Origin of the sequence: Fictibacillus sp. FJAT-27399, assembly GCF_001510655.1 — a bacterium.
GTDB lineage: Bacteria > Bacillota > Bacilli > Bacillales > Fictibacillaceae > Fictibacillus_C > Fictibacillus_C marinisediminis.
In genome coordinates this window covers 113,208-170,878 of sequence record NZ_LMVC01000005.1, presented here as the reverse complement: position 1 = coordinate 170,878, position 57,671 = coordinate 113,208, and the positions used below count along the sequence as shown (strand labels likewise).

Annotated in this window: 54 protein-coding genes, 3 pseudogenes and 1 riboswitch (2 of these 58 cut by a window edge); of the genes and pseudogenes, 40 read left to right on the top strand and 17 right to left on the bottom strand. The window is 44.7% G+C overall.

The features are described from left to right. Nucleotides 1-234 carry the 5' end (the start) of an acyl-CoA thioesterase gene (locus tag AR335_RS18910; RefSeq protein WP_062238780.1) on the bottom strand. 300 nt of this gene lie to the left of the window's left edge, so 234 of the gene's 534 nt are visible here — the first part of the coding sequence; it begins with the start codon at nt 232-234; its stop codon lies off the left edge, out of view. Nucleotides 235-459: 225 nt separating this feature from the next. After that, the gene (cidR, locus tag AR335_RS18905; protein ID WP_062238778.1) at nt 460-1,344 is read right to left on the bottom strand and encodes a cidABC operon transcriptional activator CidR; all 885 of its coding nucleotides are present in this window, start codon (nt 1,342-1,344) and stop codon (nt 460-462) included. A 118-nt stretch (nt 1,345-1,462) separates the two neighbouring features. Between cidR and AR335_RS18900 the strand changes: the two genes are divergently transcribed. From AR335_RS18900 to AR335_RS24440, 12 genes are all read left to right on the top strand, one after another. Then, complete coding sequence (locus AR335_RS18900; RefSeq protein WP_062238776.1) at nt 1,463-2,170, top strand: hypothetical protein; 708 nt, start codon at nt 1,463-1,465, stop codon at nt 2,168-2,170. 118 nt (nt 2,171-2,288) lie between these two features. Then, nucleotides 2,289-2,398, top strand: a riboswitch (SAM riboswitch). A 125-nt stretch (nt 2,399-2,523) separates the two neighbouring features. After that, on the top strand, nt 2,524-3,639 hold the full coding sequence (locus tag AR335_RS18895; protein ID WP_062238774.1) for a sugar ABC transporter substrate-binding protein: 1,116 nt from the start codon (nt 2,524-2,526) through the stop codon (nt 3,637-3,639). 532 nt (nt 3,640-4,171) lie between these two features. Then, nucleotides 4,172-5,671: a sugar ABC transporter ATP-binding protein gene (locus tag AR335_RS18890; RefSeq protein WP_062238771.1), complete on the top strand. Its 1,500-nt coding sequence runs from the start codon at nt 4,172-4,174 to the stop codon at nt 5,669-5,671. Next, a complete protein-coding gene (locus AR335_RS18885) occupies nt 5,672-6,676 on the top strand; it encodes an ABC transporter permease (RefSeq protein WP_062238769.1) in 1,005 nt (334 codons plus the stop codon). Between the two features lie 35 nt (nt 6,677-6,711). After that, nucleotides 6,712-6,855, top strand: coding sequence for a hypothetical protein (locus tag AR335_RS24445; protein WP_156419095.1), 144 nt, complete (start codon nt 6,712-6,714; stop codon nt 6,853-6,855). Between the two features lie 249 nt (nt 6,856-7,104). Then, entirely contained in the window at nt 7,105-7,524 is a 420-nt protein-coding gene (locus AR335_RS18880) for a BBE domain-containing protein (protein ID WP_062238767.1), read from the top strand. Between the two features lie 104 nt (nt 7,525-7,628). Next, complete coding sequence (locus AR335_RS18875) at nt 7,629-8,111, top strand: DinB family protein (protein WP_062238765.1); 483 nt, start codon at nt 7,629-7,631, stop codon at nt 8,109-8,111. Nucleotides 8,112-8,175: 64 nt separating this feature from the next. After that, nucleotides 8,176-8,781, top strand: coding sequence for a TetR/AcrR family transcriptional regulator (locus AR335_RS18870; RefSeq protein ID WP_234293353.1), 606 nt, complete (start codon nt 8,176-8,178; stop codon nt 8,779-8,781). A gap of 78 nt (nt 8,782-8,859) precedes the next feature. Beyond that, on the top strand, nt 8,860-9,921 hold the full coding sequence (locus AR335_RS18865; RefSeq protein ID WP_062238761.1) for an SDR family oxidoreductase: 1,062 nt from the start codon (nt 8,860-8,862) through the stop codon (nt 9,919-9,921). Nucleotides 9,922-9,972: 51 nt separating this feature from the next. Next, nucleotides 9,973-10,485, top strand: a complete 513-nt coding sequence (locus AR335_RS18860) for a DUF4442 domain-containing protein (RefSeq protein ID WP_062238760.1) — start codon at nt 9,973-9,975, stop codon at nt 10,483-10,485. Between the two features lie 12 nt (nt 10,486-10,497). Then, nucleotides 10,498-10,860, top strand: coding sequence for an SCP2 sterol-binding domain-containing protein (locus AR335_RS18855; RefSeq protein WP_062238758.1), 363 nt, complete (start codon nt 10,498-10,500; stop codon nt 10,858-10,860). A 52-nt stretch (nt 10,861-10,912) separates the two neighbouring features. Further along, nucleotides 10,913-11,212 carry a hypothetical protein gene (locus tag AR335_RS24440; RefSeq protein ID WP_156419094.1) on the top strand — a complete coding sequence of 100 codons (300 nt, stop codon included), beginning with the start codon at nt 10,913-10,915 and terminating at the stop codon, nt 11,210-11,212. On the opposite strand, the gene AR335_RS18850 is transcribed toward AR335_RS24440, so the two are convergent. Then, nucleotides 11,163-12,197, bottom strand: a complete 1,035-nt coding sequence (locus tag AR335_RS18850) for an NAD-dependent epimerase/dehydratase family protein (protein WP_062238757.1) — start codon at nt 12,195-12,197, stop codon at nt 11,163-11,165. The genes AR335_RS24440 and AR335_RS18850 overlap by 50 nt on opposite strands. Before the next feature lie 190 nt (nt 12,198-12,387). On the opposite strand from AR335_RS18850, the gene AR335_RS18845 reads away from it, so the two are divergent. Both AR335_RS18845 and AR335_RS18840 read left to right on the top strand, forming a co-directional pair. Continuing rightward, complete coding sequence (locus AR335_RS18845; protein ID WP_062238755.1) at nt 12,388-12,819, top strand: SRPBCC domain-containing protein; 432 nt, start codon at nt 12,388-12,390, stop codon at nt 12,817-12,819. A gap of 108 nt (nt 12,820-12,927) precedes the next feature. Then, entirely contained in the window at nt 12,928-14,184 is a 1,257-nt protein-coding gene (locus AR335_RS18840) for a DUF445 domain-containing protein (protein ID WP_062238753.1), read from the top strand. Between the two features lie 58 nt (nt 14,185-14,242). On the opposite strand, the gene AR335_RS18835 is transcribed toward AR335_RS18840, so the two are convergent. The 3 genes from AR335_RS18835 to AR335_RS18825 form a co-directional block, all read right to left on the bottom strand. Then, nucleotides 14,243-14,887: an SDR family oxidoreductase gene (locus tag AR335_RS18835; protein WP_062238750.1), complete on the bottom strand. Its 645-nt coding sequence runs from the start codon at nt 14,885-14,887 to the stop codon at nt 14,243-14,245. Between the two features lie 212 nt (nt 14,888-15,099). Beyond that, a complete protein-coding gene (locus tag AR335_RS18830; RefSeq protein ID WP_062238748.1) occupies nt 15,100-15,660 on the bottom strand; it encodes a hypothetical protein in 561 nt (186 codons plus the stop codon). Further along, nucleotides 15,657-16,568, bottom strand: a complete 912-nt coding sequence (locus AR335_RS18825) for a hypothetical protein (protein WP_062238746.1) — start codon at nt 16,566-16,568, stop codon at nt 15,657-15,659. The genes AR335_RS18830 and AR335_RS18825 overlap by 4 nt, the downstream gene beginning before the upstream one ends. 344 nt (nt 16,569-16,912) lie before the next feature. Between AR335_RS18825 and AR335_RS18820 the strand changes: the two genes are divergently transcribed. From AR335_RS18820 to AR335_RS18805, 4 genes are all read left to right on the top strand, one after another. Further along, entirely contained in the window at nt 16,913-17,575 is a 663-nt protein-coding gene (locus tag AR335_RS18820) for an SIMPL domain-containing protein (RefSeq protein WP_062238744.1), read from the top strand. 98 nt (nt 17,576-17,673) lie between these two features. Next, nucleotides 17,674-18,603: an ABC transporter ATP-binding protein gene (locus tag AR335_RS18815; protein ID WP_062238743.1), complete on the top strand. Its 930-nt coding sequence runs from the start codon at nt 17,674-17,676 to the stop codon at nt 18,601-18,603. Next, nucleotides 18,600-19,700, top strand: coding sequence for an ABC transporter permease (locus tag AR335_RS18810; RefSeq protein WP_062238741.1), 1,101 nt, complete (start codon nt 18,600-18,602; stop codon nt 19,698-19,700). Before AR335_RS18815 ends, AR335_RS18810 begins: the two co-directional genes overlap by 4 nt. Nucleotides 19,701-19,728: 28 nt before the next feature. After that, entirely contained in the window at nt 19,729-20,163 is a 435-nt protein-coding gene (locus AR335_RS18805; RefSeq protein WP_062238739.1) for a DUF6526 family protein, read from the top strand. A gap of 228 nt (nt 20,164-20,391) precedes the next feature. Here AR335_RS18805 and AR335_RS18795 read toward each other — a convergent pair whose 3' ends face one another. The 4 genes from AR335_RS18795 to AR335_RS18780 all read right to left on the bottom strand — a co-directional run bounded on the left by AR335_RS18795 (nt 20,392) and on the right by AR335_RS18780 (nt 26,073). Next, nucleotides 20,392-21,690 (bottom strand): CitMHS family transporter, encoded by a 1,299-nt coding sequence (locus AR335_RS18795; protein WP_062239262.1) that lies wholly within the window; start codon nt 21,688-21,690, stop codon nt 20,392-20,394. A gap of 151 nt (nt 21,691-21,841) precedes the next feature. Beyond that, entirely contained in the window at nt 21,842-22,519 is a 678-nt protein-coding gene (locus AR335_RS18790) for a response regulator (RefSeq protein WP_062238735.1), read from the bottom strand. Further along, on the bottom strand, nt 22,491-24,116 hold the full coding sequence (locus AR335_RS18785; protein WP_062238734.1) for an ATP-binding protein: 1,626 nt from the start codon (nt 24,114-24,116) through the stop codon (nt 22,491-22,493). The genes AR335_RS18790 and AR335_RS18785 overlap by 29 nt, the downstream gene beginning before the upstream one ends. A gap of 298 nt (nt 24,117-24,414) precedes the next feature. After that, nucleotides 24,415-26,073, bottom strand: a complete 1,659-nt coding sequence (locus AR335_RS18780; RefSeq protein WP_062238732.1) for a glutamine--tRNA ligase/YqeY domain fusion protein — start codon at nt 26,071-26,073, stop codon at nt 24,415-24,417. Nucleotides 26,074-26,386: 313 nt separating this feature from the next. Between AR335_RS18780 and AR335_RS18775 the strand changes: the two genes are divergently transcribed. The 6 genes from AR335_RS18775 (at nt 26,387) to AR335_RS18750 (ending at nt 33,307) form a co-directional block, all read left to right on the top strand. Further along, nucleotides 26,387-27,559, top strand: coding sequence for an ABC transporter substrate-binding protein (locus AR335_RS18775; protein ID WP_062238730.1), 1,173 nt, complete (start codon nt 26,387-26,389; stop codon nt 27,557-27,559). A 77-nt stretch (nt 27,560-27,636) separates the two neighbouring features. Then, nucleotides 27,637-28,515, top strand: coding sequence for a branched-chain amino acid ABC transporter permease (locus tag AR335_RS18770; protein ID WP_053355775.1), 879 nt, complete (start codon nt 27,637-27,639; stop codon nt 28,513-28,515). Nucleotides 28,516-28,527: 12 nt separating this feature from the next. Then, nucleotides 28,528-29,502 carry a branched-chain amino acid ABC transporter permease gene (locus AR335_RS18765; RefSeq protein ID WP_053355774.1) on the top strand — a complete coding sequence of 325 codons (975 nt, stop codon included), beginning with the start codon at nt 28,528-28,530 and terminating at the stop codon, nt 29,500-29,502. Beyond that, nucleotides 29,477-30,256: an ABC transporter ATP-binding protein gene (locus tag AR335_RS18760; protein ID WP_062238728.1), complete on the top strand. Its 780-nt coding sequence runs from the start codon at nt 29,477-29,479 to the stop codon at nt 30,254-30,256. The genes AR335_RS18765 and AR335_RS18760 overlap by 26 nt, the downstream gene beginning before the upstream one ends. Then, a complete protein-coding gene (locus AR335_RS18755; protein WP_053355772.1) occupies nt 30,256-30,963 on the top strand; it encodes an ABC transporter ATP-binding protein in 708 nt (235 codons plus the stop codon). The genes AR335_RS18760 and AR335_RS18755 overlap by 1 nt, the downstream gene beginning before the upstream one ends. A 178-nt stretch (nt 30,964-31,141) precedes the next feature. Further along, nucleotides 31,142-33,307 carry an FUSC family protein gene (locus AR335_RS18750; protein WP_062238726.1) on the top strand — a complete coding sequence of 722 codons (2,166 nt, stop codon included), beginning with the start codon at nt 31,142-31,144 and terminating at the stop codon, nt 33,305-33,307. On the opposite strand, the gene AR335_RS18745 is transcribed toward AR335_RS18750, so the two are convergent. Then, a complete protein-coding gene (locus AR335_RS18745; RefSeq protein ID WP_053355770.1) occupies nt 33,304-33,744 on the bottom strand; it encodes a hypothetical protein in 441 nt (146 codons plus the stop codon). The two genes, AR335_RS18750 and AR335_RS18745, sit on opposite strands and share 4 nt — an antisense overlap. A gap of 249 nt (nt 33,745-33,993) precedes the next feature. Between AR335_RS18745 and AR335_RS18740 the strand changes: the two genes are divergently transcribed. The 5 genes and pseudogenes from AR335_RS18740 to AR335_RS18720 all read left to right on the top strand — a co-directional run bounded on the left by AR335_RS18740 (nt 33,994) and on the right by AR335_RS18720 (nt 39,723). After that, nucleotides 33,994-34,938 (top strand): dipeptidase, encoded by a 945-nt coding sequence (locus tag AR335_RS18740; RefSeq protein ID WP_062238724.1) that lies wholly within the window; start codon nt 33,994-33,996, stop codon nt 34,936-34,938. A 70-nt stretch (nt 34,939-35,008) separates the two neighbouring features. Next, nucleotides 35,009-35,818 carry an alpha/beta fold hydrolase gene (locus AR335_RS18735; RefSeq protein WP_062238722.1) on the top strand — a complete coding sequence of 270 codons (810 nt, stop codon included), beginning with the start codon at nt 35,009-35,011 and terminating at the stop codon, nt 35,816-35,818. A 138-nt stretch (nt 35,819-35,956) separates the two neighbouring features. After that, a pseudogene (locus tag AR335_RS18730) lies at nt 35,957-36,716 on the top strand (alpha/beta hydrolase). A 159-nt stretch (nt 36,717-36,875) separates the two neighbouring features. Continuing rightward, nucleotides 36,876-38,048 carry a beta-aspartyl-peptidase gene (iadA, locus tag AR335_RS18725; protein WP_062238720.1) on the top strand — a complete coding sequence of 391 codons (1,173 nt, stop codon included), beginning with the start codon at nt 36,876-36,878 and terminating at the stop codon, nt 38,046-38,048. Nucleotides 38,049-38,355: 307 nt separating this feature from the next. Beyond that, nucleotides 38,356-39,723 (top strand): aspartate kinase, encoded by a 1,368-nt coding sequence (locus AR335_RS18720; RefSeq protein ID WP_062238718.1) that lies wholly within the window; start codon nt 38,356-38,358, stop codon nt 39,721-39,723. Between the two features lie 44 nt (nt 39,724-39,767). Here the strand turns inward: AR335_RS18720 and AR335_RS18715 are convergent, their stop codons facing one another. Genes AR335_RS18715 through AR335_RS18705 form a run of 3 tightly spaced genes read right to left on the bottom strand, consistent with a single transcriptional unit; the run spans nt 39,768 to nt 40,800 of the window. Then, nucleotides 39,768-40,202, bottom strand: coding sequence for a hypothetical protein (locus tag AR335_RS18715; RefSeq protein WP_199805118.1), 435 nt, complete (start codon nt 40,200-40,202; stop codon nt 39,768-39,770). An 18-nt stretch (nt 40,203-40,220) separates the two neighbouring features. Then, nucleotides 40,221-40,571 (bottom strand): ASCH domain-containing protein, encoded by a 351-nt coding sequence (locus AR335_RS18710; RefSeq protein ID WP_062238714.1) that lies wholly within the window; start codon nt 40,569-40,571, stop codon nt 40,221-40,223. A 31-nt stretch (nt 40,572-40,602) separates the two neighbouring features. Next, the gene (locus AR335_RS18705; protein WP_062238712.1) at nt 40,603-40,800 is read right to left on the bottom strand and encodes a YwbE family protein; all 198 of its coding nucleotides are present in this window, start codon (nt 40,798-40,800) and stop codon (nt 40,603-40,605) included. 159 nt (nt 40,801-40,959) lie between these two features. Between AR335_RS18705 and AR335_RS18700 the strand changes: the two genes are divergently transcribed. Further along, nucleotides 40,960-42,723 carry an ABC transporter ATP-binding protein gene (locus AR335_RS18700; RefSeq protein ID WP_062238710.1) on the top strand — a complete coding sequence of 588 codons (1,764 nt, stop codon included), beginning with the start codon at nt 40,960-40,962 and terminating at the stop codon, nt 42,721-42,723. After that, nucleotides 42,704-44,542: an ABC transporter ATP-binding protein gene (locus AR335_RS18695; RefSeq protein ID WP_062238708.1), complete on the top strand. Its 1,839-nt coding sequence runs from the start codon at nt 42,704-42,706 to the stop codon at nt 44,540-44,542. The genes AR335_RS18700 and AR335_RS18695 overlap by 20 nt, the downstream gene beginning before the upstream one ends. Nucleotides 44,543-44,631: 89 nt before the next feature. Here the strand turns inward: AR335_RS18695 and AR335_RS24435 are convergent, their stop codons facing one another. Further along, nucleotides 44,632-44,778 (bottom strand): hypothetical protein, encoded by a 147-nt coding sequence (locus tag AR335_RS24435; RefSeq protein WP_156418804.1) that lies wholly within the window; start codon nt 44,776-44,778, stop codon nt 44,632-44,634. Nucleotides 44,779-44,894: 116 nt separating this feature from the next. On the opposite strand from AR335_RS24435, the gene AR335_RS18690 reads away from it, so the two are divergent. The 3 genes and pseudogenes from AR335_RS18690 (at nt 44,895) to AR335_RS24430 (ending at nt 48,140) form a co-directional block, all read left to right on the top strand. Further along, a complete protein-coding gene (locus AR335_RS18690) occupies nt 44,895-46,355 on the top strand; it encodes an NAD-dependent succinate-semialdehyde dehydrogenase (protein WP_062238706.1) in 1,461 nt (486 codons plus the stop codon). A gap of 129 nt (nt 46,356-46,484) precedes the next feature. Next, nucleotides 46,485-47,876 (top strand): annotated as a pseudogene (locus AR335_RS18685) (aldehyde dehydrogenase); the annotation flags it as partial. 33 nt (nt 47,877-47,909) lie between these two features. Beyond that, nucleotides 47,910-48,140 carry a hypothetical protein gene (locus tag AR335_RS24430; RefSeq protein WP_156419093.1) on the top strand — a complete coding sequence of 77 codons (231 nt, stop codon included), beginning with the start codon at nt 47,910-47,912 and terminating at the stop codon, nt 48,138-48,140. Here the strand turns inward: AR335_RS24430 and AR335_RS24740 are convergent, their stop codons facing one another. Beyond that, nucleotides 48,141-48,281 carry a hypothetical protein gene (locus tag AR335_RS24740; RefSeq protein WP_199805110.1) on the bottom strand — a complete coding sequence of 47 codons (141 nt, stop codon included), beginning with the start codon at nt 48,279-48,281 and terminating at the stop codon, nt 48,141-48,143. Nucleotides 48,282-48,467: 186 nt separating this feature from the next. On the opposite strand from AR335_RS24740, the gene AR335_RS18680 reads away from it, so the two are divergent. Continuing rightward, nucleotides 48,468-50,411 carry a BglG family transcription antiterminator gene (locus AR335_RS18680; protein WP_199805109.1) on the top strand — a complete coding sequence of 648 codons (1,944 nt, stop codon included), beginning with the start codon at nt 48,468-48,470 and terminating at the stop codon, nt 50,409-50,411. A 579-nt stretch (nt 50,412-50,990) separates the two neighbouring features. Here the strand turns inward: AR335_RS18680 and AR335_RS18675 are convergent. After that, nucleotides 50,991-51,446 (bottom strand): NUDIX hydrolase, encoded by a 456-nt coding sequence (locus tag AR335_RS18675; RefSeq protein WP_062238700.1) that lies wholly within the window; start codon nt 51,444-51,446, stop codon nt 50,991-50,993. 213 nt (nt 51,447-51,659) lie between these two features. Between AR335_RS18675 and AR335_RS18670 the strand changes: the two are divergent. The 5 genes and pseudogenes from AR335_RS18670 to AR335_RS18655 form a co-directional block, all read left to right on the top strand. Further along, nucleotides 51,660-53,525 (top strand): annotated as a pseudogene (locus AR335_RS18670) (fructose-specific PTS transporter subunit EIIC). An 87-nt stretch (nt 53,526-53,612) separates the two neighbouring features. Continuing rightward, on the top strand, nt 53,613-53,780 hold the full coding sequence (locus tag AR335_RS24425) for a hypothetical protein (RefSeq protein WP_156419092.1): 168 nt from the start codon (nt 53,613-53,615) through the stop codon (nt 53,778-53,780). A gap of 120 nt (nt 53,781-53,900) precedes the next feature. Beyond that, a complete protein-coding gene (locus AR335_RS18660) occupies nt 53,901-56,360 on the top strand; it encodes an alpha-amylase family glycosyl hydrolase (RefSeq protein WP_156419091.1) in 2,460 nt (819 codons plus the stop codon). Between the two features lie 33 nt (nt 56,361-56,393). Beyond that, on the top strand, nt 56,394-56,582 hold the full coding sequence (locus AR335_RS24420) for a hypothetical protein (protein ID WP_156419090.1): 189 nt from the start codon (nt 56,394-56,396) through the stop codon (nt 56,580-56,582). A 174-nt stretch (nt 56,583-56,756) separates the two neighbouring features. Beyond that, nucleotides 56,757-57,671, top strand: the 5' portion of a protein-coding gene (locus tag AR335_RS18655; protein WP_062238693.1) for a sensor histidine kinase. The gene runs 354 nt beyond the window's last position; the window shows 915 of its 1,269 coding nt (coding positions 1-915); it begins with the start codon at nt 56,757-56,759; its stop codon lies beyond the right edge, outside the window.

Genomic DNA, 57,671 nt, shown 5'->3' with positions numbered 1-57,671 from the left:
AGACTCAATGCATACTGAATCGGTCTGATGAATCGGATGCAAGAAATCAATCGAATCGGTTGATGCTGTTACACATGTTTTTACACGTGCATGGCGTCGTGCCGATAATGAGGCGGCACTGTCGAGTTTTTTCATCAAAACTCCGCCAAACAATGTGTTGTAATTATTCAAGTCACAGGATAAAACCTGATCTGTATTTATAATGCGGCTTTCGCTCGTTTTTTTAGCTTCCAAAAGTATCTCCCTTTCTCGTGTTACACCCTTTTTATATCGGGACGCTTTGTCGTTTTGCGTTTCCCTCTTACAGGTACCAAGTGTACGCCTCCAAGAAAAGGAAGTAAAATTGTTATTTTTCATCATTTACATAGACGAAATCTATGTAAATGCTTTCAGATATACAGAAAAGGCATAGATGATTAAATGCAAAAGGCGGCTCTCCTTCGAGAACCGCCCCGTTATTTACTCTTCTGATAATTGTTCTTTTGCGTAGCTGAGCCACTCTTTCGCAGCAAAAGATAAATACTGATCTTTGTTCCAAATCAGGGCGAGATGCCAGCTGATGGAAGGATTGACGACTTTAATCGCACGCACTTCATCCGTCAGATGCCGGCAGATGCTCTCGGGCAGCAGGGAGACCCCTAATTTACACACGACCATCTCCTCGATAAAGGACCATTGTGAGCTTTCTGACGTAATGTGCGGACTGAATCCAGCCTGATTGCAGGAGGAGATGATGCGGTCATGGAGGACGAAATCTTTGTTAAAAAGGATAAATGATTCCTCTCTTAGCTCAGCTAAATTTATTTCGTCCCGGACAGCAAGCGGATGGTCAGGATGGATGATGAGCCGCAAGTCCTCTTCCATAAAAGCAAAATGCTGAAACATATCGTTGTTTGTCGGAAGCACGACAACCCCGATATCCAGTTGAAGGCTTGCCACTTCTTCTTCGATTTTTTTTGATCCGTCTTCCATAAGCTCGAAGGTAATGTGGGGATATCTGTCATGAAAACTGCCGATCAGTTTTGGGAAAAGGCGGGGATCAAAAATCGGAGGAAGCCCGATTCGAATATGCCCTTTTTTTAATCCGAGCAGGTTGTCCAGCTCCATCTCCAGGTTGTTGAATGCTTTATCGACCAGCTTGGCCTGGTCGAATATGGTCTGGCCGGCATCCGTAAGTGTCAGTCCTTTTCGTGAGCGGTCAAAAAGTACAACCCCAAGCTCATCCTCCAGATTCTTGATCATCTTGCTGATGGTTGGCTGGGTGATGAAAAGGGCATCAGCCGCCCGTGTAAAGCTGTTATATTTTGCCACTTCAATAAAATACTGTAATTGTTTAATATCCACGAATGCACCTGCTTGTCCGGTCTTTTTTTGTAGTGTATCACGAGATCTGAATAAAAACCAAAACATGGCTTAGGTGCATATACTGTTTTATTGAAACTGGGGAAGGCAGGGGTGCGACATGTACAGACAGCGGCAGGTAGTCGATATGAAAAGAGGGAATATCATCGGAGACGGTTCGCTGGATACGGTGTATCTTATTGCTGAAAAAACAGCGGATAGTCCATACTGGGTGAACATTGCGGCCGTCGTTCAGGACGGCAGGACCAACCAGTACAAGCAGATCCCTATTAAAGAAAATTCAGGATACAATCCAACCCTTTTTCTCGGTGATTTTACAGGTGACAAGGTAGAAGACATCATGGTGGTCATGGATACAGGAGGCAGCGGAGGCATGATCAACGCCTATGTATTTTCCTACAGAGGAGGGCAGTTCGGGCCGCTTTTTGACTCTGGTGTATTCAGTGACCAATGGAAGTACAGGGTTTTTTATCTGGACCAATATAAAGCACAGGTGAACAGCTACAACCTGAAGCAAAAATTTATTATCGATTTGAGTACGAAGGACAAGGAATACTTGTCTGAGATTTACTACCCGAATGGAAAATTAAAGGCTCCCATACAAGGATTTGTCTCATCTTTAAGCGGTCTTTACCCGGTTGACTTTGACCGAAATGGCGTGTATGAACTGCTGGCTTACCAAAACATCGCCGGCCGATATAACGCTGACCGCCTTGGCTATGTCCAGACTACCCTGAAGTGGAATGGCCGGGAGTTTGGTGCGGAGGTGCAGAACGTTGCGATCTTTGGAGGGGATATCCGAGGATAAGCCTGGTGGATTAACCTCTCGTTGTGGAGAGGTTTTTTATATGATAAAAAAACCATTGACTTTCCCCCATTTGCGGATTAAAGTAATAACTATATTTTCTAAAAATTAAATATTCATTCTCTTATCAAGAGTGGCAGAGGGACTGGCCCTATGACGCCCAGCAACCGTTCCGTAATGGAATTGGTGCTAATTCCAGCAAAACAGCATGTCTGTTTTGAGAGATAAGAGAGGACGAATCCGTTATACATAAGTGATGAAACCTCTCTTTTTCCAGAGAGGTTTTTTTATGTGCTGAAGGGCCTGTCCTCCCGCCGGCTTGAGAAGAGAGATATACAAAAAAGGGAGTTGGGGAAATGAAACGATTCATCAATTGCGCGGCAATCTCCGCGGTGGCTTTATCACTTTTATTAACGGGCTGTTCATCCGGAAGCAATACCGCTTCATCAGCTGGCAAACATGAAAAGGTTTCGTTCGATAACGTGCCGAAGCGGTTTGCCAAAGGGCAGGGAGCCCGAATCAAGGTTATCCGTAAAATCGGCGGTGATGATCATACAGCCCAATTTTTAGCAGGTGCTAAAGCGGAAGGAAAGGCACTTGGTTTTACCGTTGATACCTACACAGCAAACGGTGATACCGCCAAGTTCCATGATGCGATTGCCCAGGCGGCTGATGAGAATTACGACGGTTTTATCATCTCTCACGGTGATGATGCGGCTACCATAAACGATATTAAGAAACTGCGGGAAAAAGGAAAGAACGTGGTGACGTTTGATTCCAATCCGGACCTCGCGAAAGTAGGCGGTGTCACACTTACGTCTCAGGACGATGAAGCCCTTGCCAAGCTGGCTCTCGATCAGCTCGTTAAAGAGAACAAAGGGAAGGCCAACATCGTTTATCTTTGGGTAGACGGGTTCCCGCCGATGGTGCGACGCAACGCCGTCTATAAAGAAACATTGAAGAATAACCCGGGAATCAAGGAAGTAGAACGCTTTGGCGTTGCTTCTGCAGATACGTCGGTCCAGACGCAAAATGCGGTGACGGCCATGCTGAACAAACATAAAAAAGGCGAGATTGATGCCATTTTTGCCACATGGGATGCCTTTGCGATCGGGGCTGCACGTGCGATTAAAGAAGCGGGACGCAACGAAATCAAAATTTACGGAATTGACGTCTCCAATGCAGACCTTCAAGAAATCCAGCAAAAAGAAAGTGCTTGGAAGTACACGGCTGCCGTTGATCCTAAGCTCATTGGGGCAGTGGATATGAGAATTCTTGCTAAAAAGCTTGCGGGTGAAAAAACACCTCAAAAATATGATTTGAAAGCTTCTCTCGTTTCACAAAAGGATCTTCAAAAATCAAACGAGGGTGTGAACATGGTCAACCTGTCCAAGGAAATTAAAGGCTGGGGCCAGTCTGATGCGTTTGAGGAAGATTGGATGAAGACACTTAAGGATCACTACCAAAAATAACTGAAACTCTCAGGAAGAAGAATGGGACTTGAATAGCCTAATAAATTGAACCGCACAAGAAAAAGTGAGCTCTTTCTTGAGTTCAATTTTCGGCTATTCAATTTTACAATTGCTGGCTCATACTACACCAGCAGTCCCATTCCATGAATGTAAAGTAAAAGATTTGAGGGTCTCTTGCACACATCAGTATGTGATGTATGTAAGAAAGCTAATCAAAATGCAGTTTTATTTATGCAAAATGAAAACGCACACTCTCTTTTTAAAGTTAGGCTCTTTTCTAAAAGATTGTTGCTTTGTGATGGTTTTTGTATTGATTCTTCATCGACAGGTTGATTGGAGTGTAAGGTGCGTGACTCCTGTGGGACTAGCGTGACAGGTGAAACCCAAAGGTGCTTGAGCCGAGGGGTTCAGCGCACGCCCCACGGAAAGCGAGCAGCCTGGAACGGAAATCAACTCCTCCCAAGAGCAATAAAGATTGCGAAAACAGCCTAAAGTTAAGAGAGTGTTTGCTTTGAGGGAAGGGGAGAAGCAGATGGCTCTGTTGGAGATGAAGGATATAGGTATTGAATTTCCGGGTGTAAAAGCGTTGAATCGTGTGAGCTTTGCCAGTGAAACCAGCCGGGTTCATGCGCTGATCGGAGCGAACGGGGCTGGGAAATCGACCCTTATGAAGATTCTGTCGGGAGCCTACAATCATTACACGGGCGAGATTCATTTGGACGGAAAAAAAGCGGCCATCACTTCGCCGAGAGATGCCCTGGACGAAGGAATTCAAATCGTCCATCAAGAGGTTGACACCGCGCTGATCCCGTATTTAACCGTTGGTGAAAATATTCTGCTGCATGATCTGGTCAACGAGATGAGTAAAAAGCAGCTTGTAAGATGGAAACAGCTGCATAAGAAGGCGTCGCAAATTTTAGAAGAGATGAACATCAACGTCTCTTCCAAAAAGCTGGTCAGTGAGCTTACACTTGCTCAAAAGCAGATGGTTCTCATCGCCCGAGCGGTTTCAGCACAGTGCCGTTTTCTAATTTTGGATGAACCGACTGCGCCGTTAAGCCATTCAGAAACAAACGAACTGTTCCGGATTGTCAGAAACCTGAAGTCTAAAAATGTAGGCATCATATTCATTTCTCACCGGCTGCCGGAAATCTTTGAAATCTGTGATGACATTACGGTGATGAGGAACGGTGAGTTAGTCATAAAAGAATCTATTTCGGAAACTTCAATCAACCGGATCATCGAGCAGATGCTTGGCAAGGCGCTGGATGAGCAGTTTCCTGCCTTGAACGGAAAAGTGGGAGAAACTGTTCTTGAGGTAAAAGGGCTTTCTGACGCCGAGAAGATCAAGGATTTGAACTTAACGGTCCGTGCTGGTGAAATTATCGGAATCGCGGGACTTGTAGGAGCAGGAAAAACAGAGCTGTGCAAAATCCTGTTCGGCTGTACAAAAATTACAGCAGGCGCTGTTCTTCTCAAGGGGAAGAAACTGAAGCTGAAAAACCCGCATCAGGCGGTAAAGCATGGCCTGGCTCTCGTTCCGGAAGAACGGAGAAAAGAGGGGATTCTGGTCGCGGAATCGGTTGCTGCTAATCTAACAGCGGCCAATCTTGGACAGTTCACCAAGGTACTAAGTTTTCTGGATCGCCGGGCGGAAAAGCAAAAGGCTGTTGAAATCATTCAAACGTTAGGCATTAAGACGCCAACTGAGAAAACGAAGGTTCAAAATCTGTCCGGGGGCAATCAGCAAAAGATCGCGATCGGCAAATGGCTTATCGCAGATGCCGATGTTTATATTTTTGATGAGCCGACGAAGGGTGTTGATGTAGGTGCTAAGAAGGACATTTTTGAATTGATCTCTGCGCTGGCAAAACGGGGCAAAGCCATCCTTTATGCGTCCTCAGAGTTTACAGAGATCTTAGGTATCACGAACCGTATTTACGTGCTATATGACGGACGCAGTGTGAAAGAGCTCGAAACCTCAGCAGCGACGGAAGAAGAGCTCTTATTCTATTCAACAGGAGGAAGGTAGATGGAGCTTTCAAAACCAATACCGGCCCAAGTTTCTCCAAAAAAGAAATTTGAGCTGTTCGACTTTTTTTATAAATATGGAACGATCTTAACCATTCTGGTCTTAATTGGTGTGTTCACTGCGGCCAATCCATCCTTTGTGCAGGGACATAACCTGATGAACATTTTACGGTCGATCTCCATCGTTACCATCATTGCGATCGGCATTACGATATCACTGTCCGTCAACGGATTTGACCTTTCTGTCGGATCTGTGGCCTCTCTTTCGAATGCCATTGCGATCTCAATGTTTGTCTGGTTCTCCCAGAACACGGTAGTAGCGATTCTTTCCGCCCTCGCTGCCGCTCTGATTGTAGGCATCATTAACTCCGTGATGATTGTTAAAGTGAAAATACCGGATATGCTCCTGACGCTTGCCACCATGTTTATCATCCAGGGGATTGCACTCACGTACACGAAAGGGGCGACCATCTCGCAAAACATGGTCATGCCTGATGGAACGTTTGCAACGGGCAAGATCAGTGCAGCGTTCGAGAAAATAGGACAAGTCCCTTGGATCATCGTGATCATGGCAGCGGCAGTCGTTCTCGTCCATGTTCTTCTCAATTACACAAAGCACGGCCGGTACATGTATGTCATCGGCGGGAATGAAGAAGCAGCAAGGCTTTCAGGCATCCCTGTAAACAAATATAAGGTAGCGGCCTATCTGCTGTCCGCTCTTTTTGCTTCGATCGGCGGCATTGTTTTGGCATCAAGAGTGATGACTGCTGAAATCAATGCAGGCACTCCATATTTAATGGATGCTGTGGCTGCGGCTTTTATTGGTTTTTCGGTGTTTGGTGCAGGCAAACCCAATGCTTTTGGAACCCTGATCGGCGCAGTATTGATTGGCATTCTGCAGAATGGCCTTGTCATGATGTCTGTGCCTTACTATTCCATGGACATTGTGAAGGGAGCGGTTCTCGCATTTGCACTGGCGTTAACCTATTATAAACAAAAAAAATAAACAGGAAAGGGGCTGTCCAAGAAGTCTGTAAGCTGTTGATTTCCGTTCCAGGCTGCTCGCTTTCCGCGGGGCGTGCGGTGAGCCTCTTGGTGCAAGCACCGGCGGGAGTCTCACCTGTCACGCTAGTCCCGCAGGACAAGGAAAGCTTCGGCAGCGTTATATCGCACGAAAAAATGTGAAGTTCATTTTCGAGGAGTCTCACATCTTCCACTTCAATTAACTTTTCATTGAAGATTTTTCAAGCCAAAAAGGGGCTGCCTGAAGGTCAATTTTCGACTTTCTGGGCAGCCCCGTTTTTATAAATTCATAAAAAAAAATGACTGTTTGTCCTTTCACCACATAACTTAGGATAGGGAGTTTTTTTCTCCACTATGTATGGATAGAGGACCTATCCAGAGTATGAGCGTTTTAAATCTACGGGAAGATTTGTGTACAGGAAATACAGTGAAAAAGAGATCCGAAATATTGTCGGGCTGATCAGCAAACGGGCTGAGGGGTCAATTTACGCAGCTATTACGGTATATGCTTTAGGAGGAAAGGCCAGCCAGATCAATCCTTTTGAAACGGCATTCTTTTATCGGCAAGCTGATTATATTATGGGAATTCAAACGGTCTGGACCGATCCGGCATTTGCCGAAGAGAACACACAGTGGCTGAAGAAAAGATTTCCTTATGTAAAATCCCTGACAAAAGGTTCTTTTGTCAACTTTCCATACAGCCACTTAAGGCATTATGAAAAAGAGTATTTCGGATGGAATGCACCGCGATTAAAAAAAGTAAATAAAAAATATGATCCCTATAATGTCTTCACCTTTCCTCAGGGAATCAACGGATCACCCCGGCCATAATCCAGCAGAAAAGTGCTGGACTTTTTTGTGTTCTTTAATAAAGGGTAAAGACGAGGAACATCGAATTAGTTTATATTGGAAATTTGAGATAGGAGCGATAAAAAATGGTGGAAGAATACTATCAAAATTGGCTCAAACACAGGACTGTACTGCACGATCTGCTGGATCAGATAGGGCCGGAGCATGTGTTTTTTAAACCGTGGAAAGATGGTTTTTCAATGGGAGAGCTGGCGGTTCATATCGCAAGTTCCACAGAAATGTTTTTGGAAACGATTAAAAACGGGCAGTTTGTATCGCCTGCCACACCGCGTGAGTTTCAAACGATGGATGAGGTGCGGGAGATCGTTCAGGAGTTCACTCAGAAATCAAAAAGGGATTTTTCTGTTCTGGAAAGTGCTCATTTGAGCAAGAAAATTGATATTTTCGGGTATGAGGCGCCAGGAAAGTATTGGATTGAAAGTTTAATTGATCATGAGATCCACCATAAAGGACAGCTGTTTGTGTATGCTCGTATGACAGGTGCAGAGAAGGTTCCTTTTTTCAAGCAGCTCCCTTCAAGAGCAGTAAATGATGCTGCAGCCGATTGACAGGGGCTGCAAGTTATACGTAAAATACGAGTACGTACTCGTACACATATGAAAGAATGGAATGATGAATGTGCTTTTTGTAACAGAAATGCCGACAGAAGCCAGAGACAAAATGCTGTATGCCGCGCTCCAACTCTATACGGTTAAGGGATATAAGGAAACGTCAGTCCTTGAGATTGTTGAGCTGGCGAGGGTGTCAAAAACAACATTCTATCAATCGTTTGGCAGCAAAGAGGAGCTGCTTGCCGCCCTATGCACACAGCTGGCTGAAGAGATCATTGCAGATGTGGAAGCTACTGTTCAAAGGGAAGAGAAAATTAGCGAAAAAGCCTACGCCGGCATCCGCCGTTATATTGAAATATGCGAAATGAAGTCTAACGCTGCCAAACTATTATTAATTGATTCAGTGGGTGTAAGCCTTACGGTAGAGAATGTTCGCCGGGAAGCCTATCGCCGATTTGCCAGCCTGCTCTATAATACGGTTCAGGGGACCATGCCAGCATCCGTTCCTGATCAGGAAGTATTGGTCGTCTCACAGGCCATGGTCGGTGCGGTCAATGAGGTCGTCATCCAAACCCTGTTTGAATCAGACATTGAGCTGGATTTGGACCGGCTGGCCCGTTTGCTTAACCGGATTGTTGTCGGAGCTTATGTCAATCTATCTTTATAAAATCGGCTGTTTGCTGGTTTTATACGGAAGTAGTACCAGTACGTATTCGTATTTACTGCTAAAGGAGGCGAATGGTTCATGAAAGGATGTTTAGTGACAGGTTATCCTGGTTTTCTTGCCTCAAAGCTTCTGAAAGAAATGCAGCAGCGAAATGAAGATACGCAATTCGCGCTTATTGTCCACCCCAGCCAGCTGGACAAAGCAGAGCGCTTGGCAGCTAACAAGCAAAATGTGCGTCTTTTTGCAGGAGATATTACGAAGGATGGACTTGATTTGGATGCTGAACAAACAGAGTGGCTGAAGGAACATATGACACATGTCTTTCATCTGGCTGCGGTTTATGATCTTGCCGTACCAAAAAAGATTGCAGAAGACGTCAACATAACGGGCACTCGCAATGTGAACACCTTCGCTCAATCACTTCCACTCTTAGAGCGCTACATCTACTTCAGCACAGCCTATGTTTCAGGAAAAAGGGTTGGCGTTATTAAAGAAGATGAGCTTGATCAAGGACAGACCTTTAAGAACCATTACGAATCTACAAAGTTTGAAGCAGAAAAGCTCGTGGCAGAGCTTAAAAATGTACCTTACACCATTATTCGGCCTGGGGTAGTGGTGGGACATTCCGTGACCGGGGAGACGGTTAAGTTTGATGGCCCCTACTTTATTATGCGCTTTTTAGACCGTCTTCGATATATACCTATTCCTTATTTGGGCAAGTCGGAGGCCCTGTTTAACGTTGTGCCTGCTGACTATATCGTTGATGCCACATTGTGTCTGGCGCAATCAGAAGACGCCGTAAATCGGACGTTCCACCTCACAGATCCTTCACCTTATGAAAGCCGGGAGCTTTACCGCATGGTTTGCAACGAGCTGCTCGGCAAAACACCTTCGTGGACCATTTCACCAGCTCTTGTTGAATTTGCTCTTTCTATTTCTATATTCCGGCGTTTTTTTAAAGTAGAAAAAGAAGCGCTGGAGTATTTCCGATGTACCTCACAATATGATGCTTCAGGAGCCAAGGATGTGCTGGCAAAAGGCGGCGTTCAATGTCCTGATTTTAAAAATTATGTGTCCAGCATGGTGAAATATTATAAAATGCAAAGGACAGATCCTGATAAATTAATTCAAGTGAAGTAGGAGGACAGTAAAATTCCGAAAACACTCATAGCGAAGAAAGGGGTGTTCAAGATGAAAGAATCCTGGAAGACGAGGATTGTCCGCTGCGGCTTTAACTTGTTTCCTGCCTTTAGAGGGACGGGAGCAAGAGTCATCTATATTGCTGGAGATTATTCGGAGATCCGCATCAAGCTGCCGCTTAACTGGCGTACCCGAAATTATGTCGGCACGATCTTTGGCGGCAGCATGTATGGTGCGGTGGATCCCATCTATATGTACATGTTCTTAAAAATGCTCGGCAATGATTATATCGTATGGGATAAAGCCGCCTCCATCCGGTTTAAAAAGCCGGGCAAAAGCACATTGAACGCTACGTTTAAGATAACGTATGAAGAGCTGGATGAAGTTAAGAGAGCTCTTGAGGGAAAACGGAGTCTTGACCGGGTGTATGACGTAGAGCTTGTTGATGAGAGCGGCACGGTCCATGCCGTAGTGGAGAAAACCATTTATATCCGAAAAAAAGACCGGGAAAGCAATCCATCATCAGGGAACGTTGTCTCACTGCCGAAAATAGAATCCAAATAAGGAGGAAGAGAAATGCCAAAAACGATCGAAGAATTGACTGTACAGGAAACGGTAAAAAAAATTGAACATGTGCTGAATGAAAATCCGGGACCGATTCAAGGAGTTCAGGCTGCGTATCAATATGACATCACAGACGAGGAATACTCGTTTCAGCTTCACTTGAATGACGGAAGTGCAAAAGTAGTGGAAAATTTTAAAGAGCGGGCAGATTGTGTCATCCTCATTTCTTATCCCAACTTCAAGAAAATGCTTTTAGGCAAACTGAACGGTACCGCGGCCTTCATGATGGGGAAATTGAAAGTCAAAGGCGATGTCGGCAAGGCGTTGAAGGTGGAAGCCCTATTGCGTGAATACAATAGGGCCGATCATTTTTAAATAATGTGTATAAGAAGAAGCAAAAGGGGCTGTCCAAGAAGTCTGTAAGCTGTTGATTTCCGTTCCAGGGTGCTCGCTTTCCGCGGGGCGTGCGGTGAGCCTTACCGGCGTGAACGCCTACTTTTTGGCGCTAGTGCCTACGGTAGTTTCACCTGTCACGCTAGTCCCGCAGGACAAGGAAGGCTCCGGCAGCTTTTTATCGCACGAAGAAAATGTGAAGTTCATTTTCGAGGAGTCTCGCACCTTCCACTTCAATCAACTTTTCATTGAAGATTTTCAAGCCAAAAAGGAGCTGCTGAAGGTCAATTTTCGACTTTCAGGACAGCCCCTTTTGCATGATGAAGCCTCATGATCTCGTCTTCAGCTTCGTAGTCCAATCCGTGAGTTTCTGGAGGGTTTTTCAGTTCCCAATCAATCGTACGTTTCAACCCCTCTTCTAATGAAACCGTTTCTTTAAAGCCTAATTCGTTCCGTATTTTATCAGAAGTGAAGATGACATCTTGTTCAGCATTAATTCCCCAGGAGTAGGCTTCAGGAAGCAGGCTATCTGGTAATATAACGATTTTTCCTTTCCAATGGAGAGAGGAGGCCAGCCTCTTAATCCATTCTTTCATGGTGAATGCCTCGTTCTCACCGAGGTTGTAGACCTTTCCTTTCGCTTGTTCATCTACTACAGCCTGAACAATACCCTCGGCCATATTTTCCACATACCCTCGGGTCCATCTCCAGTCAGCAAGGCTTTCCGGGAGGAGGATCCAGGGGCGTTGATCACTCATCGGTTTTATAAAGGAATACCATCGATGTGCCCTATCGTTCGGACCGTAAACGGCAGGCAGTCTTATAACCGTTCCTTCAATCGTCGGGTGGTTCATTATTGTGCGCTCCACTAAAATTTTATCATAATTGCGCCTCTCCTCTGTTTTCGCAAACTCTCTCTGGGGATACAAGTTGTGGCGTAAAGCACCATCTTCACCAATGGGTACCGGTTCAATCGCACCCTTTTCGGTCCCGTTAACAAGTCCGAAAGCACGATAAACATCCTGAGAACTTGCTGTAATGATACGGTTTACAATGCCATCAACCGTTTGAACAAGCTCTTTGGCCTGTGTTTCAGTCATACAAATCATATCCAGAACCGCATCAGGCTCTAGCTTCTGAATAGTAGCCCGATAAGAAAGTAATTCGTTTCTGTCACCAAGAATTTCATGCACCCCAGGAGGCAAATCTGATTTTGTTTGCCCTCTGTGAAAAACCGTGACCTCGTGTCCAAGGTTAAACAATCGTTTAATAACCTCTGGACCCATAAAGCTGGTGCCGCCAATCACTAATACATGCATAGTCATTTCTCCTCTCCATTCGGTTATAGAAGAATGTATAACAAGGATGAATTACGTAAAAAAATAACTGTACGTAAAATCATTTTATTACGGAAATTCAGAAATAGTCAATCTTTTTATGTGTAACGCAAGCTTGTGTTACGATGGAAGGAGAGTAAAGTGTGGGATAGAGAAAGGGAAGTAAAGCAGCATGAAAAAATTAATGACAGATTGCCTGCTGCCTTACCCGATTGAAGCAGTTTGGAAGGTTATTGCAGACACAGGAACACATTCGTTATGGAACCCGCAGATTGTTTCGATTAAAGGTGAATGCAGGAAAGGAAGCAGCCTGTCCGTTCGAGTCAAATCACCGGTCGGCAACGGCATCCCTTTTTGTTTTAAAGCTAAGGTACTGGAATTTGATCCGAACAGAAAGCTGGCATGGACGGGCGGGGTACCCGGTATCTTAACCGGTTATCATTACTGGGAGCTGACAGATCTCGGTGATACGACCAAAGTGGTTCAAGGGGAGCAGTTTAGTGGTTTATTTACCGCTTTTTTGTCAACAAAGAGAATGGAAGCGATGCGTCCGGCCTATGAATCAGCCAACAGCGGGCTCGAGAGCTATCTGAAAGGGCGCTGAGCGCGGGCTTTCTGGCGGCTAAAGGGAAAATACTGGCGGCAAACTTTTCAGCCAATCCACTGTTTTATGGTATAGTTTTAAGCAAATGAATGTCAGAGGGAAGTTACCATGGAAAAAAAGGAAAAGAAATCAAAATATTTTGCAAAAATTTCATTGGGAGTAATGGGAGCAGGGTTTCTCGGAACCATCCCATTTCAAGATTCTTTTATAGGAGAATTGCTGCAAGGGGGATTTGAGGCAGGACTCGTAGGGGGGCTGGCCGATTGGTTTGCGGTTACTGCTCTCTTTCGCCATCCTCTTGGCATACCGATTCCTCACACGGCGTTGCTTCCAAAGAACCGTGACAGGATGATGAAAGCCATCGTATCCATGCTTGAAAATGATTGGCTGACAAAAGAAAGTATTCAGAAGAAAATCCAGCAAATTAAAATTACAGAGAAACTTATAAAAATCGCAGAGAAAGAATTGGATTCCAATTCCTTTCATAAAGGAGTCGGAACGTTTCTTCAGCAGGCGATACGCCATATCAATCCGGAAAATATCGCTCCGTATATTGAAAAAGAGCTGAAGAACTATCTGCGCTCCCTGGATGCTGCAGGCTTTCTGCAGTGCATGATTAATAAGGCCCTGGACAGAAATATGCATGATCAAGCCTTTGATTATATTCTGGCCGAGACACAAAAGTGGATGGCAAGGGAAGATACAAAAAGAAAAATCGGCAAAATGGCGAAACAACTGCTGGATAATACGGAGGCCGATGGGTTTATTAAAATGGCCCTTCAATCTTTTAGCAATTTTATTAATGAAGAAAAGCTGGGCAATATCCTGCAGCCATTTTTTCTTAAAAGAATCATTCTTTTGCAAGACAAAGATAATCCATACAGGGAGTTAATCCTTAATCGAATCCGCAAAGAGTTAGAAAGTGTACAAGACCGAGAAAATTTGGCGGCTGAACTAAATGAGTGGAAAGATAACATGGTCAATACATGGAGTCCTGCGGATCAAATTACAAACATTCTGTGCCAGGTTCAAAATAAATTGCTGCTGCTGACCCAAGATGAAGCGTTTATTGATCGATATGTGATTTCATTTATAAGAGACCTCATTGATCGAACAAAAAATGATCCTGAAAAAATCGACAGCATTGAAAAGTGGCTGCAGAACCAAATTTCCACTTTAATTGAAAGCAACCATTCCAAAATAGGCAATCTTGTGAAAGAAAACCTTGATAAATTGGATAATGAAACACTGATCGATATGATGGAAAACAACGTAGGTAAAGAATTGCAGTGGATCAGGGTGAACGGAGCGATTTGCGGGTTTTTAATCGGACTTATCTTAACGACATTTAAGGCTTTAATATAAAAAAAATAAGGCTGGCCTCAAAAGAGCACAAGATGTGTCCTTTGAGGCCAGCCTTTTTTTATACGTTCTTCAACGCTTCTTGAATCGTTTGATCTCCTGAAATCAAATCAAACGAGCGTTTAAATGTGTGTTCTTCGGTTAGAGCAGCCAATACGGTTTGCGCTACATCTTCACGGGGGATGGAAGCTCTTCCGAGGTTATTGCTTGCTTCGACCTTTCCTGTGCCAGGCTCGTTCAATAGTCCGCCCGGTCGTACGATCGTGTAGTTCAAACTGCTGCTTTCAAGAATTTTATCTGCATAATGCTTGGCCACGTAATAAGGCCGAAGCTTTTCGTTCCAGTTTTCCCGGTTGTGCGCCTGTAAAGCACTGACCATCACAAAACGGTCGACGCCGGCCTGTTCAGCAGCTTCTACCATTTTAGCCGCTCCGTCCAAATCAACGAGCAGGGTTTTGTCAGAGCCGGTGCTCCCTCCGGATCCGGCCGAGAAAATAATCGCATCGCTTCCCTTAACGACTTCTGCCAATTCAGAAACACTGCCCTCCAAGTTCGCCACTACGGTTTCAGCTCCTAGCTTCTCAAGTTCATTCGCTTGTTCCGGGTTTCGAATCATCGCCCGGACGGAATGCTCCGAACTGCTTCCCAAGAGCTCAACCAGTTTACGCCCAATTTGTCCATTTGCTCCTACTAAAAAGACTTTCATTACGACACTCTCCTTTTTCTATAGGATTGACAACCCACCTCAAAGTATTTCAAACGATGGTTAATCGTACAAATTTCCTGCTCACATGGTGAAATAAATAAGGTGAAATATGGATTATATTGAATCTTTCGGGGTGGAATTATACAAGTTAGAAAAAATAGTAAATAAAAAAGAGAGGATGCCTTCTCTTTTTACTGCCAGCAATCTATCATTCAATTGCTAAAAACCTTCCTGTACTTCCTTAACAACAGCAAAAACATAACTTCTACCAAAAGGGATAGCTGCAAGAAGACAACGGTGTAAGCAGTCATCAAATCCCCGATGATATTCATTGTGAAAGGTAAGGTGATGTTCAAAATGAGCATGACGGCCATATAGGAAACAAAACGGTATCTGGCCGAAGCGTACAGCTGTTGATCTCCTTTTTTCATAGCGACATCCTGCAGGATCTGAAACACATAGAAAACGAGAATCAGCTTTAAAATTCCAATGACTTGCGTATATATTGGCCAAAGGCTCAGATCAAACAGCTGTCCGGAAGTATTTCCAGTGACATTTTTCTGGATAAAGACAGTAGGGATGGATATAAACACGAGGCCTAATGCCAAATATTTTGCTTTTTTCAGGGCTTTATTATTGATCGTTAGCAGTCCAAGACCAGATACGATGAGATAGTAGCCAACAGGGTCTGGCAAAATATCAATTGCTATTATGTGTATCTCGATTAAAATCAATAGAAATCCCCAGAACAGCTTGTGAAAACTTTCTCTCATTTCCCCCCGCCCCCGTTCCTTAATATGATGCGGTCGACATCACTCTGGCTGAGAACCGGCTGATAGTCTACTAATGCGGTAGAAACAAAGGGCTTTCCCTTACTTGTTCCGTGCAGCTTTACAGAAAAATCGCAGTACGCGAGAGTACTAGCTTTAAACCTTGTGGCTAGTTCAAGCCAATCCTTCTGTTTTAGTTTTATGCTAAAGTTCTTATGCGGATTTAAAGTCTGGTAGCTGCTATGACTCTTTTTCTCATGATCCGTCCAGCCGAAAGGGTCATCGCTTTCGGCTTCCTTAATCAAAGCTTCCTGATCGGTATTTGCTTTCAACGAAACTAGTCTTTCCGTTTCTTTTTCAAAAGGCAGACTGACACTTGTCAGCGTAATTGGTTTCAATGCCTGAAACAGTCCTATATCACCAAAATTGCTTCCGCTTGCAATCTGTTCCTCCAGAATTTTATCATCCTTATATTTTTTATGGATCGTCACATGCCCGATGTCGGCCGTAAAGCTCTGGCCGTTGTTCATGACAACCTTCATTTTATTAAAAGAAAAAGCTTCTTTATTCTTCATCTGTGAAAGCATATCCTTCAGTGAAACGGTAAACACTTTTAAATCCTGATGAGTGTATTCCTGTTCAACGGAAGGATTATTTTCACCCGCCATAAAATCATCTTGGGAGTAGGGAAACACTACAGCGTCCTTAATACGGACACTTTGTAAATCTTGCTTGTCTTCACGATTTGCTAAGTAATAAAATTTTAAATATTGATCTCCGTCATCTGCTGCCTCGTAATAGTGCTTTAAAAAGATCGGATGCTCAATCTGCTTTGACTGATAATAGAGGGAGTTGCCGATCCAACTCAACACAGCCAGAATAATGCCTGCCCAAAACCACTTTTCTCTCACATACGTTCCCCCTTAAAAATATCCTTATTTTACCATATTGTGAAACAAAAACTAATCCTTCTCGTTAAAAATCCCTTTTACAAAACTTTTACACCCATATAGATAATTTTTCCTGTTTTAACTATTTCCTCCTTTTTCCTACAGGGAATAGAAAAAGGTATTCGGTGCAGGGTGGAAGGGTCTGGTTACTATGAGAGATCATGAAGTTGTTTCGTAACATCTGGTCAACAAAAGGGGCGATCCTTCACTCTGGTTAAAGTCGAGCTGTCTTTAGGGGGCTTTGTTATGAGCCTGCGTTGTACCGCATAGACTATGATGTAACGGTACAATGGGGAGGGGCTTATATGTATTACAACCGGCCGGAATTTACAGCTGAACATATGAGGAACATCATCAAGGTAACCGGTGAGGGTTCCGTATTTGCCGTACCCGATCAAGCCAAGCTTTCCTTAGGCGTAATCACGGAAAATAAAGATGTGAACACTGCGCAAAAGCAGAACAATGAGATCATGGCAAACGTCATTCATGGATTGTTAACGATGGGGATCAAGAACAAAGACATCCAGACCTCACTCTATCGCATTGAACCGCAATATGTTTATGAGAACGGACAGCAGAATCTTAAAGGCTATCAGGTAAACCATCAGCTTCAGGTAACGGTGGATGATGTGGGCAGGACGGGAGCCGTGATTGATACAGCGGTCAGCCAGGGAGCAAATTCCGTATCATCGATTCAGTTCACTGTGTCTTCTCCAGATGCTTTTTATAACCGAGCTCTGTCGCTTGCCGTAAACAGTGCACAGCAAAAAGCGAGGGCTATATCCCGTGATCTTGGTGTCACGCTCAATCGGGTTCCGGCAAAAGTAACAGAGCTGTCAAAGGGCATCCATCCAGGGCCTGTTCCGTTTCAGGGAGCGATGCTGTCACAGGGAAGTTCCGTGCCGATCCAAACTGGTGAGAATGAGATTACGGCACGTATCGAGGCAGAATTTTTTTATACGCCATAAAAAAACATAAATTTCAAAAGAAATGAGTTAGAATCTCATAGAAGGGATCTAGCTCTTTTTTTTATGAATGAAAGTTTTTTATAGGATGGAGGATGGCAATGAGTTCACAGGAGCCCATTATTAAAGTAGAGCATCTCGTGAAACGCTATGGTGATTTTATCGCCGTAAAGGGAGTTGACTTTGAAGTACATAAAGGTGAAGTATTCGGGCTGCTCGGTCCGAACGGAGCCGGAAAAACGACAACGCTGGAAATGCTTGTCGGCCTGAGAAAAGCGGATGAAGGAACAGCCTGGATCGGTGAATTTGATATTAAGAAGCACCTGGAACACGTCAAGGAAGTGATTGGAGTACAGCTTCAATCTACGACGCTGTTTGAACTGCTGACCGTTGAAGAGATTTTGAAAATGTATGCCAGCTTCTATCCCAAGCATATATCCATTCCAGATCTGATCGAAGACATGATTTTAACCGATAAGCGTAAAAGCCGGATCAAAAGCTTATCAGGCGGCCAAAAGCAGAGGCTGGCGATTGCGCTGGCACTCGTGCACGATCCCTGGATCATTTTCCTGGATGAACCGACAACAGGACTTGATCCGCAGGCTCGGCGTACCTTGTGGGATATCATTCTGAATTTGAAGGAAAGAGGAAAGACGGTCATGCTGACAACGCACTATATGGATGAAGCTCATGTGCTCTGTGACCGGATTGCCATTATGGATCAGGGACAGCTGATTGCACTGGATACACCTGAGAATCTGGTGAAAAATCTTCAGTCGGACAGCGCCGTTGAGTTCCGTTTAACAGAAGATGCACCCGTCCTGGATTTAAAAGAAATTGAAGGGGTCAAGCAGACAGGCAGCCATAAGGATGTTCAAGTGCTTTATACCGATAATCTACAGCAGACGCTGACCAGCCTGATTCAGACCGCATCTGAAAAAGATCTGAAACTGACCGATCTGCAGACACGCACCGCCACTTTGGAGGATGTGTTCATCCATATGACAGGAAGGAGCTTGAGAGAAGGATGAAAGCATACTGGCAATTAACGTTAGCTCAATTACGCATTTTCCTGCGCAACCGCCAGGTCTTGTTCTGGACGCTTGCGTTTCCGATCTTCCTCATGGTCATGCTCGGCTCTTTTCTCGGCAATGGAAACGGCGTGTCGGTCACGATCGGATATGTGGACCAGGATCAATCTGCCCAATCTAAACAACTTGCAAGTCTTTTGAAGAAAAACGAAGCGGTATCACTCGAAAAATCATCGAGTAAAAAAGAGGCGCTCTCCAAGCTGAAAAAAGGAGACGTCCAGCTTGTACTGCAGGTCCCGAAAGGCTATGAAACAAGGATGAAGAGTGCGGCTCAGGGTGAAAAGCCGTTCAGGCTTCCTGTTTTTTATAATGAAACGAACATGGCTGTCTCGCAGGTTGGACAGCAGCTCGTGAATAATGCGGTCGATGCCATCAGTAAACAAAAGGCGGATTATAAGCCATCGGTGGTCATCAACCCAAAAGGGGTAGAGACGCTGAATCTCCGCTATATCGACTTTCTTGTCCCGGGGATCGTGGCGATGATGATCATGAGCAACAACATGAACGGGGTAGCAGGACAGATCGCATCATGGCGCGAACGCGGAATCCTGCGGAGGATGCAGGGAACGACATTGAAAGCCCACACCTTTATCGCGGCACAGATTACCGCCCGGCTGATGCTGAACGGCTTGCAGGCACTCATTGTTCTTGGCGTTGCCCGTCTTGTCTTTGATGTGGAAATCCGGGGATCGTGGCTGACCCTCGTGAGCTTTGTCATCTTGGGTACACTCGCGTTCATGGCGATTGGCTTTATCATTGCAGGGATTGCCAAAACACCGGAAAGTGCAGGACCGATCGCAGGCTTCCTATCTTTTCCGATGCTGTTTTTGGGCGGAGTGTTCTTTCCAATTAAAAATATGCCGGAATTTCTTCAGCCGATCGTGCATATCCTTCCCATAGCTCACTTAACAACTGCGATGAGGGAGACGATGAATGTTGGCGCTTCGTTTATGAGCCTGGGAACAGAGGCCCTGATTCTCGGCTGCTGGCTGATTGGTGCCTTTATCGTAGCGAGCCTCACGTTTAAGTGGGAATAAGAAGTTCGAAAATTAGGAGGAAAATAACATGGAAAATCAAAACTATCAAAACCATACACGGATGCATCCGTTGTTTCATTATGTCCTGTCCCTTTTCGTGCTGGGAACACTCGTAACAGCACTGGTTTACTTTGTACGTTCGCTGAGTAATGGAGAGAATGTACTTCTTGCCTTTGTGGTGCTTTTAGCGGCAGGGTCACTGGTTATTTTATTTGCCCTTGTGAGAAGCTACCCGCTGAAGGCGCAAGACCGGGCCATCCGTGCCGAAGAGAATCTGCGGCACTTTGTACTGACCGGCAAGCTCATGGATTCCAGGCTGACAACCGGACAGATTGTCGCTTTGCGCTTTGCCAGTGATCAAGAACTGCCGGCGTTGAGCCAAAGAGCAGCTGAAGAAAGTTTGCGTTCTAAAGAAATTAAGCAGGCGATCAATGAATGGCGCGGGGATTACTATCGGGTATAGGAAAAAACAGCCGTTTTGGCTGTTTTTTCTATGGGTATGGCCCTGTAAATAGATTTACCCTCCGAAATGAAACATTTACCCGCCAAAACAGAGGATTTACCTGCCAAAATCCAAAAATACCCTCCGAAACAGAAGAAATACCCGCCAAAACGATATTATGGAAACTAGCACACTATCATAAGCAAAAAAAAGAAAGGAAAGGCACGCTGCCTTCCTTTCTTTTTAAACTCAAAACGGAATGATCGTTAAGACGAGAGCTACGAGAATCATTACCGCGGTTGCACCACAGGCCCATTTCAGGAAGCCTCGCTGCAAGTCTCCGAAGTCTTCGCCCACCATGCCGACTAATAGATAAGTAGAAGGGACCAATGGACTTAATAGATGGACCGGCAATCCTAAAAGGGAAGCGCGTCCGATCATGGCTGGATCAATGCCGTATCCAGCAGCTGCTTTGGCAAGCAAAGGCAGGACGCCGTAATAAAAGGCATCATTGGACATGAAAAAGGTAAACGGTGCAGAGATGATGGCTGTAATGAGCGCAAAGTGTGAACCCAATGCATCAGGGACATGTGTGATCATTGTGTTGGCCATAGCATCTACCATTTTTGTACCTGAAAGAATTCCTGTGAAAATACCTGCGGCAAAAACCATCGTGACGACAGATAAGGCGTTATCAGCATAGTTGGCGATTCTTTCTTTCTGGTCACGCAGTTTTGGATAATTCATCGTAATGGCAATAGCAAAGCCAATCATAAATAAAACAGTTGTTGGCAAAAGTTCCTTGATCAATGCAACAAGAAGCAGGATCGTTAGCAGATAGTTCACTACGATGAGCTTTGGACGCTTTAAACCGACAGCATCAGCATCAACAGCAGCGGCCTGCATCGCCATTGTTTTATAATCAATCTCAAGAACACCTACACGGCTGCGTTCCTTTTTTCCGAGAATAAAGGCCATGAACAGGACGAACACTACGCCGCCGATCATGGATGGAATTACAGGCGTAAAGATATCAGACATCCCGAGGTGCAGCGCTGTCATCGCTCTGGCAGTAGGACCGCCCCATGGAAGGAGGTTCATCACACCGGAGGCAGATACGGCAATACCGGCCAAAACAAGAGGCCTCATGCCAATTCTTTTGTACAATGGAAGCATTGCTGAGATGGTGATCATGTAGGTCGTCGTGCCGTCACCATCTAACGAAATTAACAAAGCCAGTACTGCTGTTCCGATGGCGATCTTTACAGGATCTCCTTTTACAACTTTCAGAATGCTTGAGATAATGGGATCAAACACACCGGCATCAATCATAATGCCGAAGAAGAGAATGGCGAACAGGATCATGATTCCTGTAGGCGCTACACTTTTTATGCCCTCTAGCGCCATCGGTCCGATATCTTTGCCGAATCCGCCAATCAAGGCGAAAACTACAGGGACAACCATCAAGGCGATCATGGCGGTCAGGCGTTTAGTCATAATTAAAACCATGAATGTAAGTATCATTAAAAAACCTAATAATGCGAGCATCGTCTTCACCCCTTTTGTAAGTAAGTTGAGTGTAAACGAAATATTCTGAAATGAAAACGTTTTCAAAATAAAGTTATTAAAGTACTTTAAATTAATTTTGTACATAAAGTTCATGAGAAAACTAAAAGAGGACGGCGATTTCGCCATCCTCCTACAGGGGATAATATTTCTTTTCGGGGCGGCCGACAATACCGTAGACAACTTCGGCTTTGGATTCGTTTATGGAGGAGAGGTACTCGAGATACCGTCGGGCAGTAATTCTTGAAGCTCCAATCTCGTTTCCGACTTCCTCTGCAGAAAGCCCGTCCCTTTTTGCCTGAAGGACGGCCTTCACTTTGCCCAGTGTGATCTCATCGATTCCTTTTGGGAAGGTGGTTCCTTTTTTGTATGGCTCAAGTTTCCTCTTATCAAAAATCAAATCAATCAGGTTTTGATTCACTTGTTCGCTGGAAGAAAGGAGAGCATGCTTTTTAATAAATGACTGGATGATCTCATCAAATCGTTCCCGGCTCACGGGTTTGATTAAATAATTCTCCGCGCCATATCCCAGGGCTTTCTCAAGGAACTCCTTGTCCGTCGCGGCTGTAATCATGATAATACTCAGTTTAGGAAAGTGCTCACGGATGAGAGGGAGGAGCTCAGAGCCCAGCATATCAGGCAGATACACATCAAGAAGAAGCAGGTCGGGTTCCGTTGTTTTCAGCAATTGCAGCGTCTGTTCTCCGGTCAATGCCTTTCCGACCACCTCAATCTCATTGAATTTCTTCAAAAACTTTTCATGTATATCGGCTATTCGAAAATCATCTTCGGCTATGGCTGCTTTGATCATATGAATCAGCTCCCTTATCATTCTTAGGAAGATACACCGTAAATACAGTACCAGTGCCTGGATTACTTTGCACTTCAATTATTCCATTCATATCCCGTACAGCTTCGTCCGCATTTGATAAGCCATATCCTCTTGGTTCATCTCCGTCTTTAGAAGTGTAGCCCCGATTGAAGAGAAGCGGGATTTCTTTAACGTTTATTCCTTTGCCATTATCCTCAATTTCAAAAATAATTTCACTGCCGATATCGGTAACAAAAAGCGTGACTTTCGGGCTCTTCACATGATAAACCGCTTCGAAAGCGTTATCAATTAAATTTCCAAGAATAACAATTAAGCTGGAGAGCTTGAAGTGTGCCGGCAGTTCTTCCAGAAAACTATCAGAAGCGATCTCAAACTGTATTTTTTTCTCAGAAGCTTTTCCCAGCTTGCCTAATAGAATCGCTTGTACTTTTGTATCTTTAATTTGGTTAAAGACGACGGAATTTTGAAATTGCAGGACCTGTGTTTCGCTTTTGATCATACTGATGGCCTGCTCATATTCACCAAGCTGCAAGAGACCATACAGAACGTATAATTTATTAGTAAACTCATGGGTTTGCGAACGAAGGTCTTCAGAATACTGTTTGACTTCAGAAAGGGTATTGATCATCTGCTCCACCTCTGTTTTGTCCCGGAAGGAAGCAACCACGCCGCTGATCTTGTTTTGATGAAAGAGAGGGGTACAGTTAACGATCACTGTTTTATCTTTCCAAAACATCTCTTTATCACTTTGGGGATTACCGTGCTTTAACACCTCATAAAGATAAGCGGAAGGAAAAAGGCCGTCCACTTTCATATGCCGGACAGATCCTTCAATATCGAGCAGCTTCTTGGCCGATTGATTCATATTCGTTATCCGTCCTTCTTTATCAATGGCCAAGATGCCCTCTTTAACGGAATGATACACAGCGTTCTTTTCTTTATACAGTGCGGCGATCTCATACGGTTCAAGCCCCATTGTATCTCGCCGGATATCTCTAGAAAGGATATAGCTCCCAATCACAGAAACCAGCAGTGCGATGAGAGAAACAAAAAGGACTTTTAAGAAGTTGTTCATGATCTGTTCATGAATGTCTTCCAACAAAAATCCTACGGAAACGAGGCCGATGATCTTTCCTTGCTGGTTATAGATCGGGGATTTTCCTCTGAGAGAGGGACCGAGAGAACCTTTTGCCTGTGAAACGTAATACTCCCCTTTAAGAGCTCTGTCATTATCGCCCCCAGTCATTTTTCTTCCGATTTCTGAAGGGATGGGATGTGAATAGCGGATGCCGGATGTGTTGCCGACCACAATGAATTCAGCACCAGTATGTTTACGTATCTTTTCAACGAGAGGCTGTATCGTTTTGGATGGATCGCTCAATTTGAAAGCATCAATAACCGTAGGCATGAAGGATATGGATTTTGATAACTCGAGGGCCAGCCGCCCTTTATTTTCTTCAATTTGTTTACTCTCTTTATAACTGAAATACCCTGTCAGCAACAAGATCAGCAATGCACCCAATAGCAGGACGAGCCCGAGTATTTTAATCTGCAGCGAAACTTTTATGGCTTTCAGGCGGCATTCCTCCTTGTTTCTTTGTTTCTACTATACGCCAAAGCGTCTGTTTCCTTCAAATGGATATTGTTTGGATGGCCTGCCTGGGCGATGATGCGGTTTACCCGCCGATATGAGTGACTTACCCGCGGAAGCAGAAATTTACCTGCCAAAATTTGAAAATACCCGCTGAAACAGCAGAAATACCCGCCAAAACGGCATTATGGAAACTAGCAACGCTCCCATCAACATTCATTCAAACACAAAAAAACCGGCCTGAGAGGCAGTTGCCCCTAAAGAACCGGTTTTTACTTTAAACTTAGAGCTTAAATGAACTTTTCAATGATACGATGCGGTTGAACACGATCTTGTCCTCGACCGTATGCTTTGGATCGACGTTAAAATAGCCGTGACGGAAGAACTGGAACTTGTCCTGCGGCTTCGCGTCCTTCATGTTTGGCTCGATGAACCCTTCTTGGATGATCAATGAGTCTTCGTTGACAAAATCGATAAACGTTTTGTCTTCACTCTCATCAGCAGCCTTCAGATCTTCATCGCGGATCAACGGCTCGTATAATCGGAACTCAGCTGGAATGGCCTGTGACGCATCCACCCAGTGAAGGGTCCCTTTTACTTTACGGCCTGTAAAACCGCTGCCGCTCTTCGTTTCCACATCATACGTACAGTGAAGCTCGATGACATTTCCATCCTCGTCTTTGATGACATCCTCACATTTAATGAAGTACGCATGCTTTAAGCGGACTTCGTTGCCAGGGAAGAGGCGGAAGTATTTCTTTGGAGGGTTCTCCATGAAGTCATCCTGTTCCACATAGATCTCACGTGAAAAAGGAATTTGGCGTGTGCCCATTTCAGGGTTCTCAGGGTTGATTTCCGCATCCAGCATTTCAACTTGTCCTTCAGGATAGTTCGTAATGACGACTTTTAACGGATTCAGGATACCCATCGTACGAGGAGCCTTCATCTTTAGGTCTTCACGCACAAAGTGCTCAAGCATCGCTTCGTCTACAGCACCGGACCCTTTGGAAACACCGGTCGCCTGTACGAATTCGCGGATCGCTTCAGGGGTATATCCTTTGCGGCGAAGTCCTGAAATGGTCGGCATGCGCGGATCATCCCAGCCGTCAACATAGCCTTCGTCAACAAGCTGTTTTAATTTACGTTTGCTCATGACTGTATTTTCGATATTCAGACGGCCGAACTCGATTTGCTGAGGTTGGCTTTCCATCTCGCACTCTTCTACCACCCAGTTATAAAGAGGACGCTGTTCTTCAAACTCAGTCGTACAAAGAGAGTGTGTTACACCCTCAATGGCATCCTCAAGCGGATGAGCGAACGCGTACATTGGGTAGATGCACCAAGCGTCTCCTGTATTATGGTGGGTCGCGTGGGATACACGGTAGATCACCGGATCACGCATGTTAATGTTCCCGGACGCCATGTCGATTTTGGCGCGGAGCACTTTTTCACCATTCTGGAATTCGCCTTTGCGCATGCGGTCAAGGAGGTCAAGGTTTTCTTCAACAGAACGGTCACGGTACGGGCTGTCTTTTCCGGGTTCAGTTAACGTTCCGCGGTATTCGCGGATCTCATCCGGTGACAAATCATCGACGTATGCTTTTCCTTTTTTGATAAGCAGGACAGCGCGGCTGTACATTTCCTCAAAATAGTCGGAGGCGAAGCGAAGGTTTTCCCATTCATAGCCCAGCCATGCGACATCGTTTTTGATCGAATCGACATACTCACGGTCTTCTTTTAGTGGATTGGTATCGTCGAAGCGAAGGTTGGTCTGCCCGTTAAACTCGTCGGCGAGCCCAAAATTTATAACAATGGATTTGGCGTGCCCGATGTGCAGGTAACCGTTCGGTTCTGGCGGGAAACGAGTGATGACGGTGTCCCGTTTGCCGGATTCCAAATCCTCTTTAATGATGCTTCTAATAAAATTCGAATTTTCTTCCATCCCGTATCAGCCTTTCTGTTAGCATTCTATCTCACCATTATATCATTCACAGCAAGGAAACAAAATTACCTTTAGCTACCTTAGCTATTATAAACAAAAAAACCTGTAAATCACGCATCAATCCCCTGTCTTTTTTCGTTTTTTGTCTTTTTTTATAAAATTATAGAAAACAAGCAGGAATTTTGCGCTAGAAAAAATACGGTAGACGAGTTGAGAAATCTCATGTAAAATACTTTCAGAATATTGATTTTATTTACAATATTTAAATATTGTAGATAGTTTTCATTTTCACAAAAAATAGGGGGATGAGAAAATGAAGAAGAGAAAACTTGCTGGGATCTTTCTTTCCTTGTCATTATCAGCAGGAGTCATGGCGGGCTGCGGTGCAGCATCGACAGGCGGATCAGGAGGAAAAGAAACAATTAAAGTCGGAGCCAACCTTGAGCTCTCGGGAGGCGTAGCTTCCTACGGTCAATCTATCGCAGAAGGCCTTCAGCTTGGATTGGACGAAATCAATAAAAAGGGGATTAAAGGCAAGAAAATCAAGCTTGTGAAAGTAGACAATAAATCGGAAGCGGCAGAAGCGACGAACGGAGCAGTGAAGCTCGTAAGCCAGGATAAAGTAGCGGCAGTAATCGGTGCTGCAACGAGTACGAATACACTGGCTCAGGTACAGATCGCTCAAAGCAACAAAGTTCCGCTCGTCACACCGACAGGAACAAACCCTGATATCACAAATAAAGACGGCAAAGTAAATGATTATGTGTTCCGTACATGTTTCATCGATCCGTTCCAGGGAACAGTGGCTGCGAACTTTGCGACAGATAAATTGAAAACGAGTAAAGCGGCTGTGTTCATCGACAGTGCGAGCGATTATTCCAAAGGGCTGGCTTCAGCGTTTAAATCTGCTTATAAGAAAAATGGCGGCAGCATCGTGGCCGAGGAAGCCTATGTCGCTAAAGATACCGACTTCCGTGCTACACTTACCCGCTTAAAAGCAGCAAAACCGGACTTCATTTTCCTTCCTGGCTATTATGAGGAAGTCGGCTTGATCATCAAGCAGGCGCGTGAGATCGGCATTACAGCACCGTTCATGGGCGGAGACGGCTGGGATTCTCCTAAACTTGTAGAGATCGCTGGACCGGAAGCGCTCAATAACACTTACATCACGAACCACTATTCTTCCGGAGACCCTGATAAGAAGATTCAAGACTTTGTAAATGCATTCAAAAAGAAATATAAAGGGAAATCTCCAGATGCCTTCAGTGCACTTGGCTATGATACAGCGTACTACCTTGCTGATGCCATCAAGCGTTCAGGCGATGCCAGCCCTGAAAAAATTGCAAAAGCATTAGCGAAGACAAAAGATCTTTCCCTTGTTTCCGGTAAATTGACATTGGATAAGAAACATGACCCGATCAAATCAGCATCTATTCTTGAGTACAAAGACGGCAAACAAGAGTTTAATACAAAAATCAATCCATAAGAGCAGTTTAACGAATAGGGGGCTCCGTCCCCCTATTCTGTGTTTTCAGGAAATGGACATATTAAGGAGTGTCGGAGATGGAACTCATACAACAGCTGGTCAATGGTATATCACTCGGCAGTATCTATGCCCTCATTGCTCTTGGCTACACGATGGTATATGGAATTGTTAAATTGATCAACTTCGCGCATGGCGATGTTTTTATGGTAGGCGCCTTTGTTGGCTTCTATTCCATTACAGTTTTGCACATCCCGTTTTTCTTATCATTGATTCTTGCCATGGCAGTCTGTGCGATTTTCGGGGTGCTGATCGAACGCATCGCGTATAAACCGCTAAGGAACGCTACTCGGATCGCGGCATTGATTACAGCGATCGGTGTCTCTCTTTTAATTGAGTACGGCTTTATCTATGTAAGGGGTGCACAGCCTGAAGCGTACCCTGGCGATGTATTGCCGGAACATGCTATCCACATTTTTGGCGCGAAAATTAACAGCCAGTCGCTGCTGATCCTCGGTGTTTCGGTAGCGCTCATGATCATTTTACAGTTCATCGTACATAAAACGAAAATCGGTAAAGCAATGCGTGCTGTATCCTTTGATGCTGAAGCAGCACAGCTGATGGGGATTAACGTTGACCGCACAATTTCTGCTACTTTCGCGATCGGCTCTGCGCTTGCAGGGGCAGCGGGTGTTATTTTCGGAGTTTACTATATTAAGATTGAACCTTTAATGGGTGTCATTCCTGGACTAAAAGCCTTTGTTGCCGCTGTTCTTGGGGGAATCGGAATTCTTCCCGGGGCGATGGTGGGAGGATTGCTGCTGGGTGTCATCGAATCGCTCGTCAGTGCGTTTGGTTACTCTTTGTGGCGTGATGGGGCAGCGTTTGTTGTCCTTATCTTGATTCTCATCTTTCTTCCTTCAGGATTGTTCGGCAAATATAAAAGAGAAAAGGTATAAGGGGGAACGAATATGGCGATTTTTAAACAAGCTAAGCTCTTTTGGACATCCATCGTTTTGTCTCTCGTTATCTTTGGTGTTATCCAGTTCATGATCACGGGCCAAATGCTGAACCTCTTTTATGTAAATACACTGATCTTTATTGCTATTAATATCATATTGGCCGTCTCGCTTCACTTGATCATTGGCATTACAGGGCAGTTTTCTATTGGACATGCAGGTTTCCTTGCCGTAGGCGCGTATGCGTCTGGGATTATCACTATGAAACTGGAGCTTCCTTTTGCAGCAGCTCTTCTCGTTGGAGGATTGGTTGCCGCATTGGCGGGCTTTATTATCGGGTTTCCAAGTCTTCGGCTAAAAGGCGATTATCTTGCCATCGCAACTCTTGGATTTGGTGAGATCGTCCGTATTGTGTTTCTGAACCTGGATTATGTAGGCGGAGCGAGCGGCATGCAGGTCAACCACTTGACGACATGGCCGTGGGTCTTCGGCTGTATGCTCATTGCTATCCTTGTTATTGTAAACTTTACAAATTCCACACATGGCCGGGCATGTATTTCCATTCGGGAAGATGAAACCGCGGCTGACGCGATGGGAATCAATACGACCTATTATAAGGTTACTGCCTTTGTCATCGGCGCCTTCTTTGCTGGAATTGCGGGTGGGTTGTATGCTCATAACTTCTACATTATCCAGCCTTCGAACTTTGGATTCCTGAAATCATTTGATATTTTGATTTTCGTTGTACTCGGAGGGCTTGGCTCCTTATCGGGTTCTGTTATTGCAGCGATCCTTCTAACTGTGGTTTCCACGTTCCTGCAGGATTATCCTGAAACGAGGATGATCATCTATAGTATCGTCCTCATTGTCGTCATGCTGTACCGCCCTCAAGGATTGATGGGGACGAAAGAGATTACGTCAATCTTCAGCAAAGGAAAGAAGACGAAGGGAGGAGCGAAGGATGGAAACAAGCAAACCGTTGCTTAAAGTAGACAACATCGGTATTCGCTTTGGGGGGCTGAGAGCGGTTTCGGATGTGAACATTGAATTGTTTCCTGGCGAGATGGCAGGACTGATCGGACCTAACGGTGCTGGGAAAACGACCTTCTTTAATATGCTGACCGGGGTTTATGTTCCTACGGAAGGGGAAATCTCGCTGAACGGGAAAAGGCTGAACAACCTTCCTCCTTACAAGATTACGAGAAATGGAATCAGCCGGACGTTCCAGAATATACGGCTGTTTGGGGAACTGTCCGTTATTGATAATGTAAAAGTGGCTTACCATTCACAGGCTAAGCATACTCTTTTAAGCTCGATTTTCAGGCTTCCGGGACATTTTTCCGGAGAAAAGGAAATGGACGTGAAAGCGACAGAGTTCTTGAAGATTTTTAATTTGGACAGATTTAAAGATGAAAAGGCGAAGAACCTTCCATATGGCCAGCAGCGCCGTCTCGAGATCGCGCGTGCCCTGGCCGCCAACCCGAAGCTCTTGCTGCTCGACGAACCGGCAGCCGGGATGAATCCTCATGAGACAAAAGAATTAATGAATCTGATCGCCTTCATCCGGAAGCAATTCAATCTGACCGTTCTTCTCATTGAACATGATATGCCGCTCGTCATGGGTGTCTGTGAACGGATTTACGTTCTTGACCATGGCCAGCTCATTGCTGAAGGGACACCATCAGAAATTAAGAACAACCCAAAAGTCATCGAAGCGTATCTGGGCGAGGAGGTTTCATAATGCTGAAGGTAGAGGATATTAACGTTTATTACGGCAACATTCAGGCGCTTGAGGGCATATCGCTTGAAATCAATCAAGGCGAGATCGTTACGCTGATCGGTGCGAACGGAGCCGGCAAAAGTACTCTGCTTAAAACCGTTTCCGGACTGTTGAAACCGAAGCAGGGGAAAATCCTTTATGAGGGCAAATCGATCAATGGAAAAGCCGCACAAATGATTGTAAAACAGGGAATCTCTCATGTTCCTGAAGGCCGCCGTGTGTTTGCGAATATGACCGTAGAGGAAAATCTTCAGCTCGGCGCGTTCTTAAGGAAAGATAAAGACGGGATTAAGCAGGACCTGGAAAAGGTGTATGAGCTTTTTCCAAGACTGCTTGAGCGGCTGAAACAGCAGGCCGGAACACTGTCCGGAGGGGAGCAGCAGATGCTTGCCATGGGGCGGGCATTGATGGCCAGGCCGAGATTGCTGCTGCTTGATGAGCCTTCCATGGGACTGGCGCCGCTGTTGGTTAAGACGATTTTTCGAATAATCGAAGAGATCAACAAAGCGGGAACGACTATTTTACTCGTGGAGCAAAATGCGAATCTGGCGCTTTCCATCGCTAACCGTGCCTATGTCGTAGAGACAGGGCGAATCGTGCTGTCAGGTGATGCAGCGGAGCTCACTTCAAGCGAGCAGGTGAAAATGGCCTATCTTGGCGGACATTAATAAAAGATGCAAAAAAATCGGTTCCTTTTGGAGCCGGTTTTTTTACATGTACGGTTTATGGGACAGCAAATTATGGATATAAAATAAAGAGTCATTTTACAAGTTACATTCATTGTGTGAAGCTCACGTAAAACGATATAATGCACAGAAAAGCTAATTCAGCAGAAGGGGGGATCAAATGAGGTACTGGATGTATCGGCTGCTTGCGTCAGATCCAGGCAGGAAACGGTTGAGGACAGCGAGTAAAGTGACGCTGAGTGTCATTAGTTCAGTAGTAGTCATGCTGATTATCGTACTGAGTGCCGGAGGCCAGATCACAGCAGCTATTTTTGCTGGTGTGGTAGGGATGATGGGGATTCTTGTAGTAAACGATGATACAGAAAAAGAACAGAAACTGACGACCGTTCTGCTTGCCGCCTCGAGTGCATGTTCTCTCGCCACCGGATCATGGCTATCCAAATGGGGGATTGCAGCGGATCTGTTTTTACTTCTTGTTGTATTTTTAGCGCTTTATCTTCAACGTTTTGGAAGCCGCTACTTTTCTATCTGCATGATTGCATTCATGTCCTTTTATTTTGTTATGCTCCTTAAAGTTACTTTCGCTCAGGTTCCCTGGCTGTTTGCTTCCATAGCAACAGGTATTTTATTTGCTTACTTTTATAATTTTATCCTCATTAAGGACAAGCCTGAAGAAGTATTAAAACGCTCCATGGGTTCTTTTCATATACAGGCAAATCTTACGCTGAATATTGTCATTGATATCGTAAGGGATATTAAATTAGATAAGCAGAGGCTGGCAAATCTCGACCGGAATGTCAAAAAGCTCGGAGATTATGCACGTGTAGTCTCAAATGAGCTTGGTTCTACAGATCCAGGAGGTATATGGCCCGGTCTCAGCACCAGCCAGCTTCGCCTGTACATTTTTGATACAGCGATGCTGATGGAAACCTTGTCACCCTCCATACGACGTCTAAAAGAACACCGGGCGCTCGAAAACCATTCAATACGTTCCTCGCTGCTGCTTGTTATTCAATCGATTCGTGAGGCCGAAGTGCTCAACAGGGAACAGGTGCATTACTTGGAGAACGCAGCAGCCAGTTTACAATCGCTCAGGCAGCTGCTTCGTACTTTGAAGCTGGATAAAAGAAATGAAGAATGGCTTTACCTGATCCGGAGGATAGAGTCGATTGCCAATCATATTATTGATGGGGCGTTCGGGCTTCAACAGTCCCTGCAGAGAACAAGCAGTGATGGCGGAACTTCGGATCCGCTTGAAAAAGAAGACACTGAAGAAGATGCAAAGAATGAAGAAGAGGAAGGGATGCGTCCTACGACCAAAAAAGCCATCCAGGCATTGATCGCAGGAGGCTTATCGATTGTGCTCGGCCACATATATTCCCCTGCCCATCAATATTGGATTTTACTGTCCTGTTTTGTTGTCCTTCTCGGAACAGAAACAGTCGGCCGTACGCTCGTCAAAGCTGTACAGCGGAGCGTGGGGACCTTTTTAGGTGCAATAGCCGGCTTCATTATCGCCCTGTATTTAACCGGTATTCAGGATATTATCTTGCTCTTCATTTGTGTTTTCCTGGCTTTTTACTTACTGCCGATCTCTTATACACTGATGATGTTCTGGATCACGATGCTGCTTGCATTGATGTATGATATCCTCCTTGGCGGCATCAATGAACAATTAATGGCAGCGCGTGTCATTGATACCGTTGCAGGGGTTGGATTGGGGTTTGCGGTATCTGCTCTCGTCTATCCGCAGAGAACACGGGATAAAGTCACAACCTCTACTGTAGAGTACCTGAATTCACTTAAGGAGTACGTGGACAATTATATTGACCGTTTCAGAGAGAAGCACTCTGCTTTCAACCTTGCGGATCATGCGCTGGAGCTCGATCAGCTGCTGCAGACACTGATAGACGACGCAAGCCCGTTATACAGAGGCTGGTTTGGCCGATCCGGCATTCAGCAGCAGCTCACCGTTCTGACGGCCATCAACTTTTACGCCAAGCATCTGGTTGCTTCTTCAACACGAAAAAGCCAGCTGAACACGGACGAAAAGTTTGAAGAGCTGATAAACCATGTTCAGCTCTCACTGACGGACAATATTGAAGCACTGAGTGCGGTGATCAGAGGAGAAGGGCAGGCACAAATTGTCAATTTGGAAGAGGAACGTAGACAATTGGAACGCCTGCCGGAAGAGTCTGAATCAAGCGAACATGAAATGCTTAACCATCTCCGCCTGTTACACAACGTTCATTATATTTGGCGGATCAATGAGTCCATTGTTTATCTGGCCAGGCAGCTCGGTGCCGAACCGAAAAGCAAAGGTTAGTGAACGGCGTGAGAACGGGATGGTGCACAGTTTTGGCAGGTTTTTTGGTTGAAGCGCTGTTCCGGGGGGAATTTAATGCTGCAGTATTGGCACGTCCGATACTGCTTTTTTCGTGAACGGATGGTTGAAACCAATGTATTTAATATTTTCTCTTGCCGTTCTTCTCTGCTTCCTGACTCCAGCATCTCCCATTCAATCAGATGCCGTTTTACCTTAGAGGGAGCAGGCCGGGAAGGATCTATCTCCTTAAAAGAGTGGTAGCCGAACTGCAAGCCGTCTTCATCTCGGCAAATAAAAAAGACCGGTTTTTGTTCACAAAACCCTTCAACTGTAAACAAGAAGGTTTCGTCACGGATTTTTTCATCTTTCATATCGATTTTTTCTTTATGGATGAGGCGGGACAGCCAGCGGGCCGCCTGCGCCTTAGTAGATTTCATACGCATTTTCCTTTCTTTTATATTCTGTATCAAAACTATGAATCAAAAGAACTAGTCAGTTATTAGACAATTTCGACATATTGTGTCAAAACTCCTCTTACAATGAAAAAAATTAGCAGGATTCTTTATTTTATGTGAAATGGCTGGGGATATTGACCTAAGTCATCCAATAAAAATAGAGGAAAAGCAGGAGGAGAGCGGTCTTTCAAGAAGTAAATACATACGTGAGTAAACAAGAAGGAGTTAAACATGGATATCATTGATTTTCATTGTGACGCATTATTAAAACTGTATGAAGAAAAAGGGAAGCTAAGCTTTGCATCTGCCCCTGAGCTCGAGACGAATAAGGAGCGGCTGAAAAAGGGGCAGGTAAAAGTGCAGTGTTTTGCTATTTTCATTGAACCTGAGATTCCGTCAGATCAGAAGTTTCAGGCTGCGCTTGGCCAGGTGGATCTATTTTATAAAGAAGTGCTTAGCAAAAATCCAGAGATGAAGCATTTACGCTGCTGGGAAGATTTTGACAGGATTCAGGATGGCGATATTGGTGCGATGCTGACACTGGAAGGGGTAGATGCCATTGGAAATGATCTCTCCAAATTGCACATCCTCCATCAATTAGGCGTTCTTTCTGTCGGGTTAACATGGAACACGGCGAACCTGGCTGCCGACGGGGCAGGAGAACCGCGGGGCGGGGGATTGACCGTGTTTGGAAAAGAGGTTGTTGACTTCCATAATAAGCATCAGATTCTAACAGATGTTTCCCATTTAAGTGAAATGGCCTTCTGGGATGTACTCGAGATCGCTGATTATCCGTTTGCCAGCCATTCCAATTCCAAAGAACTTTGTGAACATCCGCGAAATTTAACCGATGAACAGGCGAGTGCGATGTTTGAAAAGGGCGGTACGATTCATGTGGTATATAATCCCCCCTTTATCAATCAAGATCAGGTCAAAGCATCTATTCCTGACTTAATAAAGCACATTGATCATTTTTGTGGACTGGGTGGAGTGAAACAGATCGGCTTAGGTTCTGATTTCGACGGCATCGCCAACTTTATAACGGATTTGGAGAATGCGGCTAAAAGCCAGAATTTAATCAATGAACTGCTCAAGCACTATTCCGAAGAACAGGTGAGAGGGTTTGCTTTTGATAACTTCATGAATTACCGGCCGAATGTTAGAAAAGTAAAGTAATAGGTTCAAGTCTGAATCGAAGCTGCATATATAGCCGATAAGGCCCATTTAAGGAAGGGAGCGATAACACATGCCTTTTGCACAGGTTGAAGACCATGTAGAGCTTTTTTATGAAGAACGGGGAACAGGAACACCTGTTATATTTATCCATGGAGTCTGGATGAGCAGTAAATTTTTTCATAAACAGCTTTCGGCTCCTTCTAAAAGCTACCGAACGATCACACTGGACTTGAGAGGACACGGACAATCCTCCATGGTTCATCACGGACACACAATTGCTCAATATGCGCGCGATGTCCATGCGTTTATTCAGAAGCTGGATTTAAAGAATGTCGTTTTGGCCGGCTGGTCCATGGGAGCTTTTGTGATTTGGGACTATCTGCAGCAATTTGGGGAAGACCACGTAAAAGGGACAGTGATTGTAGATGAACTTGCTTCCGACTTTAAATGGCCGGATTTTCCGATCGGTGCTTTTGATCTGCCGGCACTGACTCAATTTATGAGAGACATTCAAAGTAATCGGAGGGCAGTACTCGAAGGCTTTGTCCCTCTTATGTTTAAAGAGGAGCTGTCTGAGGACGATTTTTCCTGGATGATGGCCGAAGTTACTAAAATGCCGGAGTCGATTGCGAGTGCGGTATTGTTCGACCAATCGATTGTGGATTACCGAGGTTTTTTAAGCAAAATTAAAAAACCGACCTTACTCTGTTTCGGAAGAGAAGAAAAGCTCATACCTGTAGCAGCAGGTGAACATCTGCGGGAAAACATTTCTGATTCCCGGCTGGAAATCTTTGAGCAAAGCTGCCATTGCCCGTTTCTTGAAGAAAGTGAGAAATTCAATAAGGTTATAGAACAGTTTATTCAAACACTGAATGACTAGAGAAAAGAACCCGCTTTTTCGAGCGGGTTTTGTTATGCACTTGAAATCCTTGCAGACAGAAGCGAATGGCAAGCAGGACTCTCATCCCTTTAAACGAAGTGTTAGGTGTACAAATCCTTTAAATGGAAGGTGATATCCATGGAAGATAGGGCACTAAAGTATCCGGTTTTAAAAGATGCAGAGGCGTTTTATTATGAAGGCAGCCAGGTGGGGGATTTTGGTCTCGCACGGTTTTACTGGTTCAACACAAAGCATGCTGCCTTTGGGCAAGGCTTATGCAGAAGCAGGCTATACCGTTTGCGGTCCCAGGCTTAAAGGGCACGGTACCCATTATGAGGACATGGAACAAAGCAATCATCAGGATTGGATTGCATCTGTGGAGGAAGGATACCAATGGCTGAAGGAACGCTGCGATACGATTTTTGTCACGGGACTTTCCATGGGGGGGACGTTAACCCTTTATCTGGCTGAAAAATATCCGGAAATCAAAGGAATCATACCCATTAATGCGGCTATAGATATCCCGGAGATGGAACCGTTAAAAAATGCTGCAGAGCCCCGTTTTCTGGACGCCATCGGTTCGGATATAAAAAAAGAGGGTATATTAGAACTTGCCTATGAAAAAACACCGGTCCAATCTGTGAAGGAAATTTTAAAGCTTATGGAAGAAGTTAAGAATCATCTTGACCAGGTAACGTGCCCTGCGTTCATTTTCGTTTCGGAGGAAGACCATGTCGTACCACCGCTGAATTCTCAATTCATCTATGAACAAATCTCTTCAGAGGATAAAGAATTGTATTACATGAGTGACAGCTACCATGTAGCCACCCTCGATCATGATCAGGAAGCTATTATTGAACATACGCTGACCTTCATCCAGAGGCAGCTTGCTAAATGAAATAAGAGGAATCCGGCATAAAAGCCGGCTTCTTTTTATAATCTAGACAAATAATTTATGCCCTCTGAAGTAATCGATGTGTAAAATTCCGCACGCTCCTGCTATCCGAGTACACAATAGACAGCTGGGGCAATTGACAAAATTGGAGGGAACAAAGCAGTGCTTACTTTAATAAAAAATGGAGATGTATACAGCCCGAATCATCTGGGGCAGAAAGATATATTGCTTGCAGGCGGAAAGATCGGCTATATCAGAAAACAGATTGATATTCCGGACAGCTTTGTGCCGATCACTATTATCGATGCAACAGATAAGCTCGTTGTACCGGGCTTTATCGACTCCCATGTCCACATCACTGGCGGTGGAGGAGAGGGAGGCTTCAAAACACGTACGCCTGAATTGATGCTGACTAATGCTACAACTGCCGGCATTACAACGATGGTCGGGCTGCTTGGGACGGATGGAACGACGAGGAAAATGGAGAGTCTTCTAGCGAAAGCTCATGCCCTTGATGAAGAAGGAATCACCACCTATATCCATTCCGGATCATATCAGCTGCCTGTACGCACCATCACAGGCAAGGTTGAAGAAGATATTATTTTTATCGAGAAGGTCATTGGAGTGGGGGAGATCGCTATCTCAGACCATCGTTCTTCTGAGCCGACTTTTGAGGAATTAACGAAGATAGCAGCAGCTGCCCGCAACGGAGGCTTGCTTACAGGAAAAGCCGGTATTCTAGAAGTCCATATTGGGGCCGGTGAATCGAGGGTTCAACCGATAGAGGAACTGATCGAACGAACGAATATACCGATAAGGCATTTTCATCCGACTCATATTAACCGTACCGAAGAACTTTTTCATGACGGTATCCGCTTTGCCAAGCGGGGCGGTTTTGTTGATTTGACGACGAGCACCATACCGAAATTCTTAGAAGAGGGCGAAGTGAAATGCAGTAAGGGACTTAAGATGATGCTCGATCAGGGCGTTCCGATCTGGAACATCACGTTCTCATCCGATGGCCAGGCAAGTCTTCCAGTTTTTAATGAAGATGGGGAATTTAAAGGGCTGCAGGTAGGAAAAGTTTCTTCACTGTTTAAAGAAGTCAGAGATGCTGTCCTGCAGGAAGGGGTTTCGCTTGAAGACGCATTAAAGGTGATCACCTCCAACCCCGCCCAAGTATTGAAGCTTAAGAACAAAGGCTTTGTGCATGAGAAGAAGGATGCCGATCTTGTGCTTTTAACTAAAGATACAATGGCTATTGATACGGTTATTGCTAAAGGGCAGGTCATGGTTCAGGATGGTATACCAGTTGTGAAAGGAACATTTGAGTAGAAAACGAAGGAATCAAAGGAAACCATTTGACCCAGTAAGAGTACAAGTAAAATAGATTTCTAAGGTTCTGTCGGGTAATCCTGACAGGACCTTTCATTATTTCCCCTGTTTCATGAATATTCCCTCGGAAATAATCGAAAAACCGCAAATATTGCCCGGGAGTGTTAAGTAATACTTAATCATTAGTTCTTTTAGAGAGGACATTTGTTTTCTCTGTATGGAAAATATCCTTGCATCTTATACTGAAACGCGTAATAATAGTAACTAAAATTTACCGGGCAAATACTAACAGTAGGGGATGTTAAAAATGAAAGTCGTGAAATTCGGTGGTTCATCTTTATCGTGTTCAGAGCAGGTGGAAAAAGTGTTTCATATTGTCGTTTCAGATCCGGAACGTAAAGTAGTCGTGGTGTCAGCCCCGGGAAAACGGTTTGCAGAAGACACAAAGGTTACGGATCTTTTAATAGAATGTGCTGCAGCGTATCTTCAAGGAAGAGAAGACCAAAACGCGTTTCAGGGCATTATTGACCGTTATGAAAGCATTGCTGAAGGGCTTCAGCTTCCAAGGGAACCGGTCGCGGAAATTAAAGCGAACCTCTTGGAATTATTGAACAGAGACCGCAGTAATCCGCAGAAATATATGGATGCAGTAAAGGCGAGCGGGGAGGACAGCCATGCGAGGCTGATTGCGGCTTATTTTCGGCACAAAGGTACAGATGCTCATTATGTTAATCCCGAGGAAGCAGGTCTTCTTGTTACTGACGAGCCGGGAAACGCCCAGCCACTGCCGGAAACCTATGACTCTCTATATAGACTTAGAGACCGGAAAGGCATCATTATTTTTCCGGGTTTTTTTGGCTTTAATCGAGAAGGTGAGATTGTGACCTTTTCCCGGAGCGGCTCAGATATTACCGGTTCTATTCTGGCAAGCGGCATAAAGGCCGATGTTTATGAAAACTTCACGGATGTGGATGCCGTCTATTCAGTAAACCCTACAATTATTAACCGTCCAAAAGAAATAAGTGAAATTACGTACCGTGAAATGCGTGAACTCTCCTATGCAGGTTTTTCTGTATTTCATGATGAAGCGCTCATGCCGGCCTTTAAAGCAGGCATACCGGTCAACGTGAAGAACACGAATCAGCCGAAAAAACCTGGAACCATGATTGTAAAAGAAAGAGAGCTGGCTAATGGCCCTGTTATTGGTATTGCCAGTGATGATGGCTTTTGCAGTATCTATGTCAGCAAATATCTTTTGAACCGCGAGATTGGATTTGGCCGCAGGCTTCTTAGCATTCTGGAGGACTTTCACCTATCGTTTGAGCACATGCCATCGGGAATTGATGACATCTCCATCATTCTCAGGCAGGATCGATTCACTAAATCTGTGGAGGAACAGATTGTTAAAAGGATTAAAGAGGAGCTTCAGGCAGATGATGTAAAAGTAGAACGTGATTTGGCTCTTATCATGATGGTGGGCGAAGGGATGAGAGAAAGTGTAGGAACGGCGGCCCGTGCATCAACGGCTTTGGCCAAAACGGGAGTTAACATCGAAATGATCAATCAGGGTTCTTCTGAGGTAAGTATGATGTTCGGTGTAAGAGTGAGCGATGAAAGAAAAGCAGTTTTGGCATTGTATGAGGAGTTTTTCGCCGGGGTGGCGGTTCATGGATAAAAGAAAAAAGGAGCTGATCCAAAAATGGGATCGCTCCTTTTTCTCTACCATATTACAGGCTTGGCAACCATGAACCATAGCATGGCCATCATGAGGGCCATGTAGATCCAAATTGCTTTTTTTAGTTTGGTTACAAGAGGATTCCTTTGTTCTTTAAGGTCTTTAAACCTTCGTATGGTTGGCGAAAAGGCTCTTGCGAGAAAATAAAGCGAGCAGATTAAGATGATGATCGTGGTCAACAGCCATGGCGTTGTCCACGATCGGTTCGTAATCAGCACGAGCAATACCCCGCTGACAACAAGGACATGACCCGCATGCTTGGCAAGACGAACAGCTGCCTTAAAGGAGTCCAAGTAAGCCTCTTCATTGTCAGTACCTGCTGTTCTTAGCTTCTTTAATAAAGGAAGCAAAATAAAGAAAGGCCCGACTGATAAGATAACGCTAAGAATATGAATATAAAGCAAAACACGATAGGCCATGTTCATTGAGAGCTGCTATTACTCTTCCAGCGCGCGGAATTCATGAACCCATACTTTCATGTGAGGCAGCCAAGGCATACCAGGGTGGATCGAGAGAATGGAATTTTTATAGCCTTCCACATCTTCAAAGCCTTCCTGTTTTGCATGCTCGTCTGTTAATTCGCCAAGCGTCTGGGAATACACGTTTTCAACAATAAACTTTGAGCCTTTAAGCTCCATGATTTCCCCGATGTCAGCATATCTGCCGTTGCGGCGAGTGGCTGTTTTTTCTCCTGAAAGTACTTTTTCCACGTCCTCAGGAAGGGTGACTAAACGTTCGATCGTACATGTTTTTGGCGGTAGTTCGCTGTTTTTTATTTCATTGCTCATTTTGGTTCCTCCTTGTTTTGAAGCGCTAGCTCTAATTGATGATTATTTCCTTCACTCTGCCTACTTGTCCATTTTGGAGCCGTACTTTAATTCCGTGCGGATGGAAAGCAGCGTTCGTCAGGATATCCTTCACAATACCATTTGTGAGTTTGCCGCTTCTTTGATCTTGTTTTAAAACAATATTAACCTCGAGTCCTGGAGAGATGTCTTTCCGGTTCTGTCCATTCACTGTAAACACCTCCTGCAGTCCATTTTCTTTTGAATTATATCATTCTTTCCATAAATGAAGGAAATCGAGATGCTTCGAAAAGTTCAAATTATTTAATAAATTATCCAGAAAAGGTATGATTAAGTAAGTAAACAATACATATTATTATATTTTTTACAGATGGCTCTGGAGGATGATGCAGTCTTGAAAGTCCTGTCGATTTTAAAACCTTACCGATTGCAGGTTGCTGTTGCTTTGTTTTTGATGCTTGTTGAGCTGGCTGTCGAGCTTTTGCAGCCGTTATTGATCGCCAAAATTATTGATAATGGGATATTGAAAAAAGATCTTGAGGTGGTCATGGTGTGGGGAGGAGTCATGGTCGGCATATCGCTTTGCGCGTTTGCAGCCGGTGTAATCAATTCCTTCTATGCTTCGCACGTCAGTCAAAACTACGGATATGATCTCAGGAAGCATTTGTTTACGAAAATTCAAGCGTTCTCATTTGCGAATTTCAACCGGTTTCCTACTACGTCTCTGATCACAAGAATGACCAATGATGTGACCCAGATGCAAAACACGGTGTTTATGAGTTTGCGGGTCATGCTGAGAGCACCCTTAATGATCATAGGCGGACTCGTCATGTCATTTGTCGTAGACGCGAAATTGGCCATTTTCATAGCAGTGGCTATTCCAATTTTATTTGTATTTTTAATGTGGGTCTTGAAAAAAGGAGGCGTATTGTTCAAGTCTGTTCAAGAAAACCTGGATAAAGTGAATGGGGTTATGCGGGAAAACCTTTCAGGTATCCGCATCATTAAAGCTTTCTTAAGAAGCAGGCATGAAGTCAAACGGTTTACCGAAGCCAACAGCAAGCTTAAGAATAATACAGCTTTCGCATTGAGGCTGATGGAGTCTACGAATCCGATCCTGCTTCTCGTTATGAATATCGCCATCTTATGTATCCTTTGGTTTGGCAGTGTTCAAGTCAATACGGGAGATGCAAAGGTCGGTGATCTAGTAGCCATCATCAACTACAGCACACGAATCACGTCAACTTTTTCTATTTTTTCGTGGATCATCATGGCTTTTTCAAGAGCAAAGGCATCAGGAAACAGGATTTCTGATGTGCTCAATACCGAGGTGGATCTCGTTAACCATGAAGATTCAGAAATAATCCGTCCTGGTTTCAAAGGTGAAATTGAGTTTCAGAAAGTATCCTTTCATTATCCGGGGACGGAAAAACAAGTCCTGGAGCACATTTCATTTAAAGCTGAACCAGGACAGACTGTAGCAGTCATGGGAGCGACAGGGTCCGGAAAGTCGTCGCTGTTTCAGCTGATTCCCCGACTTTATGATGTAGATGAGGGAAAGATTCTGATTGATGGAATGGATATATCACGCATAAAGCTCGAGCATCTAAGAAGTGCCATCGGCCTTGTTCCTCAGGAAGCCCTTCTTTTCACAGGAACCTTAAAGGAGAATATAGCGTGGGGAAAAGAAAACGCCACCGAGGAAGAGATTAGGGCAGCTGCTGAGAATTCCCAGATTGCTGAAACCATAGCGTCTCTGCCAAAACAATATGAAACCAAACTCGGGCAAAAAGGGGTCAATTTATCTGGGGGACAAAAACAGCGTCTTTCCATTGCAAGGGCTTTAGTCAGAAAGCCGAAGATTCTGCTGCTTGATGACAGTACAAGTGCTCTTGATTTGAAAACAGAAGGAAAACTCCTCGGTGCACTGAGAAACTATCCTTCTACGATCCTGATTATCACCCAAAAGATTGCTACAGCAATGGAAGCGGATAAAATCCTGCTGATTGAAAACGGCAAGCTGCTGATGGAAGGAAAACATGAGGACCTGCTGCTGCGCTCCAGCCTGTATCAGCAAATCTTCGAATCTCAGTTTGGAGAGGAGTCGTTAAAGCATGCTCAAGGGTTTGAATGAACCGTTCCGGCATAAAAGGGCTGTCGTTCAAGAGGTGATGGCGAAGGAAGCCGTACCGAGAAGAAAAAAAGAGAAAGCAAAGGATTGGCGAAGAACACTTCAGCAGATCTGGAGCTATCTGGCACGTGAGAAGGGTCGCTTATGGCTCGTCCTCTTCATGGTTGTCCTAAGTTCAATTCTCGGTCTTCTTGGCCCTTTTTTGATCGGAAAGGCCATTGACCATTATATTATTACAAAAGAAAACAGCGGCCTTTTAAGGCTTCTTGCCGGTTTACTGGCTATTTATATCCTGAACTCCGGAGCGCTATGGCTTCAGAACTACTGGATGATCGGAATTGCACAGAATACGGTCTTCTCGATGAGGACTCAGCTGTTTCGCCATCTTCACAAATTGCCGATCCCATTCTTCGATCAGCGCCAGTATGGAGAAATCATGAGCCGGGTCATCAATGATATTGAGAATGTAAGCTCCACACTTAACTCTTCGGTCATCCAGATTTTCTCCAGTGTACTGACTCTGTTAGGAACAATTGGATTCATGCTTTGGCTGAGCCCGCTCCTAACTGCGATCACCCTTGTGATTGTGCCGGTTATGTTCCTTGGTATGCGGTGGATCACAAGCCGTACAGGCCGATTATTTAAGGAACAGCAGAGAAACCTTGGGGAACTGAACGGTTATATCGAGGAAACCGTTTCAGGACAGCGGATCGTAAAAGCTTTCTCTCAGGAAGATCGTGTGATTGCTGAGCTTTTGGCGAAAAATGATAAGTTAAAGGAATCCGGGTTTTGGGCACAAACGTATTCAGGTTTCATTCCCAAACTGATGAATGTTTTGAATAACGTCAGCTTTGCTTTAATTGCCGGGGCAGGAGGCGTTTTAGCTTTAAAAGGGATGGTCACGATCGGGACCATCGTAATCTTTGCCGAATACTCGAGGCAGTTTACCCGCCCGCTGAATGATCTTTCCAACCAGTTTAATACGCTCTTATCAGCTGTTGCAGGAGCGGAGCGGGTGTTTGAAGTGCTGGATGAGGAAGAAGAGACGAAAGATGAAGAAGGAAACGAAGATCTGGATGGTGTTCATGGAGAGATTGAATTTAAGGATGTCTCATTCTCCTATGAAGAAGGAGGCAATACCGTCAATGATATTTCATTTCATGCCTCACCAGGTGAAACGGTCGCCTTGGTCGGTCCGACGGGAGCGGGGAAAACGACGATCATCAATCTTTTGTCCCGTTTTTATGATGCGAACAGCGGAAGCATTCTCGTGGACGGGCGCGAAATCACGGGGATTAACCGCAAGGCACTTCGGGAGCATATGGGATTTGTGCTGCAGGATCCGTTCCTCTTTGAAGGGACCATTATGGAAAACATCCGTTACGGAAGGCTGGATGCTTCAGATGAGGAAGTCAGGGAAGCAGCAAAGGAGGCGAATGCCCACTCCTTTATTACAAAACTTGCTAATGGGTACGAGACCATGGTTGAACAGGATGGCAGCGGCATCAGCCAGGGGCAGAAGCAGCTGTTAAGCATCGCAAGAGCCATCCTGTCCAATCCTGTCATCCTCGTTTTGGATGAAGCGACGAGCAGCATTGATACGATCACAGAGATGAAAATTCAGGAAGCCTTGCAGCGGCTGATGGAAGGCAAGACGAGCTTTATTATCGCCCACAGGCTGAACACCATTCAAAAAGCCGATCAGATCCTCGTGTTAAAAGACGGAGGAATACTTGAAAGAGGCTCTCACGATGAACTTCTGAAGCAAAAAGGCTTTTACTCCGAGCTTTACCACAGCCAGCTCCAAAGGGAGATCGGCTAGGAAGTTACCATTCAGGTGGGGCTGTCCAGAAAGTCGAAAATTGACCTTCAGGCAGCCCCTTTTTGGCTTGAAAAATCTTCAATGAAAAGTTAATTGAAGTGGAAGATGCGAGACTCCTGCGGGACTAGCGTGACAGGTGAGACTCCCGCCGGTGCTTGCACCAAAAAGTAGGCGTTCACGCCGGTAAGGCTCACCGCACGCCCCGCGGAAAGCGAGCAGCCTGGAACGGAAATCAACAGCTTACAGACTTCTTGGACAGCCCCACCTGTTTATAGTTGTTCGATGCAGGGAATAGAATCGTACTGTTATAAAGTACGGCCAAGGCTGATGGAGTCATTTAGGAGGACACGATATGGAGGCTGATATTGCTGCTTTGGTAAAGACGGAAATGTTCATAGACGGAGAATGGTTAGAGGCGGCAAAGGGAGAACGTCATCCTGTGAGAAACCCAGCGACCGGGGAGCTCATCGCAAGTGTCGCTTTTGGCGGTGAAAGAGACGCAGAGCGTGCGGTTAATGCCGCTGAAAGAGCTTTTCCTCATTGGGCAGCAGAAACAGCGGAAATACGTGCTGACTACTTGAGAACCACCTATAACTTAATTATAGAAGATGCGGACCGGCTGGCAAAAATCCTAACGATGGAAGAAGGGAAGCCGCTTGCCGAGGCGAAACGGGAAGTCCTCTTGGGTGCTGAGTATGTCCTCTGGTATGCTGGGGAAGCAAAGCGAATTTATGGTGAGATCCTTCCTTCTTCTGAACAAAACCAGCGACTTCTTGTTCAGCGGCATCCGGTCGGCATTGTGGCGGCCATTACACCATGGAATTTTCCCTTCTCCATGATTACAAGGAAACTGGCTCCTGCCCTGGCAGCAGGGTGCACGGTGGTTATTAAGCCGTCCCCTGAAACACCGCTGTCGGCCATTGCTCTTTTTGAAATCTTTGAAAAGGCTGGTCTGCCGCATGGTGCAGCCAATCTGGTCATCGGAAATGCAAAGGAAATCAGTGGAGTCTTTGTGAACCATGATAAGGTCAGAAAGATCAGTTTTACAGGATCCGCTCAGATCGGAAAGCAATTCATGGAACAAGCTGCAAAAAAACTGAAGAAGGTTTCTCTCGAGCTTGGGGGACATGCCCCTTTTATCGTATTTGATGATGCAGACATTGATCTTGCGGTTGATGGTTTAATACGAAATAAGTTTCAAAACAATGGTCAGACCTGCACGTGTGCTAACCGTGTATTTGTCCAAAAAACTGTGCTTGACCGATTTACGGTTGTGTTAACTGAAAAAATAAAAGAACTGAAAATCGGAAATGGATTAGAGCCGGGTGTAGAGATCGGGCCGCTCATCCATAAAGCGGCGCTCTCACAGGTACAGATCCAAGTCGAAGATGCCGTACATAAAGGAGCCGAAATTATAGCAGGAGGCAACCCACTTAGGAACGGCGTATACAAAAAAGGGAATTTCTTTGAACCGACCATCCTGTGTGATGTCACACAAGAGATGAAAATCTTCCAGGAAGAAACATTCGGCCCTGTTATTCCCCTCATCCCCTTTGAGACAGAAGACGAAGCTGTCGAACAGGCGAACGAGACGGTCTACGGTTTGGCTGCTTATGTATATACGAAAAATCTTGGAAGGACTATCAGGGTTTCAGATCGACTGGAATTTGGGATGATCGGCATTAACGGAACAAAAGTCGGGTATGTGCAGGCACCGTTTGGCGGTATGAAAGAAAGCGGGATGGGCCGCGAGGGCGGGAAGTACGGTATGGATGAATTTCTGGAGTATAAACTGCTCAATTTTAATTATTAGAAGGTGCCAGGCACGGCAGTGTCAGGCACCTTTTTGGTGTTGACTTTTATTTGGAAAGAAACTATAGTAACCTTGCAGGTTCATATGTTTAAGTTTTTAAACATATGATCTGGCAATGGAAAAGGGGTATGTATCATGAAAGAAGCATCAGCAGCAGAAGTTAATCAAATTCTGCAGAATCAAAAATTTTATTTTGCATCCCAGGAAACAAAAAGCATAGACTTCCGTTTGGAACAGCTGAAAAAGCTGAAAGCTGGAGTAAAGATGAATGAACAGAAGATCGTCAAGGCTCTTGCACTTGATTTAAATAAATCGGAACTTGAATCATATTCGACAGAAATTGGAATTTTATATGAAGAAATTAATTTTACGATGAAGCGCCTAAGAAAATGGGTGAAGCCGAAAAAAGTACGGACCGCTTTAACACATGCAGGATCAAAAGGTTATATCCTGCCGGAGCCTTATGGTGCGGTGCTGATCATTGCTCCTTGGAACTATCCGTTTCAGCTTGCATTATCTCCGCTTGTCGGTGCGATTGCTGCAGGAAATACGGCTGTTATCAAGCCTTCAGAGCTGACACCGAATGTGTCTGCGCTGATTGCAGATATTTTGCAGGAGCTATATCCATCGTCTTATATCGCAGTGGCAGAAGGTGGAGTATCAACGAGTCAAGCTCTTCTAGATCAGCCATTTGATTACATTTTTTTCACGGGCAGTGTACGGGTTGGAAAAGTTGTCATGGAGGCTGCTTCCAAAAGATTAACTCCCGTCACGCTTGAACTTGGCGGGAAAAGTCCTACGATCGTACATGAAGATGCCAACATCAGGCTTGCGGCGAAACGAATCGTTTTCGGTAAATTTATGAACGCGGGGCAAACGTGTATTGCTCCAGACTATTTGCTTGTCCATACGAATGTAAAAGCTGCACTTATTGAGGCAATGAAGGTGACGATTAAAGAATTTTACGGAGAGCAGCCGATTGAAAACAGCTCTTACTCAAAAATAGTAAATGGTCACCACTATAACAGACTAACGGGTTATTTGAACGACGGGACGATAATTTTCGGCGGAGAAAAATCGGATGACAAAAATAGAATTGCGCCTACCTTGCTTGATGAGGTAAGCCCTGATTCTCCAGTTATGACAGAGGAAATCTTCGGCCCGATTTTTCCGGTTATGGAATATACTTCATTGAATGAGGCGATTACGTTCATCAACTCACGCCCGAAGCCGCTTGCTCTCTATTTGTTTACACAAAACAAGGAAACGGAGGACCAGATTACGGGGCGTGTTTCTTTCGGTGGAGGCTGCATAAATGATGCTCTCATGCATATCGCCACGCCTTACCTTCCGTTCGGCGGTGTTGGAGAAAGCGGGATGGGGAACTACCACGGAAAATACAGCTTTGAAACGTTCTCTCATTCTAAAAGCGTGCTGAAGCAAACAAACCGGTTTGATTTCTCCTTCCGATATCCTTCTGCAAAGAACGGGTTAAAGTTAGTTAAGAAGCTATTAAAATAAGTGGAAGGGGCTGTCCAAGAAGTCTGGTAGCTGTTGATCTCCGCTCCAGGCTGCTCGCTTTCCGCGGGGCGTGCGGTGAGCCTTACCGGCGTGAACGCCTACTTTTTGGTGCAAGCACCAGCGGGAGTCTCACCTGACACGCTAGTCCCGCAGGAGTCTCGCACCTTGCACTCCAATCAACTTTTCATTGAAGATTTTTCACGTCAAAGGAGCTGCCTGAAGGTCAATTTTCGACTTTCAGGACAGCCCCTTTTTTCGTATTAATCAAAAGAACGTTTTCACTTCTGTTTCTGTATGTTTGCAGTTGGTGCACGTATATTCGAGTTCGAGAGCATCTTCACGAACAATGTGCAGCGTTTCCTGATTGCAATGGCTGCAGTGCCTCTTCATTTTTGTCTCTTCCATCCTGAACACATCCTTCCGTTGATATCGTTAAAAATAGTATTCCTCTAACCCTAATTTGTAAAACAAACATAAAACATTGACTTCCGTATCTAAAGACCTAGACTAAGAAGGGAAGCAAACTTATGAATCTTAGGGAATAGGCCATCTTAAGACATAAGACAGAGAATGGCAGGAGCAGGTGATGAAGTGATTGATAGACAAAACAGACTGCTTTCTTTTTTATTAAAAAGCGGAGGAAGCGTGTCAGTAGATGATATTGCTTCCGAACTGGATTGTTCTGAAAAAACAATCCGGAATGACTGTAAGGTTATTGACCAATGGCTGAAGCAGGCATCAGACGTCCGCTTGATAAGAAGACGCGGAGTAGGTGTTTATCTCGAGGGTACAGCCTCTGCAATCTCAAATTTAATGGATATCTCTAAAAAGGAGCAGGCAGCAGACACTGTAATGGCTGACAGCATTAGAAGAATGAGCATCGTGCGCCAGCTTCTCTTAAAAAATAAAGATACGACGCTTCAGGAGCTGGCAGAAAAGTATTACGTCAGCAAAACAGTTGTGAGGCATGATATCAAGCAGATGGAGGATTGGCTTAAGTCGTTCAATCTGGAGATGCAGCTTAAACAAAAGGTTGGTTTGAGGGTGGACGGTAACGAAAAAAACAGGCGTGATGCTTTATCCAGATTGACCGGTATGCTGATTCATGCAGCAGAAGAAGAAAAAAACTTCGTGAACCGGATCTTTGCTCCTCATGAGATTGATTTCGTGAGAAGCAGCCTTAAGAAATTAGAGCAGCAGCTGTGCTATTCGTTCACAGAAAGTGCGCTTGAAAACTTGATTACTCATATTCTGATTTCAATTAAAAGGGTGAAGACGGGCAGTAAAATTACGATTTCTCCGGATGAGGAGGAGCGGATTAAACAAACGAAAGAATACCCGGCTGTTGGAGCTTTTTTAAAGGATATTGAAAAGGCAATGGCCGTTAAACTCCCACAGGAGGAAGCCGTCTATATCACGATCCGGGTTCTTGGCACAAAAGTTTATTATCACGCTAAGGACAGGGGAAAACTGGAGAAAGAACTAGCTGGATTTGATGCTGCTGTACTGGAGTTTTCCAAGAAGCTGATCGAGGCTGTTTCTGAGATTACGGATATTGATTTTACGAATGATGAGCTCTTGCTTGCCGGATTGGCAGGCCATCTGCAGACCACGTTCCATCGACTGGATTATGCCCTGCCGTTTTCCAATCCTATGGCAGATGAGATCAAGAAAATGTACATGACGATGTTTGAGATGATTTATTATGCGTTGCCGGTTGTTGAACAAAAGCTGAAAAAATCGCTCCCTGAAGAAGAAATCGCTTATCTGACGCTTCATTTTCAAGCCTCGGTAGAACGGTTCAAGAAAAAAAGCGCCCGTCATCTGAAGGTGCTCGTCATATGTACGATGGGAATCGGCATGTCCCAGCTCATCGTGACCAAACTTGAGCGGAAGTTCCATTCCATTGAGATCGCAGGAACAGCGTCGGTCAGTGAAGCACCTGTTGAAATTAAAGAGAAGAAGCCGGATTTAGTGATCAGCACGGTCCCTTTCTCTTATCAGGATGTGCCAGTGATAGTCGTGTCTCCTCTTATGACCGAAGAGGAGGAGAAAGAAATTGAACATTGGATTCAAAACGGCTCGCAAATCGATACGCATAGCAGCTATCCGAACTTAAAAAAGCTGCTGCATTCAGAGCTTATATCGGTTCATTCCCGTGAGGCAGCCCATGCAGATATTTTAAAGTCAATGGTTCATCAAATGGAGGAACTCGGATTCGTAAAAGGCAGCTACAAAGAAAGCGTCCTGAACCGAGAAGAACAATCGTCAACGGCAGTGGGAGGCGGTGTGGCGATCCCTCATGGAAACCCGAATCTTGTGAAAGAAGCAGTTATTGGGATGTCGGTTTTTAGAAATCCCGTTAAGTGGGGGAAAGAAAGTGTGTCAATCGTATTTTTGCTGGGCATGAGCAATGAAAAAAGATACCTCTTGAAAGACCTTTTCAAGGAGATATCTCATTTGACGGAGAACCCATCATTTATTCGTGAAGTGGCAGAAGAAGAAACTGCTGAAAATATTTATGCATTATTTTAAAGGGGCAGCTTCCTAGCTAATAAGATAAGAAAGTATAAAAATCTGGAGAACATTCATGTTTCTCCAGATTTTTATTTTTGGGAATTAGGCTTGCCGGTGGATGAGGTAGGCAGGGAGATGAATGTGGAAATAAATGTGTCAAAACGTGTCGATTGATGTCGCATATAAACGGTTCGAGAATAAAAGAGCTATTTTCGAGAATAAGTGGGTTTGTTTTGAGAATAAATGAGTCCATTTCGAGAATACATCCATTTATTTCGAGAATAGAAAATGGAGGTCGACCATTATTAAATCCCTATTATTCCAAAAATGAGTCTTTTTATTTAGGATACGGCACATAAATAAGTGAATCTCCTCCAATCAAGCCCCCAGTCAAACCAGCTCACTATCATTTACTCAAATTCATTTATTTTCTTCCAAAAAAGAACCCAAAAGATGGCTAAACTCATCCATTTTTATAAAAATACTTAAAAAGCTAGTCCGCACCGGGGGTTTGCCGGAAACGGGGAATGCATCCTCTTTTAACCTGTCCCGCTGCTCCAAGGCTTTTTACAAAAATGTCCCAGAAACAATAATCCTTTATAAAAGAGTCTTTTTTAAATAATAATCGATGACAAGCGGGTCAGGGCCGCCCATCGCTTCGGGAAGATGGTTCAAATCAAAGAAGCGAACATCCTGTACTTCAATCCCGTCAATTACGGTACTACCTTCATAGTCAGTACAGATATAAGCAGCGACAACGTTATATACCTCGTCTCCATGAGGATATTGATAATAAAACTCTTCACCGGAAAACACGTGAAGCAGTTCAAGGCTGCAGGCCGAATATCCTGTTTCTTCAAAGAGCTCTCTTTTCGCCGCATCCTCAAGGGTTTCTCCAGGTTCTAATGAGCCGCCCGGCAAGCCCCATAAACCGTTATCTTTCCGATGCTGAAGCAGCAGCTGTCCCTCAGCATTCAATAAAAGTACACAAGCACCTGTCATAACTATCGGCCGGCTTCCGATCAATTTCCGCAAGTCCATAATATATCCCATGATTTCAGTCCTTTAAAAAGTATTGAGAAAATTTACCGATTCATTACATTCGGCTAAATCATTCGAATTCCTGCAGCAATCATAATTGAAAACGCTTTTATATAATTCGTTTTTGCCGGAACTTACGGTAAATAAAAAATCTATTTCCCGTATTTACTAAGCTACAATTGGTTCATAGATATGACAGACTAATGAACAGCGGAGGTACGGAAAATGAAGTTATTAGGAATTACTTCGTGTCCTAATGGGATTGCTCATACGTATATGGCGGCCGAAAGTTTGCGTAAGGGAGCCGAAGCGTTAGGAGTTGAAATAAAGGTAGAAACCCAAGGGTCCATCGGGGTGGAAAATGAATTCACTCCAGAAGAGATCCAGCAGGCGGACGGTATTATTATTGCTGCAGATAAAGCGGTGGATAAGAGCCGGTTTGTTGGAAAAAAAGTACTCGTCACAGGTGTACAGGATGGAATTCATAAAGCACAGGAACTTATCAAACGTTTTGAAACTGGAGATGTGCCGGAGTATAAAGGTGACATTAAGTCCATCAATGAAGTGAAGCAGGAACGTAAAGATAAGCAGAATCCATTTTACCGCCACTTGATGAACGGTGTTTCCTATATGATTCCGTTTGTTGCGGTCGGCGGGCTGCTGATCGCTTTGTCCCTGGCAATCGGAGGACATCCGACGGACAGCGGACTCCAGATTCCGAAAGATTCGGTCTGGAAGCAGATCATGGATGTCGGTTCCGCGGGCTTTACGTTTATGGTGCCGATTCTCGCTGGTTTCATCGCCATGAGTATTGCGGACCGCCCGGGGCTTGCTCCAGGGATGATCGGCGGTTATATCGCAGCTAACGGAAGCTTTTATGGAAGTGAAGCAGGTGCAGGATTCCTTGGAGGCATCTTGGCTGGTTTTGTTGCCGGTTATGTTGCGAAGTGGATCAAGTCCTGGAAGGTTCCGAGGGTCATCCAGCCGATTATGCCAATTCTGGTTATTCCTTTACTTGCTTCACTTGTTGTTGCCAGCTTGTTTATTTTTGTAGTAGGTGCACCGATTGCCAGCCTGATGGATTGGCTCACCGCCTTCCTTAATGGCATGCAGGGCGCTTCAAGCATTATCCTCGCACTGATTCTAGGTGCCATGATTTCCTTTGATATGGGCGGCCCGGTGAATAAAGTAGCGTTCCTTTTTGGAGCGAGTATGATCGGACAAGGAAATGTTCATATCATGGGTTCAATTGCGGCAGCGATTTGTGTTCCGCCGCTTGGAATGGGTCTTGCTACATTGCTCAATAAGAAAAAATACGAAAAAGCGGAACAGGAAGCCGGGAAAGCAGCATTGGCAATGGGTCTCGTCGGAATTACAGAAGGTGCTATCCCGTTTGCGGCAAAGGATCCGCTGCGCGTTATTCCAAGTATTATGGCAGGGTCGATGGTCGCTTCTACGATCGCTATGCTCGGCCATGTCGGAAACAACGTACCTCATGGAGGACCGATTGTTGCGGTGCTAGGTGCGATCAGCCATCCGCTCATGTACTTTATCGGCATTATAGCGGGCGTTGCCGTAACAGCGTTCTTGGTTAATACATTAAAGAAAATCGTAGCTTAACAGGGAGTGACAAGCATGAAACTGACAGAGTTGATGAACAAAGACCTGGTTGATGTTGACTTGAAGGGTTCAACAAAAAATGAAGTGATCGACCATATGATTGAGAAGCTGGAACAGTCCGATGCTTTGAAATCCAAGCGTAAGTTTAAAAAAGCGATTGAAAAGCGGGAGAAGGAAGGAAGCACAGGCATTGGTTTTAAGGTCGCAATCCCTCATGGGAAATCAAATGCTGTCACCTCTCCAAGAGTTGCGTTTGGCCTGAGCCGGACTGGTGTAGACTGGAACAGCGTTGATGGAGAAAACGCCCAGTTGGTGTTCATGATTGCCGTGCCGGAAGAAAGTGCAGGAAACGAACATTTAAAAATTTTGCAGATGCTTTCTATCAAACTCATGGATGAAGCATTCAGAAACGAGTTATTGAATGTGCAATTTGTAGATGAAGCGTATCAATTATTAGAGCAGATCGGATAATCAAAAAGCCTGCAGATGTAATTTCGTCTGCAGGCTTTTTTCTTTTTATTAGGCTGTTTTCGTAAACTTTGTTGCTCTTAGGAGTGGTTGATTTCCGTTTCAGGATGCTCGCTTTCCGCGAGGGGTAATGTGAGCACTTTACGCCTGTGGGTCTCACCTGTCCCGCTGCTCCCGCAGGAGTCTCGCACTTACACTCCAATCAACTTATCAATGAAGGCTCTTTACAAATATTACCCAAAAACAACAATCTTTTAGAAAACAGCCATTTATTAAAATAGTTATTGCATAATTCTGTCATCGCGGCTACACTTTTAGTAAAGGTTTGTGAAAGCGTTTGCGCATAGTTGCACAAACTGCTCAAAAGGAGGAGTCTATTTGAAAAAGGGATTTGGCATATTGATGTCATTGGTGCTGCTTTTAGGGATCGTATTGGTTCAGCTGCCTAAAGCGGCTGATGCGAGCAGCTATCAAAAAGTGGTAGTAAGGGGAAGTTTGTCTCCATTGGATTGGGGTTCTGACAATAATCCGCTGACAATGCAGCAGGATGGGACATGGAAGAGCAATCCGATTCCGCTTACCGGAGGCAGCAAGCTTGAGTTTAAGTACGTAAGAGACGATCAATGGATGGATGGCAGCAATCTGGAGTTTACGCCACCACAGACAGGAAGCTATGTTTTCGTCTTTCATCCGGACGATGAAAGAAAAGTAGATATAATTCTCTTAGAAGGCAAAGGGAAAGTAACACTGAACGTGACGGTTCCAAAATCCACACCCGACTGGGCGAATGTAACCGTTGGGACAAGCTTGAACGGTTATAACTATTCAGTAACCAGCCTGAAAAAGGCGGGAGATCAGAAATACAGCATCCAGCTAACAGGTGAACCCGGCCAATCCTTCTCCTATTATTACGCGCTCGGTGATGAAAAGTATAAAGAGGTAAAAAGTGAACCGCGTAAAGCAGTATTCACCGAAGCGGGCGAGCCGGTGAATGATGAAGTAGAGAAATGGAGCGGTGTGCCGGTTGCGAAGAGCGTAACGCATAACTTTAACTATAAGCCTTTCATTCCGAACCATAAAGAAAATGTAATGGTCAAGACGACAGTAGAGCATTACGGGCAGGTGAATAAAGGCGGAATCTACTTTACAACAGACGGTTCCACTCCTGCAGGGAAAAGGGGCATTGCAAAGAACGGAACTTTTGTCCCAATGTATGCTGTCTCGAAAACAAGTCTTGGAGATGGATTATATAAGTCTGTGCTTAGTGGAACCATTCCAAAACAAAAAGACAGCACAAGGATTAAATACAAGATCGATGTTTGGAATACAGACGGCGAAGGTTCGCAGTTTGCAGACACGAACAGCATTCTGTCTGCTGACGCTACCGAATTCGCCTATTATGTAGATGACTATAAATCTCCTGAATGGGCAAAAAATGCTTCCATCTATCATATTTTTGTAGACCGTTTTATGGATGGAAATCCGATGAACAATGAGCCTGTTGATCCTAACCTTTCCTATGATGAGCGGTTAAAAGGATGGATGGGCGGCGACCTTCAAGGTGTTAAGGATAAAATTGATTACATTAAGGATCTTGGTGTCAACACCATCTGGATTTCGCCGATCTACAAAGGGCCGTATTCACACGGCTATCATCCGGCAGACTTTATGAAGATTGATCCGCGTTTTGGAAACAACAAACTCATGAAGGAAATTATTAAAGAAGCACACAAAAAGGGTATGAAAGTGGTTTATGACCTTGTTCCGAACCATACGTCCAACCAGCATCCGTTCTTCCAGGACGCCTTGAAAAATGGAACAAACAGCCCGTATTACAACTGGTACACCTTTACGAAATGGCCGACAGACTATAAAACATTCTACGGTGTAACAGAACTTCCAGAACTGAACAACGACAATCCTGCAACTCGGAGCTATATGATGAATAAAGTCGTTCCTTTCTGGCTGAACGATCTTGGCTTCGACGGTTTCAGGCTCGATTATGCCAAGGGCCCAAGCTATAGCTTCTGGGTGGATTTCAGGCATACTGTGAAAAAACTTAAGCCGAACGCTTTTATTTATGGAGAAGTTTGGGACAGCCGTGAAAAGATCAACACTTACTCCGGCAAACTTGACGGCGCTCTCGATTTCCCGATGCAGGGCGCATTGCTTGATGTGTTCGCAAAAGGGCAGTCGATGAATGAACTGAGTGATGCGATCCGCTTGAACCAAAAAACATACAACTCAGAATATTTGATGGGAACGTTCTTGGACAACCATGATATGCCGCGCTTTTTATTCGAGTCCGGCGGTGATGTGAACAAACTGAAACAGGCAGCTGCGGCGCAGTTTACACTTCCAGGAGCACCAATCATCTACTACGGAACTGAGGTTGGCTTATCACAAAGCAAGGATCATAACAAAGTTGACGAGTGGAAGGACCGCTATTTCCGAGAGATGATGCCATGGGATAAAGCGCATCAAAATGCTTCCTTAAAGCAGTATTATAAGAAACTAATTAAACTGAGAAACGATGAACCTGCGCTCCGTACAGGAAAGTATAAAGAGTGGTATTCTGATGACCAAGTCATCATTTATGAAAGAAGCAATAAGCATGACCGCTTCCTTGTTGTTCTGAACAACGGAAGTGAAGAAAAAGTAACACTGAAGAAATCATTTGATGATAAGAATGATCTCGTACTAAAGAGTGTATGGAACAAAAAGGATGTTATCCGGCCTGGAAAGAAAGACGATCTGACCATTGTCTCTAAAGCAGGATCTGTTCAGATTTTTGAAGTAGTAAAAGATAAAAAGAGCACAAAGAAAAAGGCATCGTAACTAAGAGGGGCTGTCCAAGAAGTCTGTAAGCTGTTGATTTCCGTTCCAGGCTGCTCGCTTTCCGCGGGGCGTGCGGTGAGCCTTACCGGCGTGAACGCCTACTTTTTGGTGCAAGTCTCACCTGTCACGCTAGTCCCGCAGGACAAGGAAGGCTTCGGCAGCGTGCACGAAGAAAATGTGAAGTTCATTTTCGAGGAGTCTCGCATCTTCCACTTCAATTAACTTTTCATTGAAGATTTTTCAAGCCAAAAAGGGGCTGTCTGAAGGTCAATTTTCGACTTTCTGGACAGCCCCTTTTTTTAATTTCAGAATAGGACAATTATCTCATTTTTTGGCAGGGTAAAGTAATTTTTTGTCGTAATTAATAGGTAACTAAACTCGTTGGGAGATAAACTGATGCTGATAGAAAAACTCCTTCTACATGTGCTGATTGTTTTGGCTCCAATCTTAAGCTACAGTTTCTTTTTTGAGAAAAAGCAGGTTTCAACATCCCCTTACCTTTACGGAACCTTGCAAAGTATCTCTGCAACACTTTGTATTCTGTTTGCTTTTTACGAAGGAGACCTCTATTGGGATTTACGGTACGCCCCTCTGGTGCTTGCCTTTCTTTATGGAGGTAGAATAGCAGGCGGAATGGTTTTGGGTACAATTCTAATCGTCAGAGCTGCAATGGGCGGGGATGCAGTGGTGTTTGCATTGGCCGGAGTTGTATTAGCCGCGGTTATCCCATTTTTGTTCAGCAAAAAATTCAGTGTCTATCATGCAGGTAAACGGGTGAAGGCAGCAATGTTAATGGGCGTCTGGCCTTCTTTTGTCCAAATTGCGATCCTCATTTCCTATACCTTTTTTTATGGAACAGCAGATGGGGATTTCATGACAACGATATCTCATGTTCTTTCGTTCGGCATCCTTCAGGTGATAGGAGTAGGAACAGCCTCTAAGCTGAATGAGCTGGTCATTGAACGTTCCTTGATGAAGCAGGAGATTGAAAAGGCAGAAAAGCTGAACACGATGGGAGAGCTTGCTGCCTCGATTGCTCATGAAGTGAGAAATCCTCTTACCGTTGTAAAGGGGTTCCTTCAGCTTATGCAACAGGATGATAAAGACAATAACCACCCGTATATTCCGCTTGTGTTAAGCGAATTAGGGCGTGCTGAAGTAATCATCAGCGACTATTTAAATTTTGCCAAACCAGAATTTAAAAAGCTGGAAGATTTCTCCTTGTCACAAGTCCTGTCCGATGTTGTTATGCTTCTCAATGCGCTGGCTCTCAAGCAAGGCGTAGAGCTGAAAAGCGATTTAAAGCCGTCA

Bases quoted from the DNA above. Each gene is read 5' to 3' on its own strand.
- AR335_RS18900 (WP_062238776.1), top strand. From the start codon at position 1,463: ATGTACAGACAGCGGCAGGTAGTCGATATGAAAAGAGGGAATATCATC.
- AR335_RS18895 (WP_062238774.1), top strand. From the start codon at position 2,524: ATGAAACGATTCATCAATTGCGCGGCAATCTCCGCGGTGGCTTTATCA.
- AR335_RS18890 (WP_062238771.1), top strand. From the start codon at position 4,172: ATGGCTCTGTTGGAGATGAAGGATATAGGTATTGAATTTCCGGGTGTA.
- AR335_RS18885 (WP_062238769.1), top strand. From the start codon at position 5,672: ATGGAGCTTTCAAAACCAATACCGGCCCAAGTTTCTCCAAAAAAGAAA.
- AR335_RS18875 (WP_062238765.1), top strand. From the start codon at position 7,629: ATGGTGGAAGAATACTATCAAAATTGGCTCAAACACAGGACTGTACTG.
- AR335_RS18870 (WP_234293353.1), top strand. From the start codon at position 8,176: ATGAATGTGCTTTTTGTAACAGAAATGCCGACAGAAGCCAGAGACAAA.
- AR335_RS18865 (WP_062238761.1), top strand. From the start codon at position 8,860: ATGAAAGGATGTTTAGTGACAGGTTATCCTGGTTTTCTTGCCTCAAAG.
- AR335_RS18860 (WP_062238760.1), top strand. From the start codon at position 9,973: ATGAAAGAATCCTGGAAGACGAGGATTGTCCGCTGCGGCTTTAACTTG.
- AR335_RS18855 (WP_062238758.1), top strand. From the start codon at position 10,498: ATGCCAAAAACGATCGAAGAATTGACTGTACAGGAAACGGTAAAAAAA.
- AR335_RS18850 (WP_062238757.1), bottom strand. From the start codon at position 12,197: ATGCATGTATTAGTGATTGGCGGCACCAGCTTTATGGGTCCAGAGGTT.
- AR335_RS18845 (WP_062238755.1), top strand. From the start codon at position 12,388: ATGAAAAAATTAATGACAGATTGCCTGCTGCCTTACCCGATTGAAGCA.
- AR335_RS18840 (WP_062238753.1), top strand. From the start codon at position 12,928: ATGGAAAAAAAGGAAAAGAAATCAAAATATTTTGCAAAAATTTCATTG.
- AR335_RS18835 (WP_062238750.1), bottom strand. From the start codon at position 14,887: ATGAAAGTCTTTTTAGTAGGAGCAAATGGACAAATTGGGCGTAAACTG.
- AR335_RS18830 (WP_062238748.1), bottom strand. From the start codon at position 15,660: ATGAGAGAAAGTTTTCACAAGCTGTTCTGGGGATTTCTATTGATTTTA.
- AR335_RS18820 (WP_062238744.1), top strand. From the start codon at position 16,913: ATGTATTACAACCGGCCGGAATTTACAGCTGAACATATGAGGAACATC.
- AR335_RS18815 (WP_062238743.1), top strand. From the start codon at position 17,674: ATGAGTTCACAGGAGCCCATTATTAAAGTAGAGCATCTCGTGAAACGC.
- AR335_RS18810 (WP_062238741.1), top strand. From the start codon at position 18,600: ATGAAAGCATACTGGCAATTAACGTTAGCTCAATTACGCATTTTCCTG.
- AR335_RS18805 (WP_062238739.1), top strand. From the start codon at position 19,729: ATGGAAAATCAAAACTATCAAAACCATACACGGATGCATCCGTTGTTT.
- AR335_RS18795 (WP_062239262.1), bottom strand. From the start codon at position 21,690: ATGCTCGCATTATTAGGTTTTTTAATGATACTTACATTCATGGTTTTA.
- AR335_RS18790 (WP_062238735.1), bottom strand. From the start codon at position 22,519: ATGATCAAAGCAGCCATAGCCGAAGATGATTTTCGAATAGCCGATATA.
- AR335_RS18780 (WP_062238732.1), bottom strand. From the start codon at position 26,073: ATGGAAGAAAATTCGAATTTTATTAGAAGCATCATTAAAGAGGATTTG.
- AR335_RS18775 (WP_062238730.1), top strand. From the start codon at position 26,387: ATGAAGAAGAGAAAACTTGCTGGGATCTTTCTTTCCTTGTCATTATCA.
- AR335_RS18770 (WP_053355775.1), top strand. From the start codon at position 27,637: ATGGAACTCATACAACAGCTGGTCAATGGTATATCACTCGGCAGTATC.
- AR335_RS18765 (WP_053355774.1), top strand. From the start codon at position 28,528: ATGGCGATTTTTAAACAAGCTAAGCTCTTTTGGACATCCATCGTTTTG.
- AR335_RS18760 (WP_062238728.1), top strand. From the start codon at position 29,477: ATGGAAACAAGCAAACCGTTGCTTAAAGTAGACAACATCGGTATTCGC.
- AR335_RS18755 (WP_053355772.1), top strand. From the start codon at position 30,256: ATGCTGAAGGTAGAGGATATTAACGTTTATTACGGCAACATTCAGGCG.
- AR335_RS18750 (WP_062238726.1), top strand. From the start codon at position 31,142: ATGAGGTACTGGATGTATCGGCTGCTTGCGTCAGATCCAGGCAGGAAA.
- AR335_RS18745 (WP_053355770.1), bottom strand. From the start codon at position 33,744: ATGAAATCTACTAAGGCGCAGGCGGCCCGCTGGCTGTCCCGCCTCATC.
- AR335_RS18740 (WP_062238724.1), top strand. From the start codon at position 33,994: ATGGATATCATTGATTTTCATTGTGACGCATTATTAAAACTGTATGAA.
- AR335_RS18735 (WP_062238722.1), top strand. From the start codon at position 35,009: ATGCCTTTTGCACAGGTTGAAGACCATGTAGAGCTTTTTTATGAAGAA.
- AR335_RS18720 (WP_062238718.1), top strand. From the start codon at position 38,356: ATGAAAGTCGTGAAATTCGGTGGTTCATCTTTATCGTGTTCAGAGCAG.
- AR335_RS18715 (WP_199805118.1), bottom strand. From the start codon at position 40,202: ATGGCCTATCGTGTTTTGCTTTATATTCATATTCTTAGCGTTATCTTA.
- AR335_RS18710 (WP_062238714.1), bottom strand. From the start codon at position 40,571: ATGAGCAATGAAATAAAAAACAGCGAACTACCGCCAAAAACATGTACG.
- AR335_RS18700 (WP_062238710.1), top strand. From the start codon at position 40,960: ATGGCTCTGGAGGATGATGCAGTCTTGAAAGTCCTGTCGATTTTAAAA.
- AR335_RS18695 (WP_062238708.1), top strand. From the start codon at position 42,704: ATGCTCAAGGGTTTGAATGAACCGTTCCGGCATAAAAGGGCTGTCGTT.
- AR335_RS18690 (WP_062238706.1), top strand. From the start codon at position 44,895: ATGGAGGCTGATATTGCTGCTTTGGTAAAGACGGAAATGTTCATAGAC.
- AR335_RS24740 (WP_199805110.1), bottom strand. From the start codon at position 48,281: ATGGAAGAGACAAAAATGAAGAGGCACTGCAGCCATTGCAATCAGGAA.
- AR335_RS18675 (WP_062238700.1), bottom strand. From the start codon at position 51,446: ATGGGATATATTATGGACTTGCGGAAATTGATCGGAAGCCGGCCGATA.